The organism is Microcoleus sp. S13C4 (genome assembly GCF_036700865.1).
Lineage (GTDB): Bacteria > Cyanobacteriota > Cyanobacteriia > Cyanobacteriales > Microcoleaceae > Microcoleus.
Genome location: NZ_JAUBPS010000006.1, coordinates 1 through 57,671, shown reverse-complemented (window position 1 = coordinate 57,671; position 57,671 = coordinate 1). Strand labels below are relative to the sequence as shown.

Annotated in this window: 52 protein-coding genes, 11 tRNA genes and 2 pseudogenes (1 of these 65 running past the window's edge); 48 read left to right on the top strand and 17 right to left on the bottom strand. The window is 45.8% G+C overall.

Features of this window, described 5'->3' with window-relative positions:
• The 22 genes from QT996_RS04645 to QT996_RS04540 all read left to right on the top strand — a co-directional run.
• Positions 1–21: transfer RNA gene (locus tag QT996_RS04645), tRNA-Gly, on the top strand; it begins 50 nt to the left of the window's first position.
• A gap of 129 nt (positions 22–150) precedes the next feature.
• Positions 151–221: transfer RNA gene (locus QT996_RS04640), tRNA-Val, on the top strand.
• 6 nt (positions 222–227) lie between these two features.
• Positions 228–300 (top strand) — tRNA-Arg (locus QT996_RS04635).
• 356 nt (positions 301–656) lie between these two features.
• Positions 657–730: transfer RNA gene (locus QT996_RS04630), tRNA-Arg, on the top strand.
• 6 nt (positions 731–736) lie between these two features.
• Positions 737–813 (top strand) — tRNA-Ala (locus QT996_RS04625).
• Positions 814–860: 47 nt separating this feature from the next.
• Positions 861–933 (top strand) — tRNA-Ala (locus QT996_RS04620).
• Between the two features lie 5 nt (positions 934–938).
• Positions 939–1,013, top strand: a tRNA-His gene (locus tag QT996_RS04615).
• A gap of 4 nt (positions 1,014–1,017) precedes the next feature.
• Positions 1,018–1,100, top strand: a tRNA-Ser gene (locus tag QT996_RS04610).
• A gap of 128 nt (positions 1,101–1,228) precedes the next feature.
• Complete coding sequence (locus tag QT996_RS04605; protein ID WP_333044881.1) at positions 1,229–1,447, top strand: hypothetical protein; 219 nt, start codon at positions 1,229–1,231, stop codon at positions 1,445–1,447.
• The gene (locus tag QT996_RS04600) at positions 1,444–1,824 is read left to right on the top strand and encodes a type II toxin-antitoxin system VapC family toxin (RefSeq protein WP_333044879.1); all 381 of its coding nucleotides are present in this window, start codon (positions 1,444–1,446) and stop codon (positions 1,822–1,824) included. The genes QT996_RS04605 and QT996_RS04600 overlap by 4 nt, the downstream gene beginning before the upstream one ends.
• 187 nt (positions 1,825–2,011) lie before the next feature.
• Entirely contained in the window at positions 2,012–2,425 is a 414-nt protein-coding gene (locus tag QT996_RS04595; RefSeq protein ID WP_333044969.1) for a dihydrofolate reductase family protein, read from the top strand.
• A 102-nt stretch (positions 2,426–2,527) separates the two neighbouring features.
• Positions 2,528–2,599 (top strand) — tRNA-Lys (locus QT996_RS04590).
• Between the two features lie 180 nt (positions 2,600–2,779).
• Entirely contained in the window at positions 2,780–2,926 is a 147-nt protein-coding gene (locus QT996_RS04585; protein ID WP_333044877.1) for a hypothetical protein, read from the top strand.
• A tRNA-Lys gene (locus tag QT996_RS04580) sits at positions 2,917–2,990 on the top strand. The genes QT996_RS04585 and QT996_RS04580 overlap by 10 nt, the downstream gene beginning before the upstream one ends.
• A gap of 189 nt (positions 2,991–3,179) precedes the next feature.
• Positions 3,180–4,142 carry a GNAT family N-acetyltransferase gene (locus tag QT996_RS04575; protein ID WP_333044875.1) on the top strand — a complete coding sequence of 321 codons (963 nt, stop codon included), beginning with the start codon at positions 3,180–3,182 and terminating at the stop codon, positions 4,140–4,142.
• Positions 4,143–4,491: 349 nt separating this feature from the next.
• Positions 4,492–4,689 (top strand): radical SAM protein, encoded by a 198-nt coding sequence (locus QT996_RS04570; RefSeq protein WP_333044874.1) that lies wholly within the window; start codon positions 4,492–4,494, stop codon positions 4,687–4,689.
• A gap of 125 nt (positions 4,690–4,814) precedes the next feature.
• Positions 4,815–5,015 (top strand): hypothetical protein, encoded by a 201-nt coding sequence (locus tag QT996_RS04565; RefSeq protein WP_333044873.1) that lies wholly within the window; start codon positions 4,815–4,817, stop codon positions 5,013–5,015.
• Positions 5,016–5,230: 215 nt separating this feature from the next.
• Positions 5,231–5,303, top strand: a tRNA-Lys gene (locus QT996_RS04560).
• A gap of 131 nt (positions 5,304–5,434) precedes the next feature.
• Positions 5,435–5,896 (top strand): hypothetical protein, encoded by a 462-nt coding sequence (locus tag QT996_RS04555; RefSeq protein WP_333044872.1) that lies wholly within the window; start codon positions 5,435–5,437, stop codon positions 5,894–5,896.
• A 211-nt stretch (positions 5,897–6,107) separates the two neighbouring features.
• Positions 6,108–7,547 carry a hypothetical protein gene (locus QT996_RS04550; RefSeq protein WP_333044871.1) on the top strand — a complete coding sequence of 480 codons (1,440 nt, stop codon included), beginning with the start codon at positions 6,108–6,110 and terminating at the stop codon, positions 7,545–7,547.
• A gap of 70 nt (positions 7,548–7,617) precedes the next feature.
• The gene (locus QT996_RS04545; protein WP_333044870.1) at positions 7,618–7,935 is read left to right on the top strand and encodes a type II toxin-antitoxin system prevent-host-death family antitoxin; all 318 of its coding nucleotides are present in this window, start codon (positions 7,618–7,620) and stop codon (positions 7,933–7,935) included.
• 58 nt (positions 7,936–7,993) lie between these two features.
• On the top strand, positions 7,994–8,620 hold the full coding sequence (locus QT996_RS04540) for a Uma2 family endonuclease (RefSeq protein ID WP_333044867.1): 627 nt from the start codon (positions 7,994–7,996) through the stop codon (positions 8,618–8,620).
• 67 nt (positions 8,621–8,687) lie between these two features.
• Here QT996_RS04540 and QT996_RS04535 read toward each other — a convergent pair whose 3' ends face one another.
• Complete coding sequence (locus tag QT996_RS04535; RefSeq protein ID WP_333044865.1) at positions 8,688–9,149, bottom strand: DUF433 domain-containing protein; 462 nt, start codon at positions 9,147–9,149, stop codon at positions 8,688–8,690.
• Positions 9,150–9,402: 253 nt separating this feature from the next.
• Between QT996_RS04535 and QT996_RS04530 the strand changes: the two genes are divergently transcribed.
• A complete protein-coding gene (locus QT996_RS04530) occupies positions 9,403–9,744 on the top strand; it encodes a hypothetical protein (RefSeq protein WP_333044863.1) in 342 nt (113 codons plus the stop codon).
• 143 nt (positions 9,745–9,887) lie between these two features.
• Here QT996_RS04530 and QT996_RS04525 read toward each other — a convergent pair whose 3' ends face one another.
• A complete protein-coding gene (locus QT996_RS04525; RefSeq protein ID WP_333044861.1) occupies positions 9,888–10,280 on the bottom strand; it encodes a DUF4189 domain-containing protein in 393 nt (130 codons plus the stop codon).
• A 135-nt stretch (positions 10,281–10,415) separates the two neighbouring features.
• On the opposite strand from QT996_RS04525, the gene QT996_RS04520 reads away from it, so the two are divergent.
• From QT996_RS04520 to QT996_RS04505, 4 genes and pseudogenes are all read left to right on the top strand, one after another.
• Entirely contained in the window at positions 10,416–11,261 is an 846-nt protein-coding gene (locus QT996_RS04520) for a hypothetical protein (protein WP_333044859.1), read from the top strand.
• Positions 11,262–11,273: 12 nt separating this feature from the next.
• On the top strand, positions 11,274–11,912 hold the full coding sequence (locus QT996_RS04515; protein ID WP_333044858.1) for a ThiF family adenylyltransferase: 639 nt from the start codon (positions 11,274–11,276) through the stop codon (positions 11,910–11,912).
• A 129-nt stretch (positions 11,913–12,041) separates the two neighbouring features.
• Positions 12,042–12,398 (top strand): peptidoglycan-binding domain-containing protein, encoded by a 357-nt coding sequence (locus QT996_RS04510; RefSeq protein ID WP_333044857.1) that lies wholly within the window; start codon positions 12,042–12,044, stop codon positions 12,396–12,398.
• Between the two features lie 284 nt (positions 12,399–12,682).
• A pseudogene (locus QT996_RS04505) lies at positions 12,683–13,129 on the top strand (DUF924 family protein); the annotation flags it as partial.
• Between the two features lie 210 nt (positions 13,130–13,339).
• Here the strand turns inward: QT996_RS04505 and QT996_RS04500 are convergent.
• Positions 13,340–14,686: a PQQ-dependent sugar dehydrogenase gene (locus tag QT996_RS04500; protein WP_333044856.1), complete on the bottom strand. Its 1,347-nt coding sequence runs from the start codon at positions 14,684–14,686 to the stop codon at positions 13,340–13,342.
• A 319-nt stretch (positions 14,687–15,005) separates the two neighbouring features.
• A complete protein-coding gene (locus QT996_RS04495) occupies positions 15,006–15,506 on the bottom strand; it encodes an autotransporter (RefSeq protein WP_333044855.1) in 501 nt (166 codons plus the stop codon).
• Positions 15,507–16,179: 673 nt separating this feature from the next.
• On the opposite strand from QT996_RS04495, the gene QT996_RS04490 reads away from it, so the two are divergent.
• Positions 16,180–16,815, top strand: a complete 636-nt coding sequence (locus QT996_RS04490; protein WP_333044853.1) for a L,D-transpeptidase — start codon at positions 16,180–16,182, stop codon at positions 16,813–16,815.
• 116 nt (positions 16,816–16,931) lie between these two features.
• Here QT996_RS04490 and QT996_RS04485 read toward each other — a convergent pair whose 3' ends face one another.
• The 6 genes from QT996_RS04485 to QT996_RS04465 all read right to left on the bottom strand — a co-directional run bounded on the left by QT996_RS04485 (position 16,932) and on the right by QT996_RS04465 (position 21,650).
• Positions 16,932–18,800, bottom strand: a complete 1,869-nt coding sequence (locus QT996_RS04485) for a tetratricopeptide repeat protein (RefSeq protein ID WP_333044852.1) — start codon at positions 18,798–18,800, stop codon at positions 16,932–16,934.
• A gap of 72 nt (positions 18,801–18,872) precedes the next feature.
• Positions 18,873–19,688 (bottom strand): Uma2 family endonuclease, encoded by an 816-nt coding sequence (locus tag QT996_RS04480; RefSeq protein ID WP_333044851.1) that lies wholly within the window; start codon positions 19,686–19,688, stop codon positions 18,873–18,875.
• 4 nt (positions 19,689–19,692) lie between these two features.
• Positions 19,693–19,833 (bottom strand): hypothetical protein, encoded by a 141-nt coding sequence (locus tag QT996_RS28580; RefSeq protein WP_445304539.1) that lies wholly within the window; start codon positions 19,831–19,833, stop codon positions 19,693–19,695.
• 183 nt (positions 19,834–20,016) lie between these two features.
• The gene (locus QT996_RS04475) at positions 20,017–20,232 is read right to left on the bottom strand and encodes a hypothetical protein (protein ID WP_333044849.1); all 216 of its coding nucleotides are present in this window, start codon (positions 20,230–20,232) and stop codon (positions 20,017–20,019) included.
• A 251-nt stretch (positions 20,233–20,483) separates the two neighbouring features.
• Positions 20,484–20,759 (bottom strand): HEAT repeat domain-containing protein, encoded by a 276-nt coding sequence (locus QT996_RS04470; protein ID WP_333044846.1) that lies wholly within the window; start codon positions 20,757–20,759, stop codon positions 20,484–20,486.
• A gap of 24 nt (positions 20,760–20,783) precedes the next feature.
• Positions 20,784–21,650 (bottom strand): HEAT repeat domain-containing protein, encoded by an 867-nt coding sequence (locus QT996_RS04465; RefSeq protein ID WP_333044844.1) that lies wholly within the window; start codon positions 21,648–21,650, stop codon positions 20,784–20,786.
• 215 nt (positions 21,651–21,865) lie between these two features.
• Between QT996_RS04465 and QT996_RS04460 the strand changes: the two genes are divergently transcribed.
• The 16 genes from QT996_RS04460 (at position 21,866) to QT996_RS04385 (ending at position 42,082) form a co-directional block, all read left to right on the top strand.
• Entirely contained in the window at positions 21,866–22,678 is an 813-nt protein-coding gene (locus tag QT996_RS04460; protein WP_333044841.1) for an ABC transporter ATP-binding protein, read from the top strand.
• Between the two features lie 170 nt (positions 22,679–22,848).
• A complete protein-coding gene (locus tag QT996_RS04455; protein ID WP_333044839.1) occupies positions 22,849–23,586 on the top strand; it encodes an ABC transporter ATP-binding protein in 738 nt (245 codons plus the stop codon).
• Complete coding sequence (locus QT996_RS04450; RefSeq protein ID WP_333044837.1) at positions 23,583–24,443, top strand: EamA family transporter; 861 nt, start codon at positions 23,583–23,585, stop codon at positions 24,441–24,443. The genes QT996_RS04455 and QT996_RS04450 overlap by 4 nt, the downstream gene beginning before the upstream one ends.
• Positions 24,444–24,634: 191 nt before the next feature.
• On the top strand, positions 24,635–28,450 hold the full coding sequence (cobN, locus tag QT996_RS04445; RefSeq protein WP_333044834.1) for a cobaltochelatase subunit CobN: 3,816 nt from the start codon (positions 24,635–24,637) through the stop codon (positions 28,448–28,450).
• An 88-nt stretch (positions 28,451–28,538) separates the two neighbouring features.
• A complete protein-coding gene (locus QT996_RS04440; protein ID WP_333044832.1) occupies positions 28,539–30,128 on the top strand; it encodes a hypothetical protein in 1,590 nt (529 codons plus the stop codon).
• Positions 30,125–30,361, top strand: a complete 237-nt coding sequence (locus tag QT996_RS04435) for a hypothetical protein (RefSeq protein WP_333044830.1) — start codon at positions 30,125–30,127, stop codon at positions 30,359–30,361. Before QT996_RS04440 ends, QT996_RS04435 begins: the two co-directional genes overlap by 4 nt.
• Before the next feature lie 116 nt (positions 30,362–30,477).
• Entirely contained in the window at positions 30,478–31,398 is a 921-nt protein-coding gene (locus QT996_RS04430) for an NAD(+) kinase (RefSeq protein ID WP_333044827.1), read from the top strand.
• A 146-nt stretch (positions 31,399–31,544) separates the two neighbouring features.
• Positions 31,545–32,030 carry a hypothetical protein gene (locus QT996_RS04425; RefSeq protein WP_333044825.1) on the top strand — a complete coding sequence of 162 codons (486 nt, stop codon included), beginning with the start codon at positions 31,545–31,547 and terminating at the stop codon, positions 32,028–32,030.
• A 347-nt stretch (positions 32,031–32,377) separates the two neighbouring features.
• Positions 32,378–33,313 carry a glycosyltransferase family 2 protein gene (locus QT996_RS04420; protein ID WP_333044823.1) on the top strand — a complete coding sequence of 312 codons (936 nt, stop codon included), beginning with the start codon at positions 32,378–32,380 and terminating at the stop codon, positions 33,311–33,313.
• Positions 33,314–33,331: 18 nt separating this feature from the next.
• Positions 33,332–35,119, top strand: a complete 1,788-nt coding sequence (locus QT996_RS04415) for a hypothetical protein (protein WP_333044821.1) — start codon at positions 33,332–33,334, stop codon at positions 35,117–35,119.
• A gap of 392 nt (positions 35,120–35,511) precedes the next feature.
• Positions 35,512–37,485: a carbamoyltransferase gene (locus QT996_RS04410; protein WP_333044819.1), complete on the top strand. Its 1,974-nt coding sequence runs from the start codon at positions 35,512–35,514 to the stop codon at positions 37,483–37,485.
• Positions 37,486–37,586: 101 nt separating this feature from the next.
• Positions 37,587–38,003 carry an SxtJ family membrane protein gene (locus QT996_RS04405; protein ID WP_333044817.1) on the top strand — a complete coding sequence of 139 codons (417 nt, stop codon included), beginning with the start codon at positions 37,587–37,589 and terminating at the stop codon, positions 38,001–38,003.
• Positions 38,004–38,168, top strand: coding sequence for a DUF5989 family protein (locus QT996_RS04400; RefSeq protein ID WP_333044816.1), 165 nt, complete (start codon positions 38,004–38,006; stop codon positions 38,166–38,168).
• Between the two features lie 4 nt (positions 38,169–38,172).
• Complete coding sequence (locus QT996_RS04395; RefSeq protein WP_333044815.1) at positions 38,173–39,399, top strand: SGNH/GDSL hydrolase family protein; 1,227 nt, start codon at positions 38,173–38,175, stop codon at positions 39,397–39,399.
• Between the two features lie 19 nt (positions 39,400–39,418).
• A complete protein-coding gene (locus QT996_RS04390) occupies positions 39,419–40,744 on the top strand; it encodes a hypothetical protein (protein ID WP_333044813.1) in 1,326 nt (441 codons plus the stop codon).
• 6 nt (positions 40,745–40,750) lie between these two features.
• The gene (locus QT996_RS04385; RefSeq protein ID WP_333044812.1) at positions 40,751–42,082 is read left to right on the top strand and encodes a hypothetical protein; all 1,332 of its coding nucleotides are present in this window, start codon (positions 40,751–40,753) and stop codon (positions 42,080–42,082) included.
• A gap of 214 nt (positions 42,083–42,296) precedes the next feature.
• Here QT996_RS04385 and QT996_RS04380 read toward each other — a convergent pair whose 3' ends face one another.
• Positions 42,297–43,628 carry a hemolysin family protein gene (locus QT996_RS04380; RefSeq protein ID WP_333044967.1) on the bottom strand — a complete coding sequence of 444 codons (1,332 nt, stop codon included), beginning with the start codon at positions 43,626–43,628 and terminating at the stop codon, positions 42,297–42,299.
• Positions 43,629–43,917: 289 nt separating this feature from the next.
• On the opposite strand from QT996_RS04380, the gene mfd reads away from it, so the two are divergent.
• The gene (gene mfd / locus QT996_RS04375; RefSeq protein WP_333044810.1) at positions 43,918–47,484 is read left to right on the top strand and encodes a transcription-repair coupling factor; all 3,567 of its coding nucleotides are present in this window, start codon (positions 43,918–43,920) and stop codon (positions 47,482–47,484) included.
• A 126-nt stretch (positions 47,485–47,610) separates the two neighbouring features.
• Complete coding sequence (locus tag QT996_RS04370; protein ID WP_333044808.1) at positions 47,611–48,264, top strand: S-layer homology domain-containing protein; 654 nt, start codon at positions 47,611–47,613, stop codon at positions 48,262–48,264.
• A gap of 99 nt (positions 48,265–48,363) precedes the next feature.
• Here the strand turns inward: QT996_RS04370 and QT996_RS04365 are convergent, their stop codons facing one another.
• From QT996_RS04365 to gyrB, 3 genes are all read right to left on the bottom strand, one after another.
• Positions 48,364–48,588 (bottom strand): hypothetical protein, encoded by a 225-nt coding sequence (locus tag QT996_RS04365; protein WP_333044806.1) that lies wholly within the window; start codon positions 48,586–48,588, stop codon positions 48,364–48,366.
• Between the two features lie 65 nt (positions 48,589–48,653).
• The gene (locus QT996_RS04360) at positions 48,654–49,370 is read right to left on the bottom strand and encodes a heme oxygenase (biliverdin-producing) (protein WP_333044805.1); all 717 of its coding nucleotides are present in this window, start codon (positions 49,368–49,370) and stop codon (positions 48,654–48,656) included.
• 234 nt (positions 49,371–49,604) lie between these two features.
• The gene (gyrB, locus tag QT996_RS04355; protein ID WP_333044803.1) at positions 49,605–51,545 is read right to left on the bottom strand and encodes a DNA topoisomerase (ATP-hydrolyzing) subunit B; all 1,941 of its coding nucleotides are present in this window, start codon (positions 51,543–51,545) and stop codon (positions 49,605–49,607) included.
• Between the two features lie 257 nt (positions 51,546–51,802).
• Between gyrB and miaA the strand changes: the two genes are divergently transcribed.
• On the top strand, positions 51,803–52,705 hold the full coding sequence (gene miaA / locus QT996_RS04350) for a tRNA (adenosine(37)-N6)-dimethylallyltransferase MiaA (RefSeq protein WP_333044799.1): 903 nt from the start codon (positions 51,803–51,805) through the stop codon (positions 52,703–52,705).
• A gap of 101 nt (positions 52,706–52,806) precedes the next feature.
• On the opposite strand, the gene QT996_RS04345 is transcribed toward miaA, so the two are convergent.
• Both QT996_RS04345 and msrP read right to left on the bottom strand, forming a co-directional pair.
• Entirely contained in the window at positions 52,807–53,472 is a 666-nt protein-coding gene (locus QT996_RS04345) for a Uma2 family endonuclease (protein ID WP_333044798.1), read from the bottom strand.
• 181 nt (positions 53,473–53,653) lie between these two features.
• Positions 53,654–54,637, bottom strand: a complete 984-nt coding sequence (gene msrP, locus QT996_RS04340; RefSeq protein ID WP_333044797.1) for a protein-methionine-sulfoxide reductase catalytic subunit MsrP — start codon at positions 54,635–54,637, stop codon at positions 53,654–53,656.
• Positions 54,638–55,065: 428 nt separating this feature from the next.
• Between msrP and QT996_RS04335 the strand changes: the two genes are divergently transcribed.
• Positions 55,066–57,114: a serine/threonine-protein kinase gene (locus QT996_RS04335; RefSeq protein ID WP_333044795.1), complete on the top strand. Its 2,049-nt coding sequence runs from the start codon at positions 55,066–55,068 to the stop codon at positions 57,112–57,114.
• A gap of 185 nt (positions 57,115–57,299) precedes the next feature.
• Here the strand turns inward: QT996_RS04335 and QT996_RS04330 are convergent.
• Positions 57,300–57,593: pseudogene (locus QT996_RS04330) on the bottom strand (ISKra4-like element ISMae18 family transposase); the annotation flags it as partial.
• Between the last annotated feature and the right edge of the window lie 78 nt (positions 57,594–57,671).

Sequence of the window (57,671 nt, the reverse complement as noted above, 5' to 3'; positions counted from 1 at the left end):
GTTCGATCCTCGTTATCCGCTTGGCTAAACAAGAGGTTTTTTCAATCCAAAATCTCAAATTTCAAATCGGTTTGCGGGTGTGATGTAAAGGCTAGCATCTGAGTATGCCATTCTCAGCGCATGGGTTCGAGTCCCATCATCCGCTTTTGTAGTCCTGAGCTTCGATGGTAGAGCGTTTGCCTTACAAGCAGACGCGGGGTAATCTCCTGTCAGGACTACCAATTTAGGGGAGTGTAGCTCAATGGATAGAGCGCCGCGCTTCGGACGCGGATGTTGTGGGTTCAAGTCCTGCCACTCTCGTTGTTTTTGCTTTAATTTAAGGAGGTTGATTCCATTGAATGGATAATTTTTTATATTAAGAGCGATCCTCTTCGAGGGCTTCGCTAACGCCCTTTGCGTGTCCCAATCTTTGGAGCCTACATACTTTAGTACGAGAGGAAAGGTAACGCTGTCAAATTCAGCGGGCGTATGAGAACGAGGAATGCCATGAACCCGGCAGGTTGGCTTAAAGGTAGCCATCCTTTAAAGAGTGTGTAATAACTCATCGGCGGAGTCCCTCTAGTAACTGAGAAAACGCAATGCTCTGATAACTTGCACGTCAAAGTGCGTGAAGCGCAGCTATCCCGTAGGGAATCGCACAAATCAACAAAGAATACGGGAGTGTAACTCAACTGGATAGAGTGTCGAGCTTCTACCTCGAATGTTGTGGGTTCGAGTCCTACCGCTCCTGCTAAATGGGTTCGTAGCTTAATTGGTAAAGCATCTAACTGGCTGTTAGAAAGATATCGGTTCAAATCCGATCGCAATCCACCACACCAATTTTAGATTTTAGATTTACTCGACAGGTGAATCTTTTACCCGGGGTCATAGCTCAATTGGTAGAGCGCTTGCTTTGCACGCAAGAGGTTAGGAGTTCGATTCTCCTTGATTCCACTGCGGTGTCTGAAGTCGAAGCGGTCGAGACGCTAGCCCGTGAAGCTAGTTATTAGCGGGTTCAAGCCCCGTCAGACACCCCTTGGAAGATGCCGCTAAATGGTTGGCAACCAGTCTTGAAAACTGGGGTACAGGTAACTGTAAGGGTTCGATTCCTTCATCTTCCTTTTAACCGCCGGAAGTCGAAAAGCGAGACACCGTGCTGATAACGCGGCGATAGGAGGGGCAGTACCTCCTCGGTAGATGGATTGGTTTATAATAAGTCTAGATTTGCTAGTTATTCAACATAGAAGCCATGAGCATTCAAGTTCTAAAATTAGAATTGATTCAGTGGATTTTGTTATTAAAGGATATTCAACTTTTAAACGAAATCCAAAAACTGAAAGAAAAGTCACCCGAAAAGACTGCTGTACTCAAACCTCGTCAATTTGGCTGTGGTCAAGGAATTTTTACTTACGTTGCGGATGATTTTGATGAAACACCTCCGGGTTTTGAAGAATATATGTTGCCATGAAATATCTAATTGACACTCACATTCTAATTTGGTTTGTTGAAGGTAACGCTCGGCTTGATGAGTATGTGCGCTCGCTGATTGCTAATCCTGTCAATGAAATCTATATCAGCCAAGCGAGTTTGTGGGAGCTTACTATCAAAATCAGCATCGGTAAGTTGTCTTTGTCTATTTCTGTGTCGGAGTTAGAAAATTTTCTGATTAACCACGACTTTCAAATTCTAGACACTAAGTTCCTCCATTACGATAAATTGCAAAATCTTCCTTTTTACCATCAAGATCCTTTCGATCGCTTAATTATTTCTCAAGCCCAAGCAGAAGATTACACTATCATTACACATGACGAGAGGTTCAAACAGTATGATGTAAACTTGTTGTAATATCAAATTATCAAAATGAACTTGAAACATGAGAAAACTAAAATATTACGTTGCTTGCACGGTTGACGGGTTTATTGGTCGCGAAGATGGCTCATTTGATTGTTTTCCTATGTCAGGAGAGCATTTCGCTGATTTGTTCGATTCCTTTCCTGAAACTTTTCCGGCTGACTTTTAGGAAGCACGAGGCATTCGTGCAGAGAACAAGCAGTGTGATGCTGTTTTGATGGGAGGGAAAACCTATGAGGTAGGGCTAAATGTTGGTGTAACTAATCCTTATCCCAGCTTGAAGCAGTATGTTTTTTCGCGCACTATGGAAGCCAGTCCCGATGAGAATATTCAGCTTGTTTCGGACAATCCTGTCGCATTGGTTCAGGAATTGAAAAAAGAAACTGGTAAAGACATCTGGCTCTGCGGTGGTGGTGCTTTAGCGGTAACTCTTTTTTCTGAGATTTACGAGATGATTGTCAAGTTGAATCCGCTAGTTATCGGAGCGGGAATTCATCTTTTTTCTGGTGCAATTGAGCCGACCAATTTGGAACTTGCCGATCGCAAAATCTATAGCAACGGTTTCATGTTGCTTCACTATCGAGTGAAGCACTAGCAATCAGGACTTTATTCGTGGGAATTGCTGCAGGCAAAAAACGAGTGAAGTCCTTACTACAAAATGATTTTTTTAGGAATTACACAAACGCTGAATTTTTAAGGGTGGTTGGCAGAGCGGTGATGCACCCGGCTTTTAACCGGTACGAGATAGGTTCAACTCCTATATCACCCATTTTTAAAGACAGAAGGTAAACTGTTGTGCATTTAAATAGTATGTTTTGGGCGGGTTCGGGGGCCGATCCCACAAGAGTTTTAAGAGATAGAATTGTATAAATTAAATGCGCGACAGCTTAAAATGTACAAGGTTAAATATACGATAGCCTTTTCTGCTTGATCGAAAGTAACTAAACGAATGATATCATCAGTAGCTTACAGGCTCTTGGCTGGGTTCGATCGCCCTTACATTAAATCTCGCTCCAGGCGATCGGCACAAATTTATACAAAAACACTTGAATTTTCAGAACAGTTGTGTTATAGTAGCCTAGATGCGGGAGTATAGCTCAGTTGGTTAGAGCAGGTGACTCTTAATCTCAAGGTCGAAGGTTCAAGTCCTTCTACTCCCATCCCAAATCCTGAACCTGAATTTATCGAAACTCACGAGTGCAGTCAACTGCTGTAGCGGTTGGATGAGTGTGAGTGTTTGCGTTGTCGGATTTTTAATGCCGATCGACCGATCGGCTCATCCGATCGATAAAAGTGCGATCGCCCAAGCTATTTTTAAACTGAATAACCACAGGAAATGGTGATTAGCTATGATGGCAAATCTCTCGGGGCGCTGCTATGCGGGCGATCGCGATTTAGATGCGATCGCCCATTTAATCAATACTTGCGAAGAAGTCGATCGGCTCGATGAAGGCACTTCCATCTTGGAATTACAACAAGAATTTAAGCAATTGTCCCTAGATGTAGGCCGCGATATCCGCCTTTGGGAAGATGCGGAAGGAAAATTAATCGGTTTTGCTCAGTTGTCGGTTTCTGAGCCTGGGGAAGTAATTGACGGTTGGCTGTGGTTTCGCGTCCACCCCGACGCGCGCGGCGGCGATGTGGAAGCAGCCGCGATCGCCTGGAGTGAAGTGCGGATGCGCGAAGTGTCTGCAATGCGGGGCGCGCGCGTGAAGCTGCGAACCTACGCGCGCGCTGAGGATTGCGATCGCATTTCTGTGCTGGCAAGTGGCGGTTTTAAGGTCGATCGCTATTTTTGTCGAATGGCGCGATCGCTCTCTGAACCGATCCCAGAACCGCATTTCCCCGGAGGTTTCGCGCTGCGTCAGTTCCCCGGCGAACAGGAAGCGGCAGCTTGGGTAGAAATGTTCAACCAGTCGTTTATCGATCACTGGAATCATCACGATTTAACGGTGGATAAATATAAGCACGAGTTAGCTAAACCCGATTACAGAAATGATTTAGACTTGATTGCTGTTGCTGATGACGGCACATTTGTCAGTTTTTGTTACTGTGAAATTAGTGTGCAAGAGTGCGATCGTACCGGGCGCAATGAAGGCTGGATTGCTTGTCTCGGCACTCGGCGCGGCTTCCGCAAAATGGGATTGGGACGAGCTATGTTGCTGGCTGGTTTGCATCGACTCAAAGCTGCCGGTGTGGCTACTGCTATTCTCGGCGTCGATGCTGAAAATTCATCAGGTGCATTGCGTCTTTACGAGTCTGCTGGCTTCCACAATATTCGCGACAGTATTTCCTATGTTAAGGATATTTAATCGATATCAAGATTGAAGAGGCCGAGCCTCTGGGTATGCGTTACTAGGCAGAGCCTAGTAACGAGATAATTTGTAGGGATAGTGCCCCCGTGGCTACCCCGGATTGTAGGCGTAGTGTCCCGTGCCTACACCGCAGTTGACCTTTCCAAGCGGGTTTCAGCCAAAAACCAAAAAACTTTTCGCGACCTCTTGACATTTCTGTATTATGTATGTAGTATAAAAGTAAGGAAAGCACAGGACAGACAAAAACCTCTCTTTTCCGTACCGCTTCTGAACCTTGAAAACTGAATAGAGCTCGAAATTCCAAGGAACATCAATTTGAAAGTCTTATAACAGAGACTGAATTGTCATGTTGTTACTTTACACCAAACTGTTCGGTTACAAACTGACTCTCTCCGAGCCAGAGATTGTACAGGATCAGTCTAATTTCAACCAATTTAATGCGGATGCAGAACAGACAACTTCAGCTCGATTTCACTCAACTAAAAAGGATCAGGAAATCCGCAAAATCCAACAAGCTTATCATTTAGAACGGCGCTTCTTTTAGTAAAGATTATCAGATTTCGTGAATCTTTACCGATACTGGCAATTTGTTAAGTCTCACAAAAGCCAAAGTCGAGAGCAGATAAGCTACCAATCCCAAATCCCAAATCGCTCTAGGAGGTATCGGTAATGGTTCACATTCGTTTTGAAGGACGTTCCTATGACTTGGCAGAAAACCAACTGGGCATCGCAGCAGGAATGAGCGACAAGGCTATTAAGGAACGTCTGGCCAATCATTTTGATGTCAAGGGATCTCGCTTCGAGTCTTACGTTATTGATCGCCGTCCCAGTGGGGATTTAATTGTCCGCCCAGAAGCCGTTTACGGCTAGAAATTCACTTAAAGCACGTATTAGACAGCGCACCCCAACTAAAGAAGCTTACAAACTGGAAACGTTCGACTTAAAATCGAATAGTAGGTTCAATTCCTACCTGCCGAGAGGCTAAATAAAAGCTTCTCTGACTTGTGCGCTGCCTTTTATAGCTGAATTTTTTATATCTATCCGGCGCTGAAAAGTTCCACTTCGCGCCCCAACAAAGGAAGCTTACATACTAGCTCATTGGTAGAGCAATCCCCTCTTAAGGGACTGGTCGCGGGTTCAACTCCTGCGTATGTGCCAACGGCTTTCTTGACTTGCGCGAAGTGACTTTTTTATGCGCTATAAGCTCTGGTTGTTAATTCAGGATAATAATTAAGTAATCCTGTTAGTATTGAAGACTTGCATCCTCAAAAATAAATTGGGTATGAGCCATGAGAAAAAGACTGGCAATTTACCGATCGCCCAACGAGATAGACAGTCTGATTCATGCCTTCCAAGAATGCAACCTGTCGCGAAGTCAATGGACGCACGAAGCACATTTAACCGTTGGCCTTTGGTATCTGTGTTATGACTCGGAGCAAGAAGCGATAAATGCCATTCGCAATGGCATTAAACGTTACAACTCGGCTCAAGGAATTGAAACCACAAAAGATAGCGGGTATCACGAAACACTAACCCTGTTTTGGGTGCGAACTATTCGCCGATATCTCGCCGATGAAAGTCAAAATCGGTCGATCGTACATCTGGCTAACGGTTTGATTGCAAAATATGCCGATCGCACTTTACCATTTCGCTACTACACGCGCGATCGGTTGATGTCTTGGGAAGCTCGAATTAACTGGGTTGAACCAGACTTGAGAGCGAGCGAATTAGAAACAGTTTCCCTGAAATAGTTAATTTAAAATCGCAGTTTTTGCCGCGCCCCAATCGCGAGAGCTTACATACAGACCCTATTAGGTTTAGCCATAGGTTTACTAAAAAAAAGCTCCCCAAACTTGCGCGGTGATTTTTAAATTTCACTTGCTAGCGTGCAACAACGGCCAACCACCGATTTTGAATACTTCTCAAATCCAAAATCCAAAATCGAATAGGAAGGTAACACCAATGAATATGAATACAGCAGAGCGCGATTCGCGTTTGGAAATGCTCAACAGTCTGCTCACAACTCCGCACCGTCAATTAGAAAAAGTAGCAGAAATTCACAAGTTAATTATCGAATTAGACCCAATATTTTACGGTCATTTAGCAGTGTGGTATCAACGTCACGGCGACGTGCGCGATCACAAGGAAGTTTTTGCCGGAAATTTGCTGACTTCGGCGCTGACGGAACACCGAGATGCCGGTTTTATGATGCTGCAAGAGTTCCCTCCCTACGAGGTTTCGCGGATTGTGGACTTTATGAAGCGGCACCAGAATAAGGTGCCCCGCAGCGCGCGCACTGCTGTCACTCGCTATCTGAAATCGCGGGAAAAGAATGCACAGTTTTTCGATCGCGCGGCCATCCGCAACCGCAAGGCGATGAAGCATTTGTACGCAACGCTGCACGTCAAGCCGAGCGATCGCGCTAATGCTATCCTGTTTAAAGACAATCCGCCGGAAGACTCTCTGGCATTCGTTTTGAAGCAGTTAGCAAAGGCGGCGACACCTGCGGAACAGGCGAATTTGATTGTTGAGTACAAGATTCCGTATACGATCGCAGTTGGTGCGATCAAACAGCTAACGCCAACGGTTTTGGCCGCGCTGATTAACTCGATGTCGCCGCAGGAAGTTATCAACAATTTGAAATCGATTCAGTCGCGGGGCGCGATGGATCACGCGGAAGTCAAGCAGTTGATTGACTCGAAGCTGGATGAAGCGGCAAAGTGCGATCGGGTTTCTGCTTACAAAGCGAGTGTTGCGGGCGCGGGCGCGAACTTCGACACAGCAACGGCGGCGAAGCTGGAAGCGGTGACAAACGAACAGGTGAAGAAGCGCGGCAAGATTGCGAAAGCAACTGGTTTGTTGATTGACAAGTCGGGAAGTATGGAAAGTGCGCTCGAAGTCGGCAAGCGTCTCGCTGCCTTGATTTCCGGCATTTCCGACGCTGCACTGTTCGTTTATGCCTTTGACACGATGCCGTACCCAGTGCAAGCAAACGGCAGCGAATTGACAGACTGGGAACGCGCTTTCAAGCACATTCGCGCTGGCGGCGGCACAAGTTGCGGTTGCGCGGTGGAAGCAATGCGAATTAAAAAGCAGGTTGTCGATCAATTCATTATCGTAACAGATGAAGGCGAAAACTCTTCACCTTACTTCGTGGATGCTTACCCGAATTACTGCCACCGTTTGGGGGTAATTCCTGATGTTCTGATTGTGCGAGTTGGTGATTGGTGCGAAGATGTTGAGAAGCACTTAAAGGACAAACAAGTATCGGTGGAAACCTTTACGTTTGCGGGTGATTACTACTCATTACCGAATTTAGTGCCGATGTTGAGCCGTCCTTCGCGGCTGGAATTGTTGATGGAAATTCTGGACACGTCGCTGCCTGTGAGGGATGATAAGTGATATAATTGGACATGGCTCGTCAGTTAAGCTGGCGGGCTGTGCTCGCAAAGTTAGTGGGAGTTAGAATTGTATGTCAACTGAGATTACATACACTGACGCTGAAGCAAATTTAGAAAATCTCTGCGATCGCGCTGTGGAAACTGGCGAAGTAATAGTTATTAATAGGCCTAACGGTAAAAATGCGGTTTTGATTTCTGAGGCAGAATTAGAAAGTTTGCTAGAAACCCTTTATTTGCTGAGGTCGTCTGCCAATGCAACTCGTTTGTTGACAGCATTAAAGAGAGCTAAAGCAAGAGTTGTTCAACCTCAGACGCTCGATGAAATTTGCAAAAAATTTGGGATTAATGAAGAGGATAATAGTGAAAATGAGGTAGCGCTCACCAGTTAAATCATTGATGACAGAATCACAATCTTCTACTATACTCTAAACTTGGCAGGAGCAGTTGGTGACTTCAATATTAATCAAAGATTTAGCAACCGAATTAGAGCTTTTCACCGAAGATCCCGTGGAAAGATTTATTACCAGCGGGGTAAGTTGGCAACAGTATGAACAACTACTGACTCAACTCGGAGATAGTCCTTGGTATCGGGTTACTTATTTAGATGAAGTGCTGGAAATTATGGCCCCAAGTCGCCGTCACGATCGAGATAAAACCAGTATTGGGATGCTGCTAGAAGCGTACTTTCAAGAAACACGGACTCGGTTTTGGGGATTGGGTTCAACTACCTTCCGCATTCAAGCAAAAAAGGGCGGTACAGAACCGGATGAGTGCTATTGTATCGGTACAGAAAAAGAATTTCCTGATTTAGCGATCGAGGTTGTACTCAGCAGTGGCGGCCTGGACAAGTTAGCAGTTTACAAAAAGCTCGGCATCAGAGAGGTTTGGTTCTGGAAAAATCGTCGCTTTGAGGTTTATCATCTTCGGGGAGAGGAATATGAAAAAATGCAGCAAAGCGAGTTGTTGCCGAATTTGGATTTATCAGTGATTGCGGAGTATGTACAACGGCCTGACCCCCTTGAGGCGGTGTTGGAGTTTCGGGAAAGAGTTAGAGAAAATTTAAGGGGAAGTTGAGATTTAATATTGCGACTTACTCCCAAACATCTCCCTCAATATCCTCAAGCGACAACTTTTTACCTATTTAAAATTCTTCTCTAGTTTGAGCGATAATTTCTTGTAATTCTGGATTGGCTATGGATGACACTAACTGGGAATCCGCACCAGCCAAAGCCGCGCGCAACTTTTCCGCAGTCAGTGCAGGATATTTCTCTAACACCTGCTGTTGAGTCCATCCCGCAGCAAAGAGCCCCAGCAAGAATTCTACAGATAATCGAGTTTCTGGCGCTGCTGGTTGACTTGTTGAAGCTTTGGGGTTTGGATGAATGAGCTTTCGCCAGTCCATTGTTTTACTTAAACGATTTGGGAAGATTCCGCCGATTATACTGCATTTGGGCACAGTACAAACACGGATCTCGTTGACTGATTGTGTAACATGATACGGCAGGTAATACCATTTTAGATTTTTGATTTTAGATTGGGAATCACTGATAACAGCCAGGGTTTGGAGGTTGGCGACACTGGCATTTTTTTGAGTTGGTGTCATTTCTCGATTTTGCGATTAAATTGTTATTACGATCGCAGTACAGCACTTTCTTATAGACTAGAGTAATGGAATAGCGACGGGGCGAGCGACCTTTTTGCTTCAGTCCGTTTCTATACCAAACTGCGTTAGCGAAGCCCGCCCCTACGGGGGCTACGCCAACGAAGAGGATCGCGCTAAATCTCAAGGAACTGTGTAACCCACTGTGCAACGAACTGTGCAACCCACAATACAACTACTTTAACTTCTTAAAACTATGGGAAAAAAGTCGAAAGCCAAAAAATCCCAGGTCAAAAAATCCCGTTTGCTCTGCCAGCGACTCCAAGAAGCTCTCGATCGAGGCAGCAAAGTTTGGATTAAAACAAATAATAGCAGTTTCGGCGGCATCCCGATTAATTTGTTCGGGGAGTTTGTGGAACTTTTGGTGATAGTTCCCCCTAACGAACAGGCGGAAAATATCGATGCTTACGGACAAGTTACGTGGCTGATTCGACTCTCTGATATTATTGCACTCGCTTACCCTACTGAATATTGGTCTAAAGATAGATTAGAAAGTTTGCTGCCACCCGATGCCGTTACTTCGGAAGTAGGAGATTAACTGCGTAGGGTGTGCATTCCGTACCCTAATTTTAGCTGAGTTGTATTTGGTATGGTGTGCAATGCACACCATACATTTACTATTTTTTAAGCTGTTTTAGCAGCCAACATATACACCTCTTCCAGCAATTTTTATCAGTTTAATTAGTTGTTACAAGCTGAAAGCTGGACTTTACAGTTGCCACCATCTAGTTCGCTACAACCGGCGAGAGCTTGAGCTTCTGCTGCGGCTTTATCCTCACCCCAGCCCGCACCTGCTCCTCCTTTGCCTACTGCGATCGCTCCACAATTATTACTATTAGATGTCAGGGGTTCGCAGTCGTTCGCACCTCCGCTTTGTTCATTGCAGACGGCTACTGCTGCGTTTAGTGCTTCTTTTTCGGTCGCATGATCCCAACTAATACCAGTGGCGTCAGAAGTGGGAGAATAAGCAGTAGCTCCATAGCTGTCCTGAGCTTTAGCTACCTGGACTGAGCCAAAAAGAGGAAGTGTCAAAGCTGTGACTACAACCAACTTAGAAAAAAGCTTTTGCAGCATATTTACTTAAGATATTTACAAGGTTAACTTGCGAGGTTCGCTCAATATTAGATTAGGAGATTAACTCCTGTCAATAGTGTTGACGAATCTTTATAATTTCTTAAATTAAAAGTGTCTTCGGTAACAAAAAGTAAGATGATGGAGGTCAATTTAGTGGCAGATATCCGCCAAATTCTCAGCACACTCGCTGCCCAAGAAGGGCAGCTAGTCGATACCGAATTCCTGGCTCCCTGCGTGCGCGGGGGAAGCGTGCGGATAAAGGTTAGCTCAATGGTTTATACTTTTAAACCGCAGCCGCGCAACTTTGAAGGATGGGCTATTTTTCGTCCGATTAATGAGGAAATTGCTGCGGTAATTCAGGAACCGAGTTTGCCGCAAGTGGCCGAGTATTTGCAACTCCTCCTCCCCGTTCGCTTGCACTTGGCTTGCCTGCTGCAAGGGCAAACGTGGCTGGCTTATCCTGTTAACGAATCTGATGCTAAACACCGCACTGGTGTTGCGAAACCAGTACCAGTGCATTTAGTAACAGAAGGTTCGCAGTTTGAGCCGATTGTTGGGCGGTGGGACGGTCATTGTTTGTGGTTTGAAGAAATTGACAGGCGCGCCGATCCGCTGCCCTCTGAGAAGTTAAAAGCAGCTTTAAAACAGTTGATTTTGCCTCAAGAAGTTCGCTTTAAAGGGATGACGCCGGAAATGCGAACTGTTTACGAATTGGTGTTCCGAAATATTAAAGATTTCGATCCGAAAGTGCTGGATCAACAGCGCTTGCAGCGGGCGCTAAAAATGGGCGGCGGTGAATTGCGGGATTTTTGCGATCGCAAACATTATTGGCTGGTTGAATGGACTAGCGGGACTGGAGAACATCACACTTCTGCGATCGCCAAAAATGACTTGACAGTTATGAGTGCTGGCATTTGTCTCAGCGGATTGGACAAAGACTTCGACTTGCATTCATTGGTTGGAGTGGTTGAAAATCGATAATTCTTGATTACCATGAGTATATTTTTTCACGAACAACTTTACAGAAGTCCCGGAGTGATGTCGCAGATCAAAAATTTCCCGGTAACGGTGTGCGGGGCGGGCGCTTTGGGTGCGAATATTACAGAAAGTTTGGCGCGATCGGGTTTTTGTCAGTTAAAAGTCATCGATCGCGATCGCATCGAAGAACGCAACCTTTCCACTCAACCCTATTATCGATCGGACATCGGCGCATTCAAAGCCAAAATTTTCGCCAACAACCTCTACCGCGCTTTGGGAGTCAGCATTGACGCGCACTCAAAAGAATTGACACCCGCAAATGCCGATCGGCTGCTGGCCAACAGCGCCACAGTCATCGATACTTTTGATAACAGTGTCGCGCGGCAAGCAGTCAAGGATTACTGTGCGAGTGCCTCCCTTCCGTGCGTGCACGTCGGATTAGCTGCGGATTACTCCGAAATAATTTGGAACGAACACTATCGGGTTCCTTCAGCGACGAATGATGACGTTTGCGATTACCCACTGGCGCGAAACTTGGTAATCCTGACAGTTGCAGTTGCCTGCGAAGTTATTGTTACCTTTGCTGCTACCAAAGAGCAACAAAATTTAACTTGCACGATCGGAGATTTTGCAGTAAAGCCACTTATATTGTAGAATGTCGGTTGACTGTTGCCAGAAACCCGGTCAATCAAGACTGGATGCCCCCATCCTATAAACCCGGTTTCTCACCCTCAAACAATCGTCCAACTTGCAAAAAACGCTTGAAAAATTAACAGGGAAAGTATGGCCGGATCACAGACTTTTTATTATTTACTAGCAGTTCTCGCCCTATTAGTTTTGACGGGCACAAGTAGAGCAAACTATGCAGCGGGTTCCGCAGTTTGCCACACGAATGATTGCCATCGACCAGCAGTGAGACACCATAAAAGGATTTTACAATGCGGCTCGAAAGGGCACGATGTGAAGAAACTGCAAAAGTTGTTGAACGCGCGGGGCTTGTCCCCACACCCGATCGTAATTGATGGCGTTTTCGGTCCGACAACCGAAAATGCAGTGAAAAGATTTCAGCGGCAAGCTCATATTCCTGTAGACGGAGTTGTGGGAGGCAAAACTTGGGACAGACTGTTTGCTAGTTTGTAACTTTAAGCACCGGACAATAAAGGTTCCTAAGTCATCATTGCTAATCATTAATCGCTGCGGTTTGTAGTTGGACAGATAGCGCATTTTGTGCAACTACAGACACAGAAGCTTTAATCAACAATCAATCGCATACTAGATTGCTAATGAATGAAGTTTTAGATTTTTGGTTTGGTCGATCGCACTCTCCTGAGTTTGGCAAAGTCCACAAGAAATGGTTTGAAAAAGATGCGGATTTTGATGCAGAAGTTCGTTAGCGAAGCCCTCGAAGAGGATCGCGCTTTCTCCCGCAATACGAACTAGCCGCCTCCGGTCAACTCGACTCCTGGCACGATTCCCCCGACAACTGCCTAGCATTAATTCTAGTGCTGGATCAATTTCCGCGTAATATGTTTCGCGGAACGCCCCAAGCATTCGCCACAGACAGCAAAGCTTTAGCCACCGCCGAATATGCTGTTAATAATAACTTCGATCGCGAATTGCTGACTGTACAAAAATTATTTGTTTATCTGCCTTTTCAACACAGCGAAAACTTAGAAAACCAGCAAAAATCTGTCGAACTATTTAGCCAACTCAGCGGCGAACCTGACAGCGATTCATTCATGGAATACGCGATGCAGCATTTGGAAATAATCCAGCGTTTTGGGAGATTTCCCCACCGCAATGAAATTCTCGGACGCGAAACAACCCCCGAAGAAGCGGAATTTCTCAAACAACCTGGTTCGGGATTTTAAAGCGCGATCGCAAAATCTCGATCGTTCTGATATATTCGAGGTTGTAGAGGCGGTTTGAGCGCGCAATCACAACCAACAGCAGACCATCTCTCTACAAAACCCGCCCCAACCCAGCGAATCTCAAATTGAATAGTGAAATTAGAAAAGAAGATAAATTCTTGATTCAACAAAAAGTATACGAGGGTGAAGAATTTATCGATCGCCCAATCGTCAGCGGCGATACTGCACCCGATAAATCCGGTTATTCGCTTCCTCAGTAAACAGCAAACTCCCGTCAGGTAAAACCAGCAAACCAACCGGCCTCCCCCAAGTTTTAGGGCCCGACGGATCTGTGAGAAAACCAGTCAGAAAATCCTCATAATAACCTTGAGGGCGTCCGTTCGCCGCATTAAAAGGTACAAACACGATTTTATAACCAGTTCCAGCGTTCCGGTTCCAACTGCCGCGAAACGCCACAAACGCCCCGTTCAGGAATCTTTTGGGAAACGTTTTGCCGTCGTAAAATTGAAGCCCCAAAGCCGCCGAATGCGCCTGAAACAAAACGTCCGGCATTAATGTTTTAGCCGCTAAATCAGGTCGATCGCTATTGCCATTTCTGGAGTGGCGCGGGTCGAGCAAATTCGGCTTAAAATAAGCGTAAGGCCAGCCGTAAAACTCGCCTTGACGAATTCTTGTGAAGTAATCCGGCACCAAATCATCTCCCAAACCGTCGCGTTCGTTGACTGTTGCGTAGAGTTGGTTGGTTGTTGGGTGAAAATCCAATCCCACCGGGTTTCGCAAACCGGAAGCAAAAATTTGCTTGTTCTGGCCGTCCAAATTCATCACTTGAACAGAGGCCCTCGGCAGCGGTTCGACATCGGCATTAGATTGCGATCCAACTGATACGAAAAGCTTGCTCTTGTCGGGGGAAACGACAACATTTCGCGTCCAGTGTTGGTTGTAGCCACCGCCCGGTAAATCGGCAATTTTTTGACCAGTACCAGTTAATTGTTCCTGCCCTTTTGTGTAGGAAAATCGGCGGACTTCATCGGTATTTCCGAGGAAAAAATAGCGATCGGCAAAAGCCATGCCAAAGGGAATATTTAACCCGTTTTGGGTACTTGCAAAAGTCTTGCGAACCTCAGCAACCCCGTCGCGGTTGGCATCCCGCAATAGTGTAATCCGATTCTGCCGGGTTTCTGTTACCAAAACATCGCCTGTCGGCGTCAAAGCCAGCCATCGGGGAGCGTCTAAATTGTCAGCAAAAACGTTGACGACAAAGCCAGGAGGCACTCGCAGCACTGGCGATGCGGGAATCGGTATTACTTGAGGAGGTTTTGAGGCGCTTTCGCTGGCTCCTGGCTGCGGCAAAGAAGTTGCAACAATGCGGATTGGCTGCGGCGACAGCGGTTTGGTCGGTACAATTTGATTTGTGCCAACATTTGTCAGCGGTGCACGGGAGGGAATTTGCGACAGGGGGCCGTTGCCGCCAACAGCAGGGGCGATCGCATCTGTAGCTCGATCGCACGCAATCACGGGCAACAGCAGAATTAGCAGCAAGAAACGCAGGTAATACATAGCAGCGATTTCTCAACAATTGCTGGACAATTCTATTATTCTAACTGCTATTAAACAGCGAAGCCACCGCGCACGCGGTGGCTTAATTCCCCTTACTCATACCAGTTGCAAAAAAAAATGCAACTGTAGGCCCGTGATCCAAACCTTGAGCTTCATCAGTCAGTCGATTTTAGATTTTAGATTTTAGATTTTAGATTTTAGATTGAAGAAAGCGACCCCACGAATGAATCCGCGGGTCCGGAACCAAATTGCTTGATTGTCATTGCCAATCTTCAATCGAAAATCGCAAATCGAAAATCGAAAATGGTAGAACCTAGCTCTACCAAAGTCCTCTAACAGGAGCCGGACGGGGAGCCGGAGCCGGAATCGGACGGGGAGCCGGAATCGGAGCAGGAGCCGAACGCGGTACAGGAGCCGGACGCGGTGGCGGTTCTGGAGCCGGACGCGGTGCCGGTGCTGGGGTTGCGGGACGAGCAACCGTTGTGGCTACCACCTTATAATCGGGGATCACCGCGATATTTTGTATCTGAGATCCGGCAACTGTGGCTCTGACTTTCATTCCCGGTACTAAGCCAATAATTCTCAGGACGCATCTTTGAATCCTGAGAGTCCTGTACGGCGCGTTTTCTTCGCGAATAGTTACTACGTCGCCGACAATACTTTTGACAAAACCGACAATGGTTCGAGAGTTGGCTGTTGTGGTGGTCTGCGTTTGGGCTATTTGAGTTGCAGGGTTAGCCATCGCAGGATGTACTGAGACCGCCGAAATTAGCACCGACAGTGTTGCACCTGTCAATAATTTGATGTTCTGAAGACGCATTGAAACCTCACATTAACTGCTATTCAGGGTCGGGTTTGCTTCCGCTGCGCGAAAGTCCCAACCTCTATACCTAATCCAGTTTAATCCCCAGAGTAGGAAATTTATGACAATCTCAAAAAAAGATTATCGAACAAGTATTGAAAGACTAAATTTTACATCATAAGTTCCCGATTTACAACAAGTTCAGCGGTTTGCATCTCTAGAGTGTTGCCGTGATATATTGAGTTTATTCGATCGACCGTAGCAGTTTTTTTCCGCCAACCTAACTGTTGCTGGGGGCAACTCTACCCAAAGACAGATTGTGCTTGCCGGATACAGCAGCGCCATAGTTTGAATACTCGATCCTCAGTCGGCCATGGCTAAAAAATCCAATTAGTCGGAGGTAAAATTTAATCATTTTCTGGCAAGATTTACGCATAAACCGATTTTTCTCACGACATTCTAGTGCGTAACTTTACTGAGCCACTTATAAAAACCTTGTTTTTTTCGTAGTATTATTGTCTAAGCTTTGCGTTGAGTTACAAGTTATCAGTGGTGAAATTTCAACTAAAAACGCTGCAGCGCAGTTGCCGTCAAAAAGCCATCTCAAAATTTTTATAATCGGGTGCGGTTGGCGGATAATTAGATAGGAACTTTGTAGGAACTGCTGGTGAGGATTTTAGCGAACAAAACAATGGTGAACAGCAAATTTTTGTTTAACAAGTTAATTGTACTGAGCTTGAGTGCAGCGGCGCTGTCGGTCGGCATACCGCAGCAGGCGACTGCCCAAGTGGTGGCTAATTCAAGTAATAATGCGATCGCAGCACAGCAGCCCACATCCGAGACAAAATTGCCGAATCTCCCAGCCCCAGAACTGCCGCCTTTGGGAGAACCATTTCGGTATATTCCCCAGGAACCAACGCCTGCGGTAAATCCTATGGAGGAAGTGCGTTTAGTGCTGAAATTGCGAGAACGTCGCGTCTATGTTTACCGACAAAATAAGGTGCAAGCCAGTTTTCCGGTTGCTGTGGGAAAAGGCGGGTGGGAAACTCCTACAGGCAATTTTAAAGTTATTCAAATGATCAAAGATCCAGTTTGGCAAAATCCTTGGACAGGAGAACTTATTCCTGCTGGGCCAGACAATCCTTTAGGGAGTAGGTGGATGGGGTTTTGGACGGATGGCAAGAATGTGATTGGTTTTCATGGTACTCCGAATCCCGAGTCGATCGGGGGGGCGGCTTCTCACGGCTGCGTCAGAATGTTTGATAAAGACGCCCAGGCTTTATTTGAGAAAGTCGCAGTTGGCACACCGGTGATAGTTGAGCATTGATTATTGCCAGGTTGAAGGGCAAAGAAACCGGGTTTTTTCACAAAATCAACCAGAAATCCAGTCGATTTTCCCAATAAACCCGGTTTCTCACCCCCGTGCGGGCAATGAATGCAACCTTAAATAGATTGCTGATATTTTTCCAGCAACTCCGGGATGTAATCGTAGCCATCAACACCGATCGCCGGAATGATATTCGCGCGACTTTTAGCCAAAGATTGTTTAAAAGATTCCGCCCCCATTTGACCCCGCAAAATTGTCAACAAACCAGCCGATTGACGCCACTCAATCGCTCCAATTTGCTCCAAAGTATACATCCCCAAGCTACCCGCAAATATCGCTTTTTCTAGTGAGTTGATTCTGTAATAAGCTTGAGCCAAGTAAGCCAAATTCAGACCTTGCAAATATAAATCCCCTGAGAATTGAGCCGCTTGCCAACCTTTGAGCAAATATTCGATCGCAGCTTCAGCATTTTCCAGGGCAATTTTAGCAATACCGAGACTGCTGGAACAAAAAGCTTGACTTTGGCGATCGCCCAATTTTTCCGATAGCAACAAACCTTGTTCTAAATAACCGATCGCACTCTCGTAAACCTCCGGTTCCACCTCCTCCAACTGCCGCGCTTGAAACACTTCACTGTAACCCAAATTAGCCAGAGCATTTGCCTCCCCTTGTCGCTCTCCCGCTTGTCGTGCCATAATTAAAGCCCGCTGGCTGTAATTAATCGCTTCCTGATAATTTTTTTGAGCAACATAGTTGCGGCTGATGTGATTGAGATTGGCAACTTCGCAAGCTTTGTCTCCTTCGGTACGGGCAATTTCCAGCGCTTGCTTGTGCAGCAAGATCGATCGCTCGTAGGCCCCAGCCGCCTGCATCGAATAACCCAAAAGCGTCAGAATCCGAGCTTTCGCTTGAGTGCCTTCCACTCGCCGCAGCGGTTCGTCTAAATAATCCAAAGTATGTCGCAGGGCTTTACCATCAAACGAAGCAAAAATTCCCCCGTAAAGGGGAAAGTATTCCCGCTGAGAAAAAGCCCGCAAAATTTGCAAAGTTACTTGAAAACAAGCATTGGCTAACTGCTCGCCACTCTTGGTAGAATTATTAAATCCACTCGCTAGCTGACTCCAAATGACCGCAAAAGTAATGTAAGTAGAAATTGAAGCTTTTGTTGACACTTTGGAATCATAAACTTGCTTATCAAACCATGCCGCCAACGCCCGCTGCAAGCACTGCAAGATAATCGCTAATTCCACCAATATGCCTAAATCTAAATTCGATTGCTTGGCTGCGAATTGAACTACCGATTCACCGAGCGCAATAGTATTCAAAAGAGCTTGGGGAAAGGGACTGTTAACTTTTTTTGCCCAAAAAGCCCAAGGCCCATTTTGTTCCGGACTACCGGCAAATCCTAGCTGCTGCGGCTGATAAATCCAGCCCACAAGTTCCGGTTCCAAACGCTGCCAAGATTCTAAACCTTTAGCGATGCCGGCGGTTATTTGCTGCAAATCTTGTTCGGTTTCAGGATTGGCAGTTTGCAGCATTTGTTGGTGCAGAGATTTTGCCAATTGCTGCAATTGAGCGAGAGTCAGCGGATGTTCTTTATTCGGATCGATTACTTGCAATAATGCCAGGAGGCGGGCGTTAGATTCGGCAGTAACAATTTGTTGGATTGAGGATGCAATTGCGCGATCGACGCGGTTATCTTTCTGCCAGCGTTCCCATTCTCCTTGGATAGTTTTGAGAGCTCTGAGGGTGCGATTTGCCTTTGCTTGTTTGATTTCGTCTTTTTCATTTCTGAGTTGATTTTCAGTGGCATCGAGGCGTTCACCGAAACAGCGTTCAAAGATTTCGCCCGTACCAGTGCTAATGTCTTGCACCAGCATTTGATAAACTTGTTCTTTGGAGCGAATTTGACCTTTGAGGGTGATTTCGACAATTTTGTCGATTAGGGCTAGGTAGCGATCGCGCAATGAAGTAGATTCAGGCATAAGTTATTTTTAGTTAATAAATTTTTATCGACAGCGCTTGCAGCTTGCACCATTTCATGCTGCTATTTAATTTTACAACTCCTCTGGATTAATGCCCATTGCTCTGAGGCGATCGGCTAATCGATTTGCTCGCTGACTTTCTGATTCAGCTCGCTGACTTTCTAATTCAGCTCGCTGACTTTCTAATTCGGCTCGCTGACTTTCTAATTCGGCTCGCTGCCTTTCAAACTCCTCTGGAGTCAGAACCCAATCGCCACTAGCATTGTACCAGCGCAGCCACCACCTCGAACAACCTTGATAACAACCTTCCCACAAACCTATACCTAATTCTAATTCCGGTATCCAGAAGCGCGACTCGGTTAAAACTTGTTCGCGGTAACGATTACCAATCAAGCAAAATATTCTCAGTTGATTGTTGTACCGACTAAAAACAAAGTAGTAAGGAATCTGCAAAATCTGTTCGTAAACTCGCCACTTAGTAGGTGGTTTATTTGGTGTTTCTTCTGTAATTCCTAAATCCTCATCTTCAGTTCCCGGTGACAGCAGTTCTACTACTACCAGAGGACTGACATTTTCTTGCCACATCACGTAGCTGAGGCGCAATTCATCACCTCGATAAAATCTCGGAGCCCCCAAGACGACAAACCAATCAGGTCTTTTGTACCAATTGAGATGGTTAGAATCGTAGTAGAGATTGAGGTCTGTCGCTATAAATATTTGTTCTGGCGGATGATTGGCGGGGCGGCAGGTTAGACGCAGCAGTTCGGGTTGAAAGTCGTGGAATTCGTCAGGCAAACCGGGTTCCTCCGGGTCTTCACTGGGTAAATCATACATCGTAGGGAGGACTTTTGTTTGGGAATGCTGCGAATCCGGTACGTACATCGTCATAAGATTACCCAGGCGAGACGGCTTGAGGAGATTGAAGCGGTACGGCAATTGTAATATTATAGCGCGATGTGATTTCTTGCGGCAGAAATTCGGTATCTTTTGCACCTGGGATTTTATCGAGATAGCAATTTTTTACTGCTAACAGAAAGCCTTAGATTGCCACTGGTGAATTTTGGGAGTCTGCCACATTCAAAAAAAATTCCCATTTACTCTAATCTTGACCGTTGATATCTAGCCAATATAGGGCAGCTAAATACTCCGCTAGCGGATCTAAAGCAAAGTTAAGTGGGGCATAAATTACAGCTTTTGTGTGGATAATTATGAGTTTTTATTCTAGATAGTTGAGCCGTAATTCGGCCTTTTCTTCACCCAGAAAACTTCTCGCATTTTGACAGTTGGTAACTGCGGGGCGATAGGTTGGTTTCAGGCATTTCCAGGCTAGGATTTTAGCATCTTTGTGGACGGGTGAATCGCTGAATTTATTCCCGGCTACACTTCTGTCGTCGGCTATTTCGGTTTTAAAGTTTCGTAGATTTTTCGCCACCACAGCCTGGGAGTGGCAGAGGTTCCGAAGAGGAAAAATAAGTAAATTCCCCAGATGTAAGGATTTGTGGGAATTGATTGGATGAATGGGCGATTGCTTTGTGCAGCTTTGAGAGGATTGATGTATATGCGGAGATTTGCGATCGTTGTTTGTGAAAAATTAGCTTTAGGTTCATCCAAAATTTTTAAGGCTGATTCTAGGTTTGCTCCAGCCTGATTTAACTCCGGTGAAGTTAGCGTTTTTGCTTTTTTTTAAAGGTGAAAAGCAATACTTAGCAAGACAGGGGTCGCAGGGCTACGCACATTTGCATCGGAGTGTTGAAGCAGCGGAACTAGCTGCGGCACAACAATTTTAGCTTCTGCACCCATACTTCCCAAAGCAGAGGCTGCACTACTACGCACATTTGCATCGGAGTCTTTCTGCAAGACAATTAGCTGCGGCACAACAGTTTTAGCTTCTGCACCCATACTTCCCAAAAAAGCAGAGGCTGCACTACTACGCACCTTTGCATTGGAGTCTTTCTGCAAGACAATTAGCTGCGACAGTGCAGTTTAAGCTTTTGCACGGATTTTATTCAAAGCAGACGCTGCACTACTACGCACATTTACATGGGAGTCTTTAAGCAGGGAAATTAGCTGTGACTGTGCAGTTTTAGCTTCTGCACCGAAACTTCCCACAGCAGAGGCTGCACTACTACGCACAGTTACATCTGAGTCTTGAAGCAGGGGAATTAGCTGTGGCAGTGCAGTTTTAACTTCTGCACGCATCCTTGCCAAAGCATAGTCTGCACGGCTACGCACCTTTGCATCGGAGTCTTGAAGCAAGAGAATTAGCTGTGGCACAACAGTTTTAGCTTCTGCACCCATAGTTCCCAAAGCATTGGCTGCACGGCTACGCACAGTTGCATCGGAGTCTTTCAGCAACAGAATTAGCTGCGGCACAGCAGTTTTAGCTTCTGCACCCATCCTTCCCAAAGCATAGTCTGCACGGCTACGCACAGTTGCATCGGAGTCTTTCAGCAACAGAATTAGCTGCGGCAGTGTAGTTTTAGCTTCTGCACTAACCGACACATCTGAGTCTTTCAAGGTTTTGATAAGGGCAGGAATAGCAGGGAGACCGATTTGTCTCCGAGCCTCAGCAGCACCCTGGCGGACTGACAAATTCTGAGCCTGCAAAGCTTCCATCAAATCGGGATTCGCTGGTTCACCTATTTTTCCTAACAGCTTAATAGCTGCATCAAGTTCCGTTTCATAGTTACTCTTTAACTTCTCTGTGAGGGAGGGAATCTCTTTGGGATTAGCTGTGGGTTCGTCCCCAATTCCAGCCGCAGCATTGCGAGTCAACAGCAAAGCGGATGTGAAAGATAGAAACGAGAGGGCTATTACGGCAACTAATCTTTGTCGGTAGTGCTTCGTCATGGGCCAGAATCCTTGTGTTTGATGAGCCGTCTCAGCCATTTGAATAATTGTGTATACATTCTCATCAAACTGTTTCAGGACTCCGGGCGATCTAAATTTGTGCTTGTCCGTGGTGAAATCGATCGCCCTAAATACTGCTTAAAAAGCTGCACTTTAAGAACATTCCGCAGTCTAAGGCATAATTAGATATCTTATATTCGTTCTATGATGTGTTTATGATTTCCGATCCCCTTACCCTCTCAACAAGCAATCCTGTTTTAGCAGCCAAAGGATTAACTCGTCGTTTTGGTGGTTTAATTGCTGTAAACAACGTATCTTTTACAGTTGAAAAACACGAAATTTTTGGATTAATCGGCCCTAACGGCGCGGGCAAGACAACTCTATTTAATGTAATGACTGGACTGATACCTGCTTCTAGCGGAAACCTGATTTATCAAAACGAAAATATTTCTAAACTGCGACCTTATCAAATTGCCAATAAAGGTATTGCCAGAACTTTTCAAAATATTCGCTTGTTTGGGGAACTTTCTGCTTTGGAAAATGTGGCGATCGCCCGACACATCCACAGTCGATCGGGCAATCCAGTTTTATCACTGCTAGCGGGCATATTTGCGTTGCCAGCGTCTAACGCAATGGAGCGCCAAACCCAGCGGAAAGCCTTAGAATTGTTGGATTTAGTCGGATTGGGCGATCGCGCGGGCGAACAAGCCAAAAACTTGCCCTACGGCGACCAGAGGCGCTTAGAAATTGCCCGTGCTTTAGCCCTAGAACCGCAAATATTGCTGTTAGATGAACCAGCAGCGGGGATGAATCCCAATGAAAAGCACAAATTAAGCGAATTTATCCGAGAAGTGCGCCAACAATTCAATTTAACTGTAATATTGATCGAGCATCATGTACCGCTAGTTATGGGATTGTGCGATCGAATTGCCGTCTTGCATTTCGGTCAGCTTATTGCTTTGGGAGAACCTGCTGTTGTGAGGAATGACCCGGCGGTAATTGAGGCTTATTTGGGAGATGAAACGTAGAAAGTGTAAATGTTTCCCTGCTCGGGCGAGGAACGACTAAAATTAATAGTTAGCCTTAAATGAATCTTCCAGTCCTCTTAAGAGGACTTCAGCTATGAGCCAGGGGTTTCAACCCCGGGCGGACTGCTGGAAGAGAGACAGTTTTGTTATCAAGAATTAAGTCACACAAAATGCAACATAGCCCACCCAAAACCACTCAAAACATCCTCTTAGAACTCAAGAATCTTTGTGTGAATTACGCAGGCATTCAAGCCCTGCGAAATATTAATTTAACCGTCAATGCGGGGGAGGTTGTCAGTCTCATCGGCGCTAATGGTGCGGGCAAAAGTACCACACTCAGGGCTATTTCCAAAATAGTTAATATACACCAAGGACAAATTATTTATACCGGGCGCGACATTAGCCGCCGCCAAGCTCACGAAGTTGTGAAATTGGGAATCGCCCACAGTCCAGAAGGGCGGCGGGTTTTGGCGCAGCAAACGGTGTTAACTAACTTGGAATTGGGGGCCTATATTCGATCGGACTCGGCGGCCGTAAAAGCCGATTTAGAGCGCCAATTTGAGATATTTCCACGCTTAGCAGAAAGGCGCCGCCAGCTAGCAGGAACCCTCAGCGGTGGGGAACAGCAAATGCTGGCGATCGCCCGTGCGCTGATGTCGCGCCCGAAACTGCTATTATTAGACGAACCCAGTTTAGGCTTAGCACCCGCGATCGTCAAAGAAATTTTTGTAATTATTCAAAACCTCCGCTCCACAGGCGTTACAATCCTGTTAGTGGAGCAAAACGCCAATTTAGCACTGCAAATTGCCGATCGGGGTTACGTGCTAGAGGCTGGTAATATTACTCTCACAGGTATTGGAACGGATTTGCTAAACGACGAGCGAGTCAGGAGCGCATATTTAGGTTGACTTGGTTAATTTTTGGAATCTTGACCGCTTTCTTTGAAGCCGTCAAAGACGTTTTTGGCAAACAAAACCTCAAAAAAAGTGACGAATATGTCGTCGCTTGGTCTCTCTCCTTTTTTTCAGTCATCTGTTTGCTTCCCTGGGTATTATATACAGGAATTCCGCCATTAAACTCTCAATTTTGGCTCGCCCTATTAATCGGAGGTAGCATCAACGCTGTCACAGCCCTCCTCTACATCAAAGCCATCAAACTATCAGATTTATCCCTGACACTACCGATGGTAGCTTTGACACCATTATTCATGTTGGTAACTTCACCGTTAATTGTCGGTGAATATCCCAAATTTTTTGATTATATTGGCATTTTACTAATCGTAGCCGGCTCTTATTTATTAAATATCAAAGAGAAATCTAAAGGATATTTAGCCCCATTCAAAGCACTGCTGGATGAACCAGGACCCAAGTTGATGTTAATCGTCGCAGTACTATGGAGTATTGCCGCAAATTTTGACAAAATAGGAGTTACAAATTCCCACCCTATTTTTTGGGTATTCTCTTTGTTTGGTACCATGAGTGTTTTGCTACTGCCAGTTTTATTGCACAAAACCCCAAATCCAGGGCGACAAATTTTCAAACAATTACCAATGCTAGCGGGTATGGGGTTTATCAATGCTATTGGAATAATTTTTCAAATGCAAGCTTTGACATTAGCTTTCGTAGTGCAAGTGATCGCGATTAAGCGTACTAGCGTGTTAATGGGTGTATTGTTCGGTCATTTCCTTTTTAAGGAAAAAGATATTCAACAAAGATTCTTAGGGGCCGGGATTATGATTTTGGGAGTTTTATTTATCAGTTTATAGGTTGAGATTTCGGAGACTTTGACGCTGGTTCTCTCCCCGAATATAGGGGCGGTGCCCCCGTGATCGCCTTCTCTCGGTTGGGTGGGGAGGTCTGGGTTGGAAACACGCCCTCGCCTCTATTGATGTATAAGTCATGTTATACTCAAGGCGATCGCACTTTCTCTCACTATTTATTAAAATAAAAAAAATTAATGCACAAAATCGCCGCCACACCCGGAGGTTGGAACCCTCAATCAGAAGGAGTAATTTTTATACAGCAAACCCCAGCACCAATAGTATTTATTAGTGCTGCTGACACCGACATTCAAACTCTCGCAGCCGCTGCATCCAAAATGCCGGCAGCATTCCCCAAAGTGCGCGCAGTAAACCTGCTTCAGTTGCAGCAACAACTAACAATTGATACTTATGCCGAGGAAGTTTTAGAACGCGCCGAGGTCATAATCTTAAGACTTTTAGGAGGGCGTTCTTATTGGTCTTACGGGTTAGAAATTCTGCGGGAAACTGTGCAGAAAACTAAGGCATCACTGATTGTAATGCCGGGAGAAGACAGTCCCGATCCAGATTTAATCAGCCATTCAAATGTATCGCTATCAGCAGTCAATAAACTGTGGCGCTACTTTACAGAAGGCGGAGTCCAAAACTTTGTTAACGCCCTCAAATTTGCCGCCGATACTTGCCTGAAAACTGCTTACAATCCACCCCTACCTCAAACAGTCTCCCGCGTCGGAATTTACGATTGGAAAAAGCCAATTGACTCATCGTCATATTGCGGACACGGAGACATTACTTCTAAATCTAAAGTCGGAATTTTATTTTATCGCGCTCATTATTTATCAGGAAACTTAGCACCAATTGAGGCGCTTTGTCAAGCTCTATCTGAGCGAAACTTAGTACCAGTTCCCGTCTTTGTGTCTTCTCTGCGGGAACCTGATTTGCAAATTGAATTGCTGGAGTATTTTCAACCTAAAGAATCCGAACCAATTCAATTATTGCTCAACACCACAAGCTTTGCAGTCTCCGGTTTCAACAGTCAAGAACCCGAACAAAACAGCTTAAAATCCTTAGACGTTCCCGTATTGCAAGCAATCTTCAGCGGTGGCGGTTTGGAACAGTGGGCAACGGAACTTCAGGGACTTTCGCCCCGCGATGTGGCGATGAATGTAGCATTGCCGGAAGTAGACGGAAAAATCATTACTAGGGCTGTTTCTTTTAAAGCCGTACAGACTTGGAACAGCGAATTAGAAACAGATGTAGTGGGTTATGTCGCTGCGGGCGATCGCATTCAATTTGTAGCAGATTTAACCGCGAATTGGGTGAAGATGAAACAAACCCCAACCGCCAACAGACGCATCGCCATAATTCTAGCAAATTACCCCACTCGCAACGCCCGCTTAGCCAACGGCGTCGGCTTAGATACGCCCGCTAGCTGTGTCGAAATCCTCAAAGCTATGCAGCAAGCTGGCTATCAAATTGAAAGCATCCCCGCTAGCGGCAACGAGTTAATTGAACTTTTGACTTCGGGCGTAACAAATGACCCGGAAGGATGCGAATTGCGGCCTGTTCATCAATCTTTGGATTTGGCAGAATATGAAGAATATTTTGCTAGTTTGCCGCAGGAAGTGCAAGATGGGATTTGTAAAAGATGGGGGCTTCCCGGAAGCTATGCACAAGATTTTATAAGTAACAATACGTCTTTTCCGATTCCGGGGATTCAGTTCGGTAATGTATTTGTAGGAATACAACCCTCGCGGGGATATGAACTTGACCCCGCATTAAATTATCACGCCCCCGACTTAGAACCCACTCACAATTATCTAGCTTACTATTATTGGTTGCGAGAAAAGTTGGGAATTGACGCTATAATTCATGCTGGAAAACACGGCAATTTAGAATGGCTTCCCGGTAAAAGTATAGCATTGTCTAACAAATGTTATCCAGAAGTGGCATTAGGCGCGATGCCGAATTTTTATCCCTTCATTGTCAACGATCCGGGGGAAGGTTCCCAAGCAAAAAGACGATCGCAAGCTGTGATTATCGACCACCTGACACCGCCGATGACTCGCGCAGAACTCTACGGGCCTTTGCAGCAGTTGGAAACCTTAATCGACGAGTATTGCGAAGCCCAAAGTTTAGATCCGTCCAGATTGCCCATGATTCGCGATCGCATTCTCGCCCTCACAAACAAAGAAAACTTAGATAAAGACTTAGGAATACAACTAAATAAATCGGAATTTACAGAATTTATCACCCGCACAGACGGCTATCTTTGCGAACTCAAAGAATCCCAAATCCGCGACGGATTGCACATTTTCGGGCAGTGTCCCGAAGGTAGACAGTTGAGAGATTTGATAATTGCGATCGCCCGCCATCCCACCAACGGGCGATCGGGCTTAACCCGCGCCCTAGCAGAAGACTCAGGCTACGATTTAGACCCCTTAACCTGCGATCCAACGTCGATAATTCAGCACCGCACAGCAGGCGATTTAGTAGAAGAACTCGAAGAAAAAGCCGCTGAATTAGTAGATAATTTAATAGAAAACATCCGCGTTCATCCGCGTACATTTGCGGTTAAAAATTTCCAAATAGGACAAGCAACTCAACAAGAATTATACTGGATAAATAACTATCTTTTACCTTCACTCCTCCAAACAGACCAAGAAATTACCAACCTTTTGCGCGGACTAGATGGCCGGCACATACCAAGCGGCGCATCCGGCGCGCCCACTCGCGGCAGACCAGATGTATTGCCCACAGGTCGAAATTTTTACTCAGTAGATATCCGCGCCATTCCCACAGAAACGGCCTGGAGAGTTGGCAGAGTTGCTGCTGAAACTTTAATCGAAAGATACACCCAAGAAAACGGCGAATATCCGAAAACTTTGGGTTTGTCAGTGTGGGGAACATCCACCATGCGGACGGGGGGAGACGATATCGCCGAAGCCTTGGCGCTGATAGGAGTTCAACCAGTTTGGGATGGCCCTTCGCGCCGGGTTGTAGATTTTGAAATCTTGCCAGTTTCTGTTTTAGGGAGGCCGCGCGTTGATGTTACTTTGCGAATTTCTGGCTTTTTCCGCGATGCTTTTTTTAATTTAATTGATTTGTTTGATAGTGCGGTAAAAGCTGTGGCAGATTTAGAGGAATCGGCAGAAGACAACCCTTTAGCAGCACAAGTTCAAGCAGAGATTCAGTATTGGGAATCGACAGGTTTGAGTCAGGAAGAGGCGCAAGGGCGATCGCAATTTCGAGTGTTTGGCTCAAAACCAGGTGCTTACGGCGCAGGACTTCAAGGCATAATTGAAGCTCAAAACTGGACAGATGACAGCGATTTAGCAAAAGCTTACATTAATTGGAGCAGTTACGCCTATACCTCCTCTAGTTCCTCAAATTTGCCGGGAGATGTAGCAGGAGTTAAACAGAGTGAATGGGGATGTTCTGCACCCGAAGCATTTGAAAAACGCCTGGGCCAAATGCAAATAGTTCTCCAAAACCAAGACAACCGTGAACACGACATCCTCGACTCCGACGATTATTATCAATTCCAAGGCGGAATGACGGCCGCAATTCGCAATTTGCAAGGCAAAAATCCTGAAACCTATTTCGGAGATAACTCGATTCCTGAAAATCCGAAAGTGCGGCAACTGAGAGAAGAAATTGCGCGGGTTTATCGCAGTAGGGCTGTGAATCCCAAATGGATAGAAGGTGCGATGCGACATGGTTATAAAGGTGCTTTTGAAATTGCAGCAACTGTTGATTTTTTGTTTGCTTACGATGCAACGGCAAATTGTGTAGAGGATTTTATGTATGAAGGAATCGCAGAGGCTTACATTTTTGATGAGAAAGTGCAAGCATTTATTCAAGAAAACAATCCTTGGGCACTGCGAGATATGGCGGAAAGATTACTAGAAGCTCGTCAGCGGGGGTTGTGGGATAGTGCTAACCAGGATACATTGGATAAATTGAGGTCGATCGCCCTGCAAGCCGAAGCAGTCATCGAATCCCATACATAAATACTCAATTAACGTCACGATCGCGGCGGCAGACGAATGGGCAGTTTGCGGTAATATCTAGTAATATTTTGCCCCCGGTGAAAGCTGTATGATTCGCCGCTACATTGATAGCCTCAGTACCAGCATCTTAAAACGTACCTGCGCGGCTGCAGCCGTGCTCGCGCTAACAGTCGGATCTTCCCCCCCCAAGCCGCCCAACACCGCAGCGGCATCGGGTTCGAGCCAATCAGCCGTCTTAGCGCAGTTCCCAACGTCTCTGTTAGCTAGAAACGCCAACCAAACCAAAAAATCCCTCAGCGTTTCTTCATGCACCCAAAACGATGGCTTCACGGAGGCAGTTAACTTTGCCACCCAAGCTTCTAATTTGGCTCAATCAGCCAATTCAAAACAAGACTGGGACGAAGTAGCCGCCCTGTGGGTGCAAGCCGTCGCTTGGATGCAAGCCGTTCCCCCAGGCAGTCCCAAACGGGCGTTTGCTGAGAAAAAAGTAATCGAGTACATGAAAAACCTCGTTTATTCCCAACAGCAAGCGGGCGCAACCCGATCGCAAGCCAGTACAGTCAGCTTCAGCAGCGATTTGCTCGACGAAAAGTTAGAACTGTACTTATCCTACGTTGCTGCTGTCGGCCCGCCAGACGTTTTGATCGTCGGCAGTTCCCGGGCATTGCAGGGCGTAGATCCCCAACAGCTAAAACAATCTTTGGCCGAAAGGGGCAGTCCGGGCTTAAAAGTATTTAACTTTTCAGTCAACGGCGCAACTGCACAAGTAGTTGACTTTCAACTGCGGCGGCTTTTGAAGCCGGATCATTTGCCTCAAATGATTGTCTGGGCGGATGGTGTGCGCGGATTTAACAGCGGCCGGGACGATCGCACTTTTAATTCGATCGTGGATTCTGAAGGCAGCCAACTTTTAGCCGCAGGCGTTCGCCCCGAACTGCCGTCGGATGAACCGAATGTGATTCCGCTGTGTTACAGATTCCCGCAGCCCTGCGCTAACAACACTTTCCGCAGAGCACAGGCATCGGTCGATCGACCTTTAAGCGGGCAAGACGCGCACTCCACAATCAAATTCCTGTCTCGTGGAACGGGCATCTTGCCCGTTGCCTCAAATGCAGCAAGATATGATTTAAAACCGATCGCAGCGGATGCAGCAACCCAAAAAGCACAATTGATTCCAGTTTCCCGGCGGACAAGAGTAGCCATCAGACAAGTCAGCGAATTGGCAGATTCGATCGACTCCAACGGATTCATGGCTATGTCGGACACTTACAATCCCAACACTTATTATCGAGAACGCGCTTACGTTTCAGGCCAGTACGATCGCGACTACGAAGACTTCAACCTCGGAGGCAAACAAGCAACAGCTTTTAATTCCGTTGTAGCATTTACCAAAGCTCGCAAAATACCCCTGATTTTCGTCAATTTGCCCCTCACCGACGACTACTTAGACGGGACTCGCCTGTGGGCAGAACAGCAGTTTCGGCAGCGAATGCAGCAACTCTCGCAGCAAAAAGGTTTCGCTTTCCGCGACTTGTCGCAGCGGTGGCCTGGTCGCAACGACTATTTTTTTGACCCCAGCCACCTCAACCGCTTTGGGGCGATCGCCGTTTCTCGCCTACTCGCGGCCGATTCCAGCATTATCTGGCCGCGGCCCAAATCCAGGCGCAGCGACGGGTGAAGGAAGAAGGAAGAAGGAAGAAGGAAGAAGGAAGAAGGAAGAAGGAAGAAGGAAGAAGGAAGAAGGAAGAAGGAAGATGTGGAAATGCAGTCATAATATTTCTTATTCCCGGCTTTCTCCTTACCAGGCAGATCCTGGTAATGCAGATCCACAGGCTCTGCCTCGCAATGCTCAAAAATAGTTTAAAATCTAACCTGATGTCCAAAACGAATTTGTGCGATCGAACATTTTAAGATACTTCACTCAGCCTAAAATCTAACAATCAAAAATCCAAAATCGATAGATTGTGAACTCATTCTAAAATCTAACAATCGAAAATCCAAAATCTAAAATCTAAAATCGATAGGTTGTGCAACTAAAACAAGTAATTATCGCCCACAAAGCCAGAGATACCCTCAGCCAGCGTTGGGCAGAACAGTGTGCCCGCCAATTAGAAAGTCGCGGGTGTCACGTTTTAATGGGGCCGAGTGGCCCGAAAGATAACCCGTATCCCGTGTTTTTAGCTTCTAGTAACAACCCAATTGATTTAGCGGTAGTGCTCGGCGGCGACGGTACGGCCCTAGCTGCCGCGCGGAATTTGGCTGCTGACGGCATCCCGATTTTGGCAGCGAATGTGGGCGGACATCTGGGTTTTTTAAGCGAGTCTTTTGAGGATTTCCAAAATACTGAGGATATTTGGGACAGACTTTCGGAAGACAGGTATGCCGTACAGAAGCGGATGATGTTGCAGGCGGCGATTTTTGAGGGAAACAGAACTAATCTTGAACCGGAAAGCGATCGCTTTTTGGCACTCAATGAAATGTGTGTCAAACCTGCTTCAGCCGATCGAATGCCGAGCTGTATTCTAGAAATGGAAGTTGACGGCGAAGTAGTCGATCAATATCAAGGCGATGGTTTAATTGTGGCAACTCCGACAGGTTCGACTTGCTACACCGCATCTGCCAACGGGCCGATTATTCACCCCGGCATGGATGCGATCGCAGTTACTCCGATTTGCCCTTTGAGTTTATCCAGTCGGGCGATCGTCCTGCCGCCCGGTTCAGTCGTCAGCATTTGGCCTTTAGCAGATTACGAACTCAGTACCAAACTCTGGACAGACGGCGTTTTGGGGACGGCTATTTGGCCGGGACAGCGCGTAGACGTGCGGAGGGCAGACTGCGAAGCCAAGTTTATCATTTTGCGCGAAAACTATTCTTATTACGGCACTTTGAGGGAAAAACTTCACTGGGCAGGAGCGAGAATTCGGTACAGCAACAATCACCGCAATTAATCCGAATCATCCACCATGAAACTGCATTAATCCGTGGGGCCCGTAAGCGTGAAAAAACCAACAATCATACAAAAACGGCCCTCAGCCAACGCATAATCTCTGTACTTTGTTAAGATCGCTCAATATCTTGACAAACAGCCTGATCTATGCAGATTTTCCACAAATCACCCCGACCTTTCAACCCTCAAGATACATATCCCTGTCCCGTGTGCCGCACCGGTCAAATTTCCACCATGCCGATGATGGACGCCCTAGCTTGCAACTTCTGCCAGCACATTTATACCGCAAGCGTTCAAAGACAATCGCTCCAAATGGCCGATCGCCAACCGCCCGTAACTTGGCACTGGAACGGCAAAAAGTGGATAGGATCCCACCTCGAAGGCGTAGAATTCGGATGGCCCTACTTGGCAGTCGCTCTTGGTCTAATTTTCCTTCCCACTACTTTGCTGGGACTTTCAGCTTACTATTTTCCCCCGGTTCCCGGCAGCCGGTTGTCGTGGCTGCCCGCCACTTGGGCAGGCTTAGCTTTTTTGTCCCATTTAGGCATTGTGCTGTGGTTGGTAGGTGAATTTTATCAATTCCCGCTGCTCACTTACTTGAGAGCTTGGGGACGCAGGATTCGCCGGCGCTAAGGCTTGGGGCAAAAAACTGCTGGTAAACAGGTTATCAAAAACTTGGGTCTAAAACCCCACTTGATGGGGGACAACCAACTTGAAAATCTGTGCAGGCGATCGTTTAAACTGAGATCTTGCACCATTCTCAATTAGCCCTTGCATTTTGTGCCAAAATGTGAAACAAAGGGCGTATAAACAATTAGGTAGGTCAATGTTAACCATCGCCCGCCGTGGTCGATCGCCCGCCGTGGCAGATCTTTAAAGATCTCAAATGGGTTCTATACAAACGAAGGTCTACCTCCTGCGGCTGCAATTCGCTATATATTATTGGGATTAGCGTGAAAATCCCTGTGGTGAGGAAGCCGATGATGGGTGCAGATTATTCAGTGGTGATACCGATTTTTAATGAAGAAGAAACTCTTGGGGAGTTATGGAAACGATTGCACAACGTTCTGGGGCAATTAGAAGGGTCTAGCGAGGTCATCTTTATCAACGATGGCAGCAAAGATTCTTCCCTAGAAATTTTAATCGAGCTGCACCAAAAATATCCGGAAATTAAGATAATAAATTTATCGCGAAACTTTGGTCATCAGTGTGCTTTATCGGCAGGAATTGACCAGGCAAACGGCAACGCAGTTGTCCTGATGGATGGAGATTTACAAGACTCTCCGGAAGCCATTTTAAACTTTGTAGAAAAATGGCAAGAAGGATACGATGTGGTCTATGCCATTAGGCAAAAAAGAAAGGAAAAATGGCTGAAACGATGGGCTTTTAAGGTATTTTATTGGAGTCAAAATAGGTTATCGGGAATTCCAGTTGCTTTAGATGCGGGCATTTTTTCCTTAATGGATCTAAAAGTGATTTTGGCGCTTCGCAGTATGCCAGAACGCAATAAATATATCAGCGGTTTAAGAGCGTTTGCCGGGTTTAAACAAACAGGAATTGTGGTCGAACGGGGACCGCGATATAAAGGTGAACCAAGAGTGACGTTGTTGAAGTTAATCAAGCTTGCTTTTGATGGAATATTTTCATTTTCCACCATTCCATTGAGAATTTCGATTTTCTTGGGCTTGACTTTTGCGAGCGCATCTTTTATCATTGGCCTCGTTGGACTGTATTATAAGTTTGTTTTGCGGCAAGAGTTGCTATCTTGGGATCACGGTTTAACGACCACTTTCTTTTTAGGTGGCATTCAGTTGGTGTCTTTAGGCATCATCGGTGAATACATCGGTCGGATTTATGATGAGGTCAAACAACGTCCTTACTACATAATCAGAGAAAAAATTGGGTTTGAAGAATAAAGTAATTATAACTTACCCATGAAACTTTCAAACTGGCGTGCAAATATTTGGCAAATTCTCGCGTTTGGGCTGGCAATTATTCCCGCTGGTTTGACGGGAATTCTAATTTTAAAATACAGCGTTAACGTTCCCAATTGGGATGAATGGTTTATGGCTGAGATGTTTGAGAAAATCTCTGCCGGGTCTTTGACGTTTCAAGACTTAATTTCTCAGCATAACGAAAGTCGGAAATTATTTCCCCGAATTTTGTTTATCGGGTTAGCTTACCTCACAGGTTGGGATGTCAGATATCAGATGTTGGTGTCGTTTATCCTTGCCTGTTTTATCTCGTTCAGTCTGTACCGTTTAAGTCGGCTGACCGTTGGGGGAAGTTCGACCAAATTGATTTTACTCGCTTTTCTGGCGAATTTACTTATCTTTTCACCCAGTCAGCAAGAAAATTGGTTGTGGGGGATTCAAGTTGTTGTTTTCGTGCCGATTACTTGTATCGTTGCGTGTATTTTAGTCGCTTACTCAAATTTAAGTCTCAGAACTCAGGTTTTAATTGGCATTATTTTATCAACCGTGGCGACTTTTTCCTATGCGAATGGGCTGCTATGCTGGGTAATCGTTTTTCCAGTGTTTGCCCTCGCTAAGTTCCAAAATTGGAAAGATTTAATGAGGGAGAAATGGTTAATTGGCGCGGGGCTAGTTGGATTTGTTTCTAATGTAGTTGTTTACTTTTATAACTACAACAAGCCACCTGCTACTCCTAGCTTTGCAGAGGGAGTTTTGCATCCAGTGAAAGCACTGAACTACTTTTTCGCGTTCTTGGGTGCGCCGTTGGCTGGAGGTAGCTTAACCATGGCCACAATTGTGGGTATAATTTTAGTTGGAATTTTGATAATTTGTTGTGTTTATATAGGAAAATTTAGAGAGCAAAAAAATCTCATCAATCGTACATTAGGTTGGTTAGCGATCGCCGGATATACCATTATCAGCGCTGCGATTACAGCCTCCGGTCGCGTTGGGTTTGGTGTAAAACAATCTCTCTCTTCTAGATATGCAACGTTTGCGGTTTATTTAGCGATTCCTCTGATTTACTTAATAACCATTGTTTGGGAGGACGCCGCAGCGAGAGGACTTTTAACGCGGCATAATCTAATGTTAAACCGAGTGCTGTCATCGGTGCTAACCCTCTTTATATTGTTGCATGGAATCGCGATTGACTATGGCATCGGGCAGATGGGCGAAAGCCAGGTTGGTCGTAACCGAGGAAAAACTTGTTTAACGTTCGTCAACGTCGTGAATACAGATAATTGCTTGATATGGCTGTGGAACGATCCCGAGAAACCAGAACAAGCTAAAATATTGAACATTATCAAAGCAAGAGCAAACATCTTGAACCGCATGGGATTTTTACAGCCTAAATTAGCAACCAGTAACAAAATAGAAGTGATTAAAGGCCAGAGAGTAGCGAAATTAGATTATGGCTGGTTGGATAGCATGGCACCTGTGGGTAAAGATATGTACGCGGTGAAAGGATGGGCTATTTTGCCGGAAAAAGTCAAGCCAGCAGATGGAGTAATTTTGACCTACGAAAATCAACACGGCGAATCAATTATATTTGCGATCGCTTCGGTGGAATTCAAAAGAAGAGATATTGCTAAAGTGTTAGGAAACGAAGCCTACTCCAAGTCAGGTTGGGAAAAAGTTATCTTGGCTAATCAAATTCCCCCAAAAGCGGGAAAAATAAAAGCTTGGGCCTTAGATGCCGATACGGGGAAAGCCTTCAAGTTAAAAGGTAATTTTACATTAATTCAGTAAGCAGAGACAACCAACAACCCTTCCCCGTTTTGGTTGAAACTGCATCACTCTCTTTCCTTGGGGCAATTGGATGTCGATCGCCCGTGGCTGAGTCGATCGCCCGTGGCTGAGTCAATCTCATACCAGTTTTCTAAAGATCCGATAGAGATCGAGGACGACAAGACATTGTAAATATCCACGTTTTCCTGTTGCAAAAGTCTGTCATAACTTTAAAAAAGTGGTATCACATGAAGGGCCATCGTCAAAATATCTCAAATGGGTTCTATAATTGACCTGGGCTGTCCGCGTATCCCAACGCGAAATCTTCGATTTGGCGGGAGGACTTCTAGCCGCCCAGACCCCCAACAGTTAAACAGTCAGATGCAGACGCATTGCGATTTGTGAGGAGACGAATGAACATACTTGGAATCTCGGCGTACTATCACGACAGCGCCGCAGCCTTAATTCGCGACGGAGAAATTATAGCGGCAGCGCAGGAAGAAAGATTTTCCCGCAAAAAACACGACGCCAGATTTCCCAAGAATGCGATCGCTTATTGCCTGAAAGAAGCAAACATAGATTTGCGGGAACTCGATCGAATAGTCTTTTACGACAAACCTTTAGTCAAATTCGAGCGCCTTCTCGAAACCTATTTAGCCTACGCGCCCCAAGGTTTTCGCTCTTTCCTAACAGCCATGCCGATATGGCTCAAAGAAAAGCTTTACCTCAAAACCATGCTCAAAAGAGATCTCGCAGAAATAGGAAACTGCAAAACGAATAAACTGCCATCTCTGCTATTTACCGAACACCACCAATCCCACGCAGCATCGGCATTTTTCCCCAGCCCGTTTCAAAAAGCAGCCGTTTTGTGCCTCGACGGCGTGGGCGAGTGGGCAACAACCTCGGTTTGGTTGGGAGACGGGAACGAACTTACACCTCAGTGGGAAATCGATTTTCCCCACTCCTTGGGTTTGCTTTATTCAGCTTTCACCTACTACACCGGCTTCAAAGTCAACTCTGGTGAATACAAACTCATGGGTTTAGCTCCCTACGGCGAACCCAAGTATGTAGACAAAATTCTCAACTATTTAATCGACCTCAAAGATGACGGAACTTTCCGTTTGAACATGGATTATTTCAACTATACTGTTGGCTTAACCATGACCAACAAGAAGTTTGACGAACTGTTTGAAGGGCCGCCGCGTCAAGCTGAAGGAAAATTGACTCAGCGGGAAATGGACATTGCCGCTTCCATTCAAGTTGTTACCGAAGAAGTGGTTTTGCGGCTTTGCAGAACAGTTAAAAAAGAATTGGATGTCGATTATCTTTGTCTTGCCGGCGGCGTTGCTCTCAACTGCGTTGCTAACGGCCGAATTTTGCGGGAAGGTATTTTCAAAGATATTTGGATTCAGCCGGCGGCGGGAGACGCGGGCGGTGCTTTGGGCGCGGCTTTGGCGATTTGGTATCAGTATTGCGAACAAACTCGCATTGTTCCTGACGATCGACTCCTAGCAAACGATCTTAAAGAGCAGAGGACTTCCGCAATTACTACAAACGAGGAAGAGAGGACTTCCGTCGTTACTAAAAACCAAGCGATGGCAACTGTGGCGAAGTCTGTTGCTCATTTAACTTGTCACGACCAAATGCGGGGTTCTTATTTGGGGCCGAGGTTTACTGACGCAGAGATTCTCGAATATTTGGATGCTGTCCAAGCCAGCTATCACCGATTGGACGATGCCGAATTAATGCCACAGTTGGCGGAAATTTTGGAACAGGGAAATGTGGTGGGATGGTTCCAAGGGCGGATGGAATTTGGGCCGCGGGCTCTGGGCGGTCGATCGATCATTGGCGATCCCCGCAGTGCTAAAATGCAATCCGTGATGAACCTGAAAATTAAATATCGGGAATCATTTCGACCTTTTGCGCCGTCAATCTTAGCCGAACGAGTTGCGGATTATTTCGAGATTGACCATTCCAGCCCTTATATGCTATTAGTAGCACCTGTCAAAGCCAGTCTCCGCATTCCGATGACTCCCGAACAAGAGCAGTTGTTTGGCATTGAAAAGCTCAACATTCCGCGCTCAGAAATTCCGGCTGTCACCCACGTCGATTACTCGGCTCGCATCCAAACTGTTCACAAAGAAACCAATCCTCGGTACTATGACTTAATCAGCCATTTTGAAAAGCGATCGGGCTGTTCGATTGTCGTAAATACTTCTTTCAACGTGCGAGGCGAACCCATTGTTTGCACTCCCGAGGATGCTTACCGCTGTTTCATGCGAACCGAAATGGACTATCTGGTTTTGGAAAATTACTTGCTTCCCAAGTCCGAACAAATTCCTTGGAAACAAGATGATGCTTGGAAAAATGAATTTGAACTAGATTAGTTATTAATTAGTTGTTATTGGTTATTAGAAAAGTGCGAATAACCAATAACAACTAACTAATAGCAAATAACGAATAACCAATTCCCCATTCCCCATTTCTAATGAGCGACGAAATTAAAAAACTCGATAAAAAAGGCCTGCGCGATTTCGGGCTGCTAATTGGCGGGCTGATTGCAGTGCTGTTCGGGTTAGTACCTTTACTGAGGAAACATTCTATACCTTGGTTGCCCTTTTGGCTGCCTTGGGCAATCGGCGGAGTATTAATTGTGTTAGCATTAGTTGCGCCGAAATCGCTGAATCCTGTTTATCACGGGTGGATGCGCTTTGGACTTATCCTCCACAAAATCCAAACGCCGATCGTCCTAGGGATAGTTTTTTACCTGATAATTTGGCCGATGGGAGTGCTCAAAAACATTTTCGGCGAAGATACAATGCGGCGCAAACTCAATCCGAAAATGGATACTTACCGCATCCCAAGTAAAGCAAGAACAAAAATTAGTATGGAGCGTCCTTTCTAAGTGTTTGAATCAACATTAGACTTTATCAAAGATTTGTGGGCGTTTATGAGAGAACGCCAAAAGTATTGGCTGCTGCCGTTAATTGTGACTTTAGTTTTTTTGGGAGCTTTGATTGTATTGAGTCACGGTTCTGTGATTGCTCCGTTTATTTACACCTTATTTTGACAAAATGAGCAAGTTGAAAAATTTGGGTGCCAATTTGGGTTTGGCACTCAGCGGTTTATTGATGGGGGTGATAATTGGTGAAGTTGGATTGCGGGTGGCGGGGATTAAAGGCTATCCAAAAATAGGAGATTTTGGAGAGTCGGCACCGACTCGTTTCCACACTTCCGATCCGGATTTGGGCTGGAAGCTCAAACCGGGTGTGTCGGGGGATTGGAAAGAGGAAGGTGCGAGTTTTGTGCAGGTGAATAGCGAGGGTTTGCGCGATCGTGAACACACAAAAGCAAAACCTCCAAATACTTTGCGGGTGGCCGTTTTGGGGGATTCTTTCACCGAAGCAATTCACGTACCTGTCGAACAAACTTTCTGGTCTAAATTAGAACGAAAATTGGGAAATTGCGAGGCTGTAAAAGGGCGAAAAAATGTTGAGGTAATTAATTTCGGGGTGCAGGGTTACGGCACAGCTCAAGAATTAGTTATGCTGCGAAAAAAGGTGTGGGATTATAATCCAGATATTGTAGTGCTTGCCTTTTTTACGGGCAACGATATCATCAACAATTCGCCCAAATTGGAATATGACCTTTACCGACCATTTTTTGTGTATGATGCTAGCGGTAAGTTAGTACCAGATATGTCTTTTCGCAATCGGGCGCCGATCGAGCGCAACGAAAGAGCAGTTTCCTTTGTTGACAGGCTACCAACGTGGCTTGTCAACAATTCCCGGATTTTGCAGGTTGTGAAAAAAGCCGATATAGAGATGAAAAAGCGGCAGTTGTCTGAGGATTTTACGGCTTTGAGTACCAAAAATCTCAAGCCTCCAGAGGATGCAGTTTGGGAAAATGCTTGGAGGGTGACTGAGGGTTCGATCGTGACGCTGCGGAATGAAGTAGTGCAGAAAAATGCTGATTTCTTGCTGGTAGTTATTGGCGATCCGATCCAAGTCGATCGCGATCCGGCGAAGCGGAAAAAGTTTATGCAGGAAAACAATATTCAGAATTTGTTTTATCCTGACCGGAGGCTGGAAAAGTTGGGCAATCGCGAGGGTTTTCGCGTATTAACTTTAGCCGAACAGTTCCAAAGTTATGCTGAAAAATATCAAGTTTGCGCCCACGGTTTTGACAATTCTGTACCCTGCGGCGCCCACTGGAACGAACTCGGACACCGACTGGCTAGTATCAAAATCAGCCAAAATTTGTGCCAACAATTGAAGCAGTCTCAACTGCCACAGCGTTAACCGTAATTCGTCTAATTTTATGAAACATTCAACGGTAATAAAAAACGGCAAAAATCTGTTGATTTTAATCGCTGTTAATTTGGCGATAGCCTTTATTTGTCTGGAAGCTTTGTCGCTAGCTTTTTATTTTATCAACCAAAAGCAGTTTTTTTATACCCGAACAAAATCCCAAGAAAAAGTAGTAGAAGATATTGAAAGGATCGGCATTAGACTTGATGAATCTATCGTAGAAAGACTGCACCCATTTTTTGGATATGTACTCAAACAAGGTGCTTTCACCAATGAAAAATTAAAGTTAAAAGTCAACAAACACGGCTTTTTTTCACTCTACGAATATCCGTTTGTTAAAGCCAATAAAAATCAAGTTATTATCGGAGTTTTTGGCGGTTCAGTTGCGAATAACTTTGCAGTGGATGAATACGTAAGTCGCAGATTGTCTAACAAATTGAAGGCTTACCCCGAATTTGCAAACAAGGAAATTATTGTTTTAAATTTTGGCAATGGCGGCTACAAACAACCCCAACAATTATTAATTTTAAATTACTTTCTGGCTTTAGGTCAAGAATTAGATTTAGTCATTAATATTGACGGTTTTAACGAAGTAGCACTGTCAAATTTAAACAACCAAGCTCAAGTAGACATAGGAATGCCCAGCGTTCAGCACATACAGCCTCTGACGGGTTTAGCCAACAACAACTTGTCACCGGAAGCGATGAGTTCGATCGTGCAAATTAACGAAACCAAAAAACAGTTGAAAGCAGGTATCGACAAATTGCAAACTTGTCAACTTGCTTTGTGTCACGCTGTCACATCGCTACAGGTGAAACAATTACTCAACAATTACCAGCAAGCCGTTGTCAAGTACGATAGACAAGTCAAACCATCCAACCCAGACACGGCAAATAGCGCTATAGTATACATTCCCAAAGCTGACTTTGTTTTGCAGGATGCCGCTGCTTTTGACAAAATGGCATCGCTGTGGTACGAATCGTCGATCGGGATGAATCAAATTTTATCAAGTAGAAAGATTAAGTATTTTCACTTTATCCAGCCCAACCAGTATTATCCTACTAAGCGAGCGTTTACCGCAAAGGAAAAGGAAATCGCGATTAACAAAGAGAGTCCTTACCTTGAAGGGGTAAACAAAGGTTATCCGGTGCTGTTGTCAAAAGTGGATGATTTGCAAAAAGCTGGGGTTAATGTTTTTAGCGCAGTGAATATTTTAGACAATACAAAAGAGACGGTTTACAAAGATGCGTGCTGCCACTATAATTCAGTGGGAGAGGAAGTATTAGCAAACTATGTTTCCCGTTCGATTATTAAAGTAGTAAGAAAGTCGAAATAGATATTTATGAAAGATTTAAAGTTTCTCAAAACCTGGCAAGAAGTTTTAAAGGTCGCTCTAGTTAACTTAGTGCTTTTACTCATTTTCCTCGAACTTGGCTCCTTGGGATTGTATTTTGTCAAGCACAAGCAATTTTTCTATACTAGAGAAAAGACGCAAAATAAGTCGGATTTAGGAATTAATTTAGAAGGAGTGCGGCTGAACAAGTCTATTGTCGAAAGGTTTCATCCTTTTTTTGGGTTTATTCAACAACCCAGCGCTGATTTTCGGCCTGGTTTTAAAGTCAATAATTATGGGTTTATTTCTCCTTACGATTATCCTCTAAAAAAAACTAAAAAAAATCAGTTTTTTATAGGAGTTTTTGGCGGTTCTGTGGCTTCCGATTATGCAATATTTCAAGTTCAGAATCAAATTTTATCTAAATACCTCAAGCAGTTGCCCGGTTTAAAAGATAAAGAATTTGTAATTTTGTCTTTTGCAACGGGAGGCTACAAACAGCCGCAGCAATTATTAATTTTGAACTACTTTTTGGCTTTAGGTCAAGAGTTAGATATGGTCGTTAATATAGATGGTTTTAATGAAGTAGCACTTTCTAATTTAAACAATAAAAATCAAGTCGATTTGGCGATGCCAAGCATTCAGCATATTTTGCCGCTGGCTAACTTCGCGAATAATAGCCTTTCTACTAAGGCTATGGAAGCAACCCTCAGAATTCAAGAAAATAAAACTAGGATTAATCAGGCTTTGGAAAGTTTGCAACACTGCTCTTTAGCGGTGTGCGAGGCTTTAACTTCTGTTTACGTTCAAAATCTCGTTAATAACTATAAAACCGATGTCATTAAGTTTGAAAAAGAACGCACTAAACAACAAAAAGATGACACTGGTAGCGTTATTTATATCAATACTAATAAGTCAGTTTTACCGGATTCCGTAGCTTTTGAAAAAATGGCATGGAATTGGGCGAAAAGTTCAATTTTTATGCACAAAGTGCTGTCAGCTAGTAATGTGCCTTATTTTCAGGTTCTTCAGCCTAATCAATATTATCAGACGAAAAGGGTGTTTGGTGAAGCAGAAAAGCAGATTGCTTTTAACAAGGAGACTCCTTATGCTAAATCTGTACAAATTGGATATCCGGCTCTTTTCAAAAAGTTTCCGAATTTGGAAAAAAATGATATTAATATATTGAATGCTGTAAATGTATTTGATCGGACTAAAGAGGCTGTTTATGTAGATAGCTGCTGCCACTACAATCAAGCTGGAAAGGTGGTTTTCAGCAATTATGTAGGTCGTTCTATTCTGGAATCTTTGCGGAAAGATGAAAGAAAAAAGAAGAAGTAGGGGGGCTTCCACTAACGATCAACTAATCAAAGAAACAATCTCAAAAACCTGCCCCCACCCCACGGTAAATCCAAATGTACATTCAAATGTACCGTGGGACTGGAGGCCGGTTTGTTTATATTTTGAATTGCCGAGATTGTTGCTCAAACCCGCCCCAGAAGAAGGAAAGGTACTTTTTATCTGGGCTGATGAGAACAATTGACGGTGGCGGTTTTTAGGTTTTTGGTTCGGTTCTAGCTTGATCGCCCGCTGAGTCGATCGGCATTACCAAGATTTTATCAACTCGGTTACCGTCCATATCGACTACTTCCACGCGCAAACCATTCCACTCAAAATGCTCGGCTGCTGTGGGAATTTTGCCCAAATTAGTAATTACAAAACCTCCCATTGTGTGGTAACTTCCTTTGTGGTCTGCTGACAATTCTTCGATTCCAAAAAGCTCAAAAAAATCTTCGACGGGTAGCATTCCGTCTAACAGCCAAGAACCGTCTTCGCGCTGCACGGCTTCCGGCTCGTCAGCATCTTCAATCGAGGGAAAGTCGCCCACCAATTCCACTAAAATGTCGTTGACTGTAACCAATCCTTGAATTACCCCGTATTCGTCTACTACCAAGGCAATTTGATTGCTAGATTGTTTGAAAAGTTCTAATACTTTTAAACCCCGCGTGCTTTCCGGTACAAATAACGGTCGTCGTAAAGAAGCGCTTAAATCTAGGGGTTGACCAGTTAAAGTCCGAGACAGCATATCAGTAACGTGTACTAAACCGACAACGTTGTCGAGCCCTCCCTGACACACTGGAAACCGAGAATGACCGCTGCCGAGCATTTTTTGGCGGTTTTCTTCTACTGAGTCGTCGAGGTCGAGCCAGGTAAGATCGGGACGCGGGGTCATTAAGGCGCTGACTCGCCGATCGCCCAAACGAAAGACTCTTTCCACCATATCTTGTTCGGCTTCTTCAAAAGTGCCGGCTTCGGTTCCTTGCTCTATTAAAACTTTAATTTCTTCTTCTGTGACTTGCGGTTCCGTCGAGGGCAAAATCCCCATGATCCGCAGCACTAATTCCGTGGAATAACTTAAAACATAAACCGCAGGAGCGCCTATTTTTGAGAGCATTCGCATGGGAATGGCGACGCTTGAGGCGATCGGCTCAGGGTTGTTGAGGGCCAGCCGCTTCGGCACGAGTTCGCCAATAATTATGGTCAGATAAGTTATGGTTAAAATTGCGATGACTGAGGCGATCGTGTGAGAGTAGGGCGCCAGGGCAGGAATCAGCCGCAACAAAGGCTCTACTCTTTTAGCAATGGTCGTTTCTCCGAAAGCGCCCGACAGAATAGCCAGCAGCGTAATCCCGATTTGAACAGTCGGCAAGAACTGATTTGGGGCATTAGCCAGATCCAAAGCTACGCGGGCATTCGTTGAACCCTGGTTTGCCATCTGTTGCAGTCTCACCTTCCGTACTGAGATGATGGCCATCTCTGACATCACAAACACGCCATTGAGGAAAACCAGCAGGAGAACAATCAGAAGGTCGGTACTTGGGGACATTTCTAAAATTTTCGGTGGTAAAGGCGAAGTGCGCTGCCAGGTTAAAGGAGAAGCCTGCAAGCTGCGAATCTCGATCGCAAAATCGAAATTTTTTCTAAACCTGTCACTAGATTAACGTCCCGGGCTCGATCGCGATCGCAGCCTGGATATATTAGAGCAAAAATCTATCCCCAGTTCAGTTCCCAGGCGTCAACAGCAGATCGGCACAATCATGGATGTTTGTCGTACAATCTCCTTAACAGGCAAAGGGAAAGAGCCTTCGCCGATCGGGGATTAAAATTAAAAGCGCATGACTTTCTCTTCAATAATTCGTACCCTGGGGCGATCGCCCCTAGCAACAGAACTCCTCAACAAGCTCAAGCGCCATCGCTACGTGCAACTGTCCGGCATAGCCCGCTTGCCCAAAGGTTTAGTAGCTTCCGCCCTCGCCCAGCAAGAGGGGCGAAACTTATTGGCAGTAACGGCTACTTTAGAAGAAGCCGGCCGTTGGGTGGCCTCTTTAGAGGCGATGGGCTGGCAAACCGTACATTTTTACCCGACTTCGGAGGCTTCGCCCTACGAGCTATCTTACTCCGACGAGAACGAAATGACGTGGGGGCAAATGCAGGTGCTGGCGGATTTGGTGGATAAGGAAGAAAAAACCGCCAATCAGTCGAAGCCGATCGCGATTGTAGCTACCGAAAGAGCTCTCCAGTCTCACTTGCCACCACCTGCTGCTTTTCAACCCTACTGTCTGACGCTGAAGCGAGGTGCGGTTCAAGACTCGAAGATACTCGATCGCCAACTGGTTTCGATGGGGTACGATCGGGTAGCTCTGGTGGAAATGGAGGGTCAGTGGAGTCGCCGGGGCGATATTGTCGATGTATTTCCGGTGGCGGCTGAGTTGCCGGTGCGGCTGGAGTGGTTTGGGGATGATTTGGAGCAAATTCGGGAGTTTGACCCGTCTTCGCAGCGATCGCTCGATAAGGTGGATCGGTTAGTTTTAACTCCTACTAATTTTAACACAATTATTAAAGCTGTTTTAGCTGAAAAAAAGGTTGACGAAATCAACCACCTAGGCTCTGTTGACACAGAAAATGAAGCAGAAAAATTTGTCCGCCGACTGTTGGGTTTAGCGTTTGAAAAACCCGCATCTTTGTTGGATTATTTGCCAGAAAATACTTTAGTTGTTGTTGACGAACCGCAAGGGTGCGAAGCTCACAGCGACCGCTGGTTTGAGAATGCACAGGAACAGTGGAATAATTGCAATCGGGAATCGGAAGTTGCGGGGGCGGGAACAGAAAATTTGCAAATTTCTAATTTGAAAGTTCCGAAAATTCACCGCACTTTTGCTGAATCTATGGCAGATGTCGCAGCTTTCCATCGGCTAGAACTTTCAGAATTGGCAGAAGATTCTACTACTAAAAAATCTCAAAGCTCTGGGGAGGGCGACCAGCTACCGTCTGCGATTAATTTGGCTTCTCGACCTGTGCCGGTGATGCCTCACCAATTTGCGAAGCTGTCTCAAATGCTCAGGGAAGAGCGCGATCGGGGTTTTACCATTTTTCTGGTTTCTGCTCAACCCAGCCGATCGGTTTCTCTGCTCTCGGAACACGACTGTCCGGCTCAGTTTGTGGTGAATCCGCGCGATTATTTGGCGATCGACAAGTTGCAATTGCAGCACATTCCCGTGGCTTTGAAGTACAGCGGGCTGGCCGAATTGGAAGGGTTTATTCTGCCGACTTTTCGGATTGTTTTAATTACCGATCGGGAATTTTACGGTCAGCATTCTTTGGCTACTTTTAGCTACGTCCGCAAGCGCCGCCGCGCTGCTTCTAAGCAAGTAGACCCGAATAAATTAAGCCCAGGTGATTATGTGGTTCACCGCCAGCATGGAGTGGGCAAATTTATCAAGTTGGAACGTTTGACGATCGATCGGGAAACTCGCGAATATTTGCTGATTCAATACGCTGACGGTACCCTGAGAGTCGCGGCAGATCAATTGGGGGCTTTGTCCAGGTTTCGGACTGTAGGCGATAAAGTACCGGATCTAAACAAGCTGACAGGCCAAACTTGGGAAAAAACTAAAACAAAGGTTCGCAAAGCTGTTAAGAAATTGGCAGTGGATTTGCTGAATCTTTATGCTAAAAGAGCTAAACAAACAGGTTACGCTTTTCCTCCTGATATGCCTTGGCAACAAGAGTTAGAGGATTCTTTTCCTTACCAGCCAACGCCGGATCAATTGAAGGCAACTCAAGATGTGAAACGCGACATGGAGGGCGATCGCCCGATGGATCGCTTGGTCTGCGGTGATGTCGGTTTTGGTAAGACAGAAGTTGCTCTGAGAGCGATTTTTAAGGCGGTTACGGCGGGCAAGCAGGTGGCTTTGCTCGCGCCGACGACGATTTTGACCCAACAGCACTATCACACGCTCTCGGAGCGTTTTTCCCCTTATCCGATCGAAGTTGGTTTGCTCAATCGCTTTCGCACTGAAACCGAGCGCCGGGAAATTCACAAGCGTTTGGCAACTGGGGAATTAGATGTGATTGTCGGTACTCAATCTGTTTTGAGCAAGGCGATTAAATTTCGAGATTTGGGCTTGTTGGTGGTGGATGAAGAACAGCGGTTTGGAGTTAAGCAAAAGGAAGCGATTAAATCTCTCAAAACAGAGGTAGATGTTTTGACTTTGACAGCAACGCCGATTCCTCGGACTTTGTATATGTCGCTGTCGGGGATTCGCGAGATGAGTTTGATTTCGACTCCGCCTCCCAGCAGGCGCCCGATTCAGACGCATTTGGCTCCCTATAACCCGGAAGTGGTGCGATCGGCAATTCGTCAAGAATTAGACAGGGGCGGTCAGGTTTTTTACGTGGTGCCGCGGATTGAGGGGATTGATGAGTTGGCCGCTCAGTTGCAGGAGATGGTTCCGTCTGCCAGAATTGCGATCGCCCACGGTCAAATGGATGCTTCGGAATTAGAATCGGTCATGCTGACTTTCAGTGCGGCAGATTTCGATATTTTGGTGTGCACGACAATTATTGAGTCGGGTTTGGATATTCCGCGAGTCAATACTATTTTAATTGAAGACGCGCAGCGCTTTGGTTTGGGTCAGCTTTACCAGTTGCGGGGACGGGTGGGACGCGCGGGGATTCAAGCTCATGCTTGGCTGTTTTATCCCAAGCAGAACCAACTTTCGGATGCTGCAAGGCAGAGGTTGCGGGCAATTCAAGAGTTCGCGCAGTTGGGTTCAGGCTATCAGTTGGCTGTCCGAGATATGGAAATTCGCGGTTCGGGTGATGTTTTGGGTACTGAACAATCTGGTCAAATGGAGGCGATCGGTTTTGATTTGTATGCGGAAATGTTAGAGGAGGCGATTCGGGAAATTAAGGGTCAGGAAATTCCGAAAGTGGAGGACGCGCAAATTGACCTCACTTTGACGGCGTTTATTCCTGCCGATTACATCGCAGATTTAGATCAAAAGATGAGCGCTTATCGGTCTGTCGCTTCTGCTAATAACCCAGAAGAGTTACAGCAGATTCAGGCTGATTGGTGCGATCGTTATGGGCCAATTCCTCTTCCAGCCCAGCAACTTATCCGTGTGGTTGAACTTAAACAAATCGCTAAAAAAATTGGTTTTTCTCGGATCAAACCGGAGAATAAGCAGCACATAGTTTTGGAAACTGCGATGGAAGAGCCTGCTTGGAATTTGCTCAAGGCTAATTTGCCGGAACATTTGCGCTCTCGTTTTGTCTACAGCAAGGGGAAGGTTACTATTCGAGGTATGGCGGTTTTGACGGCCCAAAAGCAATTGGATAATTTGATTGATTGGTTGGGTAAAATGCAAGGCGCTTTGCCGGAAGCAAATGTTGGATTTTAATATATAATCCCCAAATCTAGCGCACCGCCGAAACGACAGAATAATACCGAGAGAACCGGAAAAAATATTACTGCTGTTTTCATGATTGTTTTAGCGACAGAAAGGATTAAAATCGTGAAAAGGTTAGTGAGTATTTTTTTGGCGATCGCGCTAGTGCAAGGAGTGCCAATGGCGGTTCAATCTCAACAAATAATTGACCCGATCGATCGGGTTGTGAGTGCAGGATTGATGAATAAAGATGCTAGTGGCAATTTTAATGCTGAGGGCCTTGTCAGTCGCGCCGATTTGGCGATGATTTTAGTGAAAACTTTTAGTTTGGAACGCCGGAAAACCGCTCAAAAACAGGATATTGAATTGCCGGACGTACCGAAGAGTTACTGGGCTTACAGTGCGATTCAAACTGCTTTGAAAACGGGAACGATGAGTGGATATCGCGACGGAATGTTTTTCCCAAATCAAAGGGTGACTCGCGCTGAAGCTTTGGCAATTTTTGCTCAAGCTTACGGGGTTTTTCAGTTTCCCGAACCCAGCATTTCCGAAATTTTAGCTAAGTATCCAGATGCAGGCGACATTCCTAGTTGGGCTAGAAAGTCTATGGCTACTGCACTTTATGAAGGGTTTGTTAATGTCGATCTCGCAACTAATAAGATTAATCCTTTGAAGCCGATGACTCGCTGGGATATGGCTTACGCTTTGAGCAAGTATTTGGAGCGGCAAGTAAGGCCCACTTCTTTGCCTGTCCCAAACGAGGAGCCTCCTAATCGCGGCATGGGGCGGTGATAGTTGTTCTGCATTTAAATTAAATTTTTTGGGCGGGCAGGATGCCCACCCCACAAGAGTTTCAATAAACAGGATTGTGAAAATTAAATGCACACCAGCTTAGTTGTAAGTTGTGGGAACCGTCTTGAGGGTTACGACGTTCTTAATTCCCTCTTCCTTCTTCCTTCTTCCTTCTTCCCTCTTCCTTCTTCCTTCTTCCTTCTTCCTTCTTCCTTCTTCCCTCTTCCTTCTTCCTTCTTCCCTCTTCCTTCTTCCTTCTTCTAGAAAAAGTCGATCGCCCACCATGCAAAATCCCGGAGATTTGGTGACTGTAAAAGCAGCCATCAAACCCCCAGGATTTAAGTTTTTCCTCTTAAACGAGGCTCAAACTATTGCCAATTAGTGTTGGCTCAATCAGCAGTAGCCAATTCGGTACTGGCACCGCCGCGCTTCCGAGTCAGGGTATTGAAAAGCATCTGACCGACTGCTTTAATCAAATTGCCTTCTAACTCCATGAACATCTTCATGTTCATGCCAAAAGCTGCATTAGCTTCGTCAACAATTCGCTCTGCTGTGGCTTCGTCAATCGGCAGTTCATTCATTGCCTGACGGTAGTTAGCTTTGAACTCTTTTTCATCAGGAATATCCTGGAATTCATAGAAAGCAGTGCCTTCTCCCTCGGAAAGATTCATCCCGCGCTGGGCAATTCCCTTCAGGATTTGTCCGCCGGATAAATCGCCAAGGTAGCGAGTGTAAGAGTGAGCTACTAACAGTTCTGGTCCTGTCGCCGAAATCTCGTGAATCCGCTGCACATAAGCTTTAGCTGCGGCTGACGGAGCTACTTGTTCCCGCCAATTCGCACCGTAGTAGTAAAATAAATCTTGCTCTAAGCTTTGTTTGCGATTCAACTCAGAAAAGTTAATTTTTGAAACAACCGGGTGCTGCTTTTGGCGTTCCATTTCCTCTTCCATTGCCGAGTAGACAAAGTAGAGGTTTCCTACTAACTTCCGGTAAGAAGTTTTTTCTACAACGCCTTTTAAAAAACACTTGACAAAACCAACGTTTTCTGCCATTGTGTGGGACTTTTTCGTTCCCTCACGCAATTTGGTCGCTAAATTGATGCTCATGCTATATTGTCCAACCTTCTATTTTTGTGGTAGCTGATGGATGCGCCAAAAATCTAAAAATTACCTAAGCATTTACCTTAGATCGATTTGATGAGAGATTGTATTAATTTTTATAACAAAATCTACCGGCCTCAAACGGCAGAAACCCTTGTGCCTTCCGAGGCACAAGGGTTCAAACTGCTGAAAAAGTTTAGTCCTTACTCGTTCGTCATCGACTGTTAGCTAATGACTAATTTAGATGTCCAAGTCGAGGAGGTTGAGTTTGGGGCCGTAGGTTTCGATGAATTCGCGGCGGGGGGCGACACGATCGCCCATTAAGATCGTAAAGATGCGATCGGCCTCAGCAGCGTCTTCAATCTCCACCCGTTTCAGTGTCCGAGTTTCTGGGTTCATCGTTGTATCCCACAACTGTGTCGGCATCATTTCACCCAAACCTTTGAACCGCTGAATGGTGTAGTTAGCATTCGCCGGAAATTCATTACGGACGAGATTGTTCATTTCGCGATCGCTGTAACAGTAGTAATGATTGCGTCCCCGTTCCACTTTATAGAGAGGAGGACAAGCAATATAGATGTAACCTTGGTCTACAAGTGCGCGCTGATAGCGGTAGAAGAAAGTCAGCAACAGCGTGCGGATGTGAGCACCATCTACGTCAGCGTCAGTCATAATTACGATGTGGTGATACCGCAATTGCGACGGATCAAATTCTTCGCCTTTGATTCCCAAACCCAGGGCTGTAATTAACGACTGAATTTCATTATTCTTGTAGATTTTGGCATCGTCTGTTTTCTCAATGTTGAGAATTTTACCGCGCAAAGGCAGGATTGCTTGGAATTGGCGATCGCGCCCTTGTTTGGCTGATCCGCCTGCAGAATCCCCTTCCACCAGGTATATCTCAGACAGGGCGGGGTCTCTGGAACTACAGTCTGCTAGTTTACCGGGCAAAGGAGACGATTCTAAGACGGATTTTCGGCGCACTAAATCGCGGGCGCGACGGGCGGCTTCAGCGGCCTTAAATGCCTGAATTGCTTTTTCCAAAATAGCGTCAGCTACCTGGGGGCGAAACTCTAAATATTCGGTCAATACTTCGCCTACCAAGGAATCGACAATTCCCCGAACTTCTGTATTTCCTAGCTTAGTTTTAGTTTGGCCTTCAAATTCCGGATCTGGGACTTTGACCGAAATCACTGCTGTCAAACCTTCGCGAACGTTTTCGCCGGCGAGGTTAGGTTCGTTCTCTTTAATTTTGTTGCGCTTGCGGGCGATCGAATTCATCGTCCGCGTCAAAACAGCCTTCAAACCTTCTAAGTGCGTGCCTCCGTCGATCGTCCGAATGTTGTTAGCAAAACCGAGAACATTGTCGCTAAAAGCATCAACGCACCACTGCAAAGCCACTTCTATTTGCACGTTATTGCGTTCGCCTTGCACATAAATCACTTCTTCGTGCAGAGGCTGCTTTTCGCGGTTCATGTAGGCGATGTATTCCTTGATTCCGCCCTCATAACAATATGTTTCGATCCGAGGTTCGTTACTTTTGAGCAGTTCCAAACGGTGGTCGCTAAATGTAATTCTAACGCCAGCATTCAAATAACCCAATTCTCGCAAGCGCCCAGCGAGTATAGTGTAATCAAATTCAATACCAGTGCTAAATATTTGAGTATCTGGCAAGAAAGAAACTGAAGTGCCGGTGCGAGTGCCTTTGTGGGGCTTGGCATTAAGTTCGGTAACTGGATTGCCTCTTTCGTAGCGCTGTAAATGTTCTTTTTGGTCGCGCCAAACTGTCACTTCTACCCACTCGGACAGCGCGTTAACAACAGAAATACCTACACCGTGCAATCCTCCAGAAACCTTGTACCCACCACCGCCAAATTTACCGCCGGCGTGGAGTACAGTCATTACTGTTTCTATTCCCGATTTGCCAGTCTTGGCAACGATGCCGGTGGGAATACCCCGGCCGTCGTCTGTCACGGTAACGGAACCGTCGGCGTTGATGTCAATCTCGATGTGAGTGCAGTGGCCAGCCAGCGCCTCATCAATGGAATTGTCCACAACCTCGTAAACTAGATGGTGGAGTCCTCGCGGGCCGGTGGTACCGATGTACATCCCCGGCCGTTTACGGACTGCTTCGAGACCTTCGAGAACTTGAATCTGGTCGGCGCTGTAGCTGCTGGTCATACAAAAATAGCTCCAATAATGAGGCCTAAAGCCCCGAAAGCTTCTAAAATGGGAAAACTTCTAAAATTATAGCACAAAACCGTTAAAGGCGATGCTAGGGCTTTCTGAAGGGAAATTTATCGGGGGCACGGAGGGGAATAGTTTTGAGATTGCTTCGCGACTCCCCAGGCGTAGCGCGGTGAATCAGTGTAGGAGAGACGGGAAAGCATTGAGAGGAGAGGATTTGAGAGTTTTTATAGGGAAACGTGCGACAGCTTATGCCTAAATTAATTACGATTTGTGGGGCGACGGCGACGGGGAAGTCGGGAGTGGCTTTGGCTTTGGCGGGGCGACTGCAATCCTCGATTCTGAGTGCGGACTCCCGTCAAGTGTACCGCGAATTTGACATCGGAACGGCAAAACCGACGGCGGTCGATCGCACTTGTGTACCGCATTACTTAATTGACATCTGCGATCCGACAGAAACTCTGACACTAGCAGAGTACCAGCAGCAAGCTCAAAAATTAATTGCTGATGTCGATTTTCCCTTGTCTCCCTCACTGTTGTTGGTGGGAGGGACGGGCTTATATATTAAATCGATCGTGCGCGGTTTAAAAATTCCGAGGGTTGGGCCGATGCCCGAATTGCGATCGCAACTTGCGGAACTCGGACAATCTCAATGTTACGCGATGTTGCAGCAGGTCGATCGCTCTGCCGCTGAGAAAATTCACCTGAATGACCCAGTAAGAACTTTGAGGGCACTGGAAGTATTTTATGTCACCGGTCGCCCTATTTCCGAACAGCAGGGCGAAAATCCTCCCAATTATCCTATTTTACAAATTGGGTTGGATTGCGCGATCGATGTTTTGGTCGATCGGATTAAACAGCGCACCGAACAAATGCTAGAACAGGGTTGGATCGCTGAAGTAGAATATTTGTGTAAAAAATACGGCTGCGACTTGCCACTGTTGAACACGCTGGGCTATCAGGAAATGAAACAATATTTGGCTGGCGACATTAAGCTTGAAGAAGCCAAAGAATTAACAATTTTGCACACGCGGCAATTTGCGAAGAGACAGCGCACCTGGTTTCGAGCGTATCCTGAAATTGAATGGTTTGATGTTAGCACGCCAGATTTCGTGGAGCGAGTTTGGCAGAGAGTGCAGCAGTTTCTCAAGTGATTTCAGATGGAAATTCAATTTTTTTTTAAACCCCAGATTAACGCAGATGTCAGTTAAATTGGTGGGTTAGTTTTTTAACTAAAGTAAGTCTAATTTTTCCGTTAACTTTGACTAGGCAAAATCTCTCTAATTCTTTGCCGAAACAGACGCACAGCCGCACGCTGTCCGACTGTTCGGCTTTGTTCGATGAAACCCGGAATTTCTGCAACAGGTAAAAATGGAAAAGCTAAACTGCGATCGCACATTTCATATTTTCCCTCCACAAGTTGATAAACTTGCAGAGATTCCCGCCGATACCTCCAAAGTTCGGGAACACCAAGAGCAGCATATATGGAATCTTTATTAACTGAAGAATTCGTGTAATCCGACTCTATTGCTAAATCAGGCGGCAAATCTTCTGGGAGGTTGATGTCTCTTTTACCTCTGATGCTGGCTTCATTTTGAATGTAGAAACAAGTATCAGGTTCGACAGCACGAGTTAAATCTTCCCGTTCTAGAGTCAGAGAACCAGCTTTCATCACTTCGATTTCTAGCTCATCTGCTGTAGCTTCAATAAAGCTTTCTATCAGTCCTTTCGGAACTTCATGTTCTAGATGCGGCATCCGGATTTCTAATACTCCTTTATCGTAAGCAATTCTCCAAGCTCTATCGTCCCCAACATCGGCCAGCAATGCTTTAAAAGTTGACCAACTGACACCTTTTAAAATAACTCGGTTTTCTACTGGGGTAGTTTGCTTCTCGATGGGAGTTGATGTTGTTGTTACCATTTAACAATTCCTTGGTAGCTTCATCAATTTTTATTATAGAGGATAATAGGAGGTTTTTTTCTCGTTCTCAGGCTCTGCCTGGGAATGCCTAATCCGAGGCAGAGCCTCGCGGGAATAGGGAGGCAGAGCCTCCGGATATGCGTTCCTAGGCAGAGCCTAGAAACGAGAGGAAATCCGTAAATTAACTGTACAAACTAGCTACATATTCGCCGTAACCGTTATAGGGCAAAGTCGGGCGAGTTTCCCACGACCAACTGTTACCGGGGCCGACTATCCGTTCGCTGGCCTGCGACCATCTGGGGTGCGGTTTGTCGGGTTCGACATTTGCTTCAAAAGCGTATTCGTTGGGGCCGATTGTATTCCAAAAAGTGGCGGGCTGTTGTTCTACAAATTCAATTTTTACGATTGACTTTGCGCCCTTAAAACCGTATTTCCAAGGAATCACTTGCCGCAGCGGCGCACCATTTTGTTTTGGTAGCTGCCGGCCGTACAAACCTGTGGCAAAAAATGCTAAATCATTGGCCATTTCCTCGATTCGCAGACCTTCGGTATAAGGCCAAGGATAAAATTGCGACATCAAACCGGGGCCGGGAGTTATTTTGGGGTCGTAAAATGAGGTGAAGCGAACGAATTTAGCTCTCGATTGCGGTTCGACATCAGCCATCAGTAATTTCATGGGAAATCCGACCCAAGGAACTACCATCGCCCAGGCTTCTACACAGCGAAATCGATAAACTCGTTCTTCGATAGGAAATTTTTTGTAGAGGTCGTCAATATCATAGGTGCGGGGATTTTTTACTAAACCGCCTACTTCTACTTTCCAGTTTTCTGTTGGCAAAGCTTGAGCGGCTTGCCAAATAGATTTTGTGCCGCCGTATTCGTAAAAATTGTTGTATTTTGTAGCTAAGGCTTCGTCGGTAATCGCTCGATCGACTTTTGCAAAGGCCGGATTCCGAATCAATCCCGAATATGCTTGGGTTGAGCTTTGCTCTAGAGCAGTTTTTGAGCTAGCATTGGTTTGGCAGCCGGTCAGCGGCAGCAGCGAAGCAGTCACGCCGGCGCCAATTAAATTTGTCATGAAGCGGCGGCGGTTGAGAAAGGCTGTTTCTGGGGTAATTTGAGGTTCGAGAATTTCCCAAGATTTGGGAACGCGAATTAAGGGCATAAGTAATAGTTAAAAGTTAGTAGTTAGTTGGGCGAAAGTTGCCTAAGTTTTAATCTGTTAGTCGATTTGATATTTGATATTTGAGATTGACTCCATAGAACAAATAATCGCGGATATTTGGCAATGCGTCGCCATTGCTTTGCTTTGCTGCGATCGCCCTGAAAGTATTCGCAATGACAGTATAACGTAATTCGGTAACAGCGAATCGGGCGGATCACTTGATCTGCCTATTAAACCTCGCTCGCAGGAAAGTCAGCAATTATTTACGCACGATCACCCGCGTGCAATTGTGGCGAAAATCTGGGAAACAATTATCATAAAGCAAAGATTCCAATTATTGAATTTGTCCACAGGAAGCGGCACGCACCGCCCCGCTTTCCTCCCCCACCCGCAAGTATGTCGGACGGGGGTCTCCAGCGGAAAGACAAATGAGTTACTGCACCAATCCCAATTGCCAGAATCCCCAAAATCTCGATCGCGCGACAGTCTGCAAAAGTTGCGAGTCGAACTTGCTGCTAAAAGGCCGCTACCGAGTCTTTCACACCCTCGGTCAAAGTCTCACTTGCCGCACCTTCTTAGCAGTCGATGAAGACCAACCTTCGCAACCCCGCTGCGTCATTCAACAGTTCTGTGGCTCAGCAGCAGCCACAGACGGTCGCACACAGCTAAACCGGACATTTCGCGGCTCAGCCTCAGTTCTCGGCGAGGTGGGGAAACATCCCCAAATACCCAAACTGCTGGCATCTTTTGAAGTCGAAGGCTGCCAGTATTTAGTGCAAGAATACATCGAAGGCCGCAATTTAGCCGATGGGCTTTCAGAAAAAGGTGTTGTTAAAGAAATTCAAATTTGGTATCTGCTGAGCGAATTGTTGCCAGTCCTGCAATTTGTTCACGAAAATCAACTGATTCACGGAGATATCAAACCGTCCAATATTATTCACCGCAAAACTCCCCAAGCATCCCCAGCTTTGGCAGGAAAAGAGCATTTACATGGAGTGTCTCAGGAAAGTGCCTCGGGGCTAGTTTTAGTCGATTTCGGGGCGGCAATTCCGGCTAATAGTGGCCCGCTCAAAACAGAAACGGTGACAGGTTCTGCGGAATACGCGGCCCCGGAACAAATTAAAGGCCAAGCAATTAAGAGCAGCGACATCTACAGTTTGGGCCTCACTTGCATTCACCTGTTAACGGGAATGTCGCCCTTTGATTTGTTTGACATCAAAGCCGACAGTTGGGCCTGGAGACATTATTTGAAAGTACCAGTTTCGGCGCGACTCGGCCGCATTCTGGATAAAATGGTGCAGCGAGAACCATCAAAACGCTATCGATCGACCGAGGCAATTCTCACAGACATGAAATACGGCCCGGCACCGCTAGACGTGATTCTCAGCAAACCCAAGTGGACTTTGGCCATGTGGGGAGCAAGTACGGTTGCCCTGCTGTCCGTAGTGCTGGGCGTTCGCTTGCCATCTCCTGCACCGCAGGCTTTCACTTCTTCTGAGCCTGTTTCTAGCATTCCCGAAATTCGGTTCAATCCGCCCCCGATGCAGGATTTCAGCAGTGGTGGCGAGTCCCAGTCCGGGCCCGCAGTGCGGACTCTGGCGGATCAAGACAAAAACCCCGTTTGGGCGGTAGCAGTCGCTCCCAACGGCCGCGTGATAGTCAGCGGCAATAACGATGGCACAATTCATCTGCTGCACAAGCGTCACGGCAAGCTGCTCAAGGTTTTAGCAGGACATTTGGGGCCGGTGTGGTCGGTGGCAGTCAGTCCCGACGGCAGGACGATCGCCAGCGGCAGCGCTGACGGTACGATTAAATTGTGGAATTTCTATTCGGGCAAGTTAATTCGGACTTTGGACGGCCACACAGACGGCGTGTTCTCGGTGGTTTTCAGTCCAGACGGCCAAGCCCTCGCCAGTGTCGGTAAGGACAATACTTTGAAACTGTGGCAAGTCGAAGACGGTGCCGAGTTGGAAACTCTCCAAGGGGTTTTGGACCAGGTACATTCGGTGGCTTTCAGTCCCTATAAAGACACTCTCTTTACTGGCAACGGCGACGGTACTATCAAGCTGTGGAATTGGAAGACTGGGGAATTCCAAGCCACTCTCACGGGTCATGCCGATGCTGTTTCGGCTCTGACTGTCAGCCCTGACGGTAAAATTTTGGGCAGTGGGGGCTGGGACAATACGGTGAGGATTTGGGATATCACCAAGGAACACGGGCCCGCACCCGAGGGTGAAGTGATTTTTAACGGTCATGCCGATCGAATTCAGTCTCTAGCTTTCAGTCCAGACGGAGACAAGCTCGCTAGCGCCGATTTGAGCGGGACTATCAAGCTGTGGCACATGAGTTCGGGTGAAATCGCCGGCACGCTGAAGGGTCATTCTACTTGGGTGGAATTGGCTTTTAATCCTCAGGACAAAACTCTGATCAGCGGCAGTTTTGACGACACGATTAAGGTGTGGCGACTGTCTCCTTGATTTTTGCGATCGCCCGGAGTTAGATATACACTTTTAAGAAAGGACAGTCTCAACAAACTCTGATTAGCTGGTGTGGCTGTCTTTTTCTTAAGTCAACCTTCATATATAGGACTTACGCATTGACAGAATAACAAAATAGTGCATTGATAAATATGGGTCGTTTACGGGAGCATCCCGCTTTTTAACTAAGCATACCTACCCATTTTGATATCATTATTTAAATACGCACATCTTAGTCTTAAAAGTTGAGGCACATTTTTTTCTTTCCACTGTGCACCTACAATCTTAATTCTTGCTCCAATCTGTTTAATTAAAGACTCTACAGATCCCGAACCAATATCAATACCCTGATTGTGATAATTCTGGTAACTTGGGATTCTTGACTGATGTTTTCGGAGATAATTCTGGAAATTTTTACTTTCTTTAGCTCTCACTCCTACAAATTCGGCTATAGCTTCTACTGTTGACCCTTGCCACAGTCATTGGTGACAAGTTAAGGCTCAAAGCCCGTTGTCAAGGGAATTTTCGGTGGTGGCTCAAAGAACAAGGGCTCCCCA

What these genes read in the sequence shown, in the direction of transcription:
- QT996_RS04515 (WP_333044858.1), top strand. Translation starts at nt 11,274, where the DNA reads ATGAGTATATTTTTTCACGAACAACTTTACAGAAGTCCCGGAGTGATG.
- QT996_RS04555 (WP_333044872.1), top strand. Translation starts at nt 5,435, where the DNA reads ATGAGAAAAAGACTGGCAATTTACCGATCGCCCAACGAGATAGACAGT.
- QT996_RS04410 (WP_333044819.1), top strand. Translation starts at nt 35,512, where the DNA reads ATGAACATACTTGGAATCTCGGCGTACTATCACGACAGCGCCGCAGCC.
- QT996_RS04335 (WP_333044795.1), top strand. Translation starts at nt 55,066, where the DNA reads ATGAGTTACTGCACCAATCCCAATTGCCAGAATCCCCAAAATCTCGAT.
- miaA (WP_333044799.1), top strand. Translation starts at nt 51,803, where the DNA reads ATGCCTAAATTAATTACGATTTGTGGGGCGACGGCGACGGGGAAGTCG.
- QT996_RS04380 (WP_333044967.1), bottom strand. Translation starts at nt 43,628, where the DNA reads ATGTCCCCAAGTACCGACCTTCTGATTGTTCTCCTGCTGGTTTTCCTC.
- QT996_RS04485 (WP_333044852.1), bottom strand. Translation starts at nt 18,800, where the DNA reads ATGCCTGAATCTACTTCATTGCGCGATCGCTACCTAGCCCTAATCGAC.
- cobN (WP_333044834.1), top strand. Translation starts at nt 24,635, where the DNA reads ATGCACAAAATCGCCGCCACACCCGGAGGTTGGAACCCTCAATCAGAA.
- QT996_RS04455 (WP_333044839.1), top strand. Translation starts at nt 22,849, where the DNA reads ATGCAACATAGCCCACCCAAAACCACTCAAAACATCCTCTTAGAACTC.
- QT996_RS04385 (WP_333044812.1), top strand. Translation starts at nt 40,751, where the DNA reads ATGAAAGATTTAAAGTTTCTCAAAACCTGGCAAGAAGTTTTAAAGGTC.
- QT996_RS04545 (WP_333044870.1), top strand. Translation starts at nt 7,618, where the DNA reads ATGTCAACTGAGATTACATACACTGACGCTGAAGCAAATTTAGAAAAT.
- msrP (WP_333044797.1), bottom strand. Translation starts at nt 54,637, where the DNA reads ATGCCCTTAATTCGCGTTCCCAAATCTTGGGAAATTCTCGAACCTCAA.
- QT996_RS04585 (WP_333044877.1), top strand. Translation starts at nt 2,780, where the DNA reads ATGATATCATCAGTAGCTTACAGGCTCTTGGCTGGGTTCGATCGCCCT.
- QT996_RS04415 (WP_333044821.1), top strand. Translation starts at nt 33,332, where the DNA reads ATGAAACTTTCAAACTGGCGTGCAAATATTTGGCAAATTCTCGCGTTT.
- mfd (WP_333044810.1), top strand. Translation starts at nt 43,918, where the DNA reads ATGACTTTCTCTTCAATAATTCGTACCCTGGGGCGATCGCCCCTAGCA.
- QT996_RS04500 (WP_333044856.1), bottom strand. Translation starts at nt 14,686, where the DNA reads ATGTATTACCTGCGTTTCTTGCTGCTAATTCTGCTGTTGCCCGTGATT.
- QT996_RS04460 (WP_333044841.1), top strand. Translation starts at nt 21,866, where the DNA reads ATGATTTCCGATCCCCTTACCCTCTCAACAAGCAATCCTGTTTTAGCA.
- QT996_RS04345 (WP_333044798.1), bottom strand. Translation starts at nt 53,472, where the DNA reads ATGGTAACAACAACATCAACTCCCATCGAGAAGCAAACTACCCCAGTA.
- QT996_RS04395 (WP_333044815.1), top strand. Translation starts at nt 38,173, where the DNA reads ATGAGCAAGTTGAAAAATTTGGGTGCCAATTTGGGTTTGGCACTCAGC.
- QT996_RS04535 (WP_333044865.1), bottom strand. Translation starts at nt 9,149, where the DNA reads ATGACACCAACTCAAAAAAATGCCAGTGTCGCCAACCTCCAAACCCTG.
- QT996_RS04570 (WP_333044874.1), top strand. Translation starts at nt 4,492, where the DNA reads ATGTTGTTACTTTACACCAAACTGTTCGGTTACAAACTGACTCTCTCC.
- QT996_RS04405 (WP_333044817.1), top strand. Translation starts at nt 37,587, where the DNA reads ATGAGCGACGAAATTAAAAAACTCGATAAAAAAGGCCTGCGCGATTTC.
- QT996_RS04465 (WP_333044844.1), bottom strand. Translation starts at nt 21,650, where the DNA reads ATGACGAAGCACTACCGACAAAGATTAGTTGCCGTAATAGCCCTCTCG.
- QT996_RS04480 (WP_333044851.1), bottom strand. Translation starts at nt 19,688, where the DNA reads ATGACGATGTACGTACCGGATTCGCAGCATTCCCAAACAAAAGTCCTC.
- QT996_RS04440 (WP_333044832.1), top strand. Translation starts at nt 28,539, where the DNA reads ATGATTCGCCGCTACATTGATAGCCTCAGTACCAGCATCTTAAAACGT.
- gyrB (WP_333044803.1), bottom strand. Translation starts at nt 51,545, where the DNA reads ATGACCAGCAGCTACAGCGCCGACCAGATTCAAGTTCTCGAAGGTCTC.
- QT996_RS04520 (WP_333044859.1), top strand. Translation starts at nt 10,416, where the DNA reads ATGATGGAGGTCAATTTAGTGGCAGATATCCGCCAAATTCTCAGCACA.
- QT996_RS04495 (WP_333044855.1), bottom strand. Translation starts at nt 15,506, where the DNA reads ATGCGTCTTCAGAACATCAAATTATTGACAGGTGCAACACTGTCGGTG.
- QT996_RS04365 (WP_333044806.1), bottom strand. Translation starts at nt 48,588, where the DNA reads ATGGCTGCTTTTACAGTCACCAAATCTCCGGGATTTTGCATGGTGGGC.
- QT996_RS04425 (WP_333044825.1), top strand. Translation starts at nt 31,545, where the DNA reads ATGCAGATTTTCCACAAATCACCCCGACCTTTCAACCCTCAAGATACA.
- QT996_RS04600 (WP_333044879.1), top strand. Translation starts at nt 1,444, where the DNA reads ATGAAATATCTAATTGACACTCACATTCTAATTTGGTTTGTTGAAGGT.
- QT996_RS04565 (WP_333044873.1), top strand. Translation starts at nt 4,815, where the DNA reads ATGGTTCACATTCGTTTTGAAGGACGTTCCTATGACTTGGCAGAAAAC.
- QT996_RS04490 (WP_333044853.1), top strand. Translation starts at nt 16,180, where the DNA reads ATGGTGAACAGCAAATTTTTGTTTAACAAGTTAATTGTACTGAGCTTG.
- QT996_RS04525 (WP_333044861.1), bottom strand. Translation starts at nt 10,280, where the DNA reads ATGCTGCAAAAGCTTTTTTCTAAGTTGGTTGTAGTCACAGCTTTGACA.
- QT996_RS04390 (WP_333044813.1), top strand. Translation starts at nt 39,419, where the DNA reads ATGAAACATTCAACGGTAATAAAAAACGGCAAAAATCTGTTGATTTTA.
- QT996_RS04420 (WP_333044823.1), top strand. Translation starts at nt 32,378, where the DNA reads ATGATGGGTGCAGATTATTCAGTGGTGATACCGATTTTTAATGAAGAA.
- QT996_RS04360 (WP_333044805.1), bottom strand. Translation starts at nt 49,370, where the DNA reads ATGAGCATCAATTTAGCGACCAAATTGCGTGAGGGAACGAAAAAGTCC.
- QT996_RS04530 (WP_333044863.1), top strand. Translation starts at nt 9,403, where the DNA reads ATGGGAAAAAAGTCGAAAGCCAAAAAATCCCAGGTCAAAAAATCCCGT.
- QT996_RS04575 (WP_333044875.1), top strand. Translation starts at nt 3,180, where the DNA reads ATGATGGCAAATCTCTCGGGGCGCTGCTATGCGGGCGATCGCGATTTA.
- QT996_RS04550 (WP_333044871.1), top strand. Translation starts at nt 6,108, where the DNA reads ATGAATATGAATACAGCAGAGCGCGATTCGCGTTTGGAAATGCTCAAC.
- QT996_RS04510 (WP_333044857.1), top strand. Translation starts at nt 12,042, where the DNA reads ATGGCCGGATCACAGACTTTTTATTATTTACTAGCAGTTCTCGCCCTA.
- QT996_RS04605 (WP_333044881.1), top strand. Translation starts at nt 1,229, where the DNA reads ATGAGCATTCAAGTTCTAAAATTAGAATTGATTCAGTGGATTTTGTTA.